The organism is Sphingomonas aracearum (genome assembly GCF_003345355.1).
Taxonomy (GTDB): Bacteria; Pseudomonadota; Alphaproteobacteria; order Sphingomonadales; family Sphingomonadaceae; genus Sphingomonas; species Sphingomonas aracearum.
Genome location: NZ_QQNB01000001.1, coordinates 112,845 through 167,587, shown reverse-complemented (window position 1 = coordinate 167,587; position 54,743 = coordinate 112,845). Strand labels below are relative to the sequence as shown.

Genomic DNA, 54,743 nt, shown 5'->3' with positions numbered 1-54,743 from the left:
ACGGCCGAGCAGAACCGCGTTGAACAGCTCCTCCAGCTTGTCCGCGCGCCCGTGCAGCTTGCTTCGCTGGCGGATCGGGTGGGCGGCGTCGAAAGCGGCGATCACGCGCGCGACCGCCTGATGCTGGTCGCTGGCCTTCTGTGCCGGCGTCGGCGCCAACGCCTCTTGCTCAGCGGCAACAGGGGCGCGATCGTCGACTGCCGAGGCAATCGGGCGATCCAGAAACAGGACGTCCCTCGGCTCGGTCAGCCAGCGCCAGGCTGTCCGCACCGTGCGCAGGAACCACCAACGCGATCCGCCTTCGTCCGCAAGACGCGCTTCATAGTGCATGAGGAGTGCTCCGCGATGAGGACGTGGATGCAAGGGCAGCGCGGCGCGGGATCGCCGCTGCGGCTCTGGAGAAAGCGCGGGGGCGCCCAGCGCGACTACCGGACAAGCCCGCCACATGGCCGGCGAGCAGCCACAAGGGAGCGGCGATCTTCATGGCGAAGATGGCGTTGCCGGCGATCAGCAGGTTGAGGAAAAAGAACAGCGCCAGCCCCCACGCACAACGACGCTGCGCCGGAGTGTCGAAGGGGATGAACAGCGTGACATACAGCCACAGGGCGACGGCGCCGACGATCGAGCTGGAATACAGAACGTAGGAATAGCCGCTGTCCGGGAACTGTCCCGTTTCGAACGCCCGGGCGCCGAGCGTGCCGGCAAGGTCCGTCGAGCCGAGCAGCTTCACCGAAAGCCCGATGCGGCCGGCAAGGTCGTCCTCGCGCGACGCTTCCATCTGCGTCGTCAGGAAGCCCGCCAGTCCCAGGATGACCAGCGGCAGCAGCATCAGCGCGGCGCGCGGCAGCCGTGGGAACAGGTGATATCCGACCAGGCACAGCAGCGCGAACACAGAGCCCATGCGCGTGTTGTTGGAAACCAGCGCCAGCAGGACGAAGGCGAGGCCGAGCAAGCGCTCTCCCCGGCCGAGCGAGCGCCACATGGCCAGCAGATAGATGCCCACCACGCTGCAGAAGTTCGCCAGCGATGTCTGCTCGAGGAAGATCGAGCTGGTCCGCGGGGTCGTGAACAGGCCGAAGGTGAAGCGTCCTTCGAACCCGCGGGCATTTCCGAACACGCCCAGGTCGTCGTAGTCGACCTCGCCGAGCCCGCGCGTGCTCTGATAGTAAGCGAAGGGATTGAAGACGCTGGTATAGACCGGCAGCGCCGCCATCTCGAGGATCATGACGGCAAGCACCACGCCGATGATGATGCCAAACGTCCAGCGCACCACGTGCGCATCGCAGCGCAGGCCCAGCAAGCTGAAAACCGCGATGATCGAAACGTTGCGAAAAGCTTCCACGACAAAGCCGCTGTTCACAAAGGAAAGAAGCAGCGCGCCTAGAAAGAAGGCGACAAGCAGCGACAAGGCGGCAGCATCCAGCGGCCGGGCCTTGGACGTCGCCAGCAGCAGAGTGGCGATCCCGAGGATCAGGATCTCGCAGAGCGCGACATGGGTGAGAGTTACCGGCAGCCCGCGAGCGCTCAGGATCGCAAGCAACGCGTTGTAGAGGCAGGCGCCAATAACAAGAAAAGCGGATGTCCGCTTTAAATACGTGGTGTCGGCTTTGCTATGTCTGCCGCGACAATCGGCTTCTTCCCGAAAGTCATCGCCTATATGCGAGGGGTCAGCGCTTGATATACGCGCTTTCGTGCGTATCATTTACCACCCCCCTTCGTATAGCTGTACTTTAGATAGATTTACATGCGACATCGCCTCCTTCAAGAAGAATAAGAAAGTAAACATAAAGCGGAGCGCGCTGGTTCGATCGGCCTAATACTTTCGGTCGGGCGCGGTCTGATCTTGTCGGGGGTGAAGATTAGATGCCGGTCAGTCCGTCCGCCGTTCTTGCCCCTGTTTCCTCGCCTGCGTCCGCTCGCGCCCGGGAGGCCGACACGCGCGGTGCATTGGTCGTGCACGGCCTGCTGATCCTGGACACGGAGTCGGTTGACCTTCCCAACGTGTCCCGCCGCCGCGACGCCGAGCAGCTCTACATGCGGTGCGCCGCGCTCATGGTACGTTCGGTAACGGCCGCGGGCCTTCGTGCGGTTGTGGTGACGAATGCGGCGCAGCGGGTGGCGACCGAGTTCGCGGAACTGGGACTGCAGGACGCGAACATCGTCGAGCGCGCGTTCGAGCTACCTGCGGACCGGACGATCCCGCACCGTGCGGCGCATGCGAAGCTTGCGCTGATGCGCGATCTCGCGGCCTCCGGGGAGGACGCATTGATGGCCATCCTCGATCTCGACGCCGTTATGCTGCGGGCGCCCCATCTCGGGGAGGCGCTCACGCCTGGGCGACTGGCCTGTTTCGACATCACCCCTGCGATGTTCGCCGAGTCCGGCGGTCGGTGCGAGAACGACGTGCGCCGGATCTCGAACGACCAGGTCCGTGTGCCGCGCTGGTTTGGCGGAGAGATGGTGGTCGGCGACGCTGCGGCGTTCCGCTCGCTCGTCGAGATGATCGACTTGGTCGAGCCGCGCTACTGGGCGGAACATGCGGGCCTGTACCATTCCGGGGACGAGGCGCCGGTCTCGACGGCGTTGAACCTGCTGCGGGAGCGCGGCCATCATCACCTCGATCTTGGCGAGGGCCGCCATCTTGCCCGCTGGTGGAGCACCTGGCGGCCATTTGCGCAGCAAAGCCTCAGCGAGGCGGGGCGTGCCTGTGTTCTGCATCTACCCGCGGACAAGGCGTTCCTGGCCGGCGAGGCGGGGCATGCCTTCGTGCCGAGCCGCTTTCTCCGCCGCTACCGCCGGCATGTCGCCCGGCGGCTGGCGGTGCGCCGTCTGGCGAGCCGCTTCGGCTATCGATCCGGCGAGCAACTCGCCTGCCTGGGACCACCTCTCGCGCTTTCGGAGACATGCAAATGACCAGCTTCAACGTCGCGGTCGTGGGATTGGGGAAGATGGGCATCTCCCACATGGCGATCGCCCGGCGGACCCCGGGGCTTCGGCTCGGCGCGGTGTGCGATGCGTCCTCGCTGCTGGGCAATGCCGTGGCGAGGTATACCGGCACGCCGTTCGTCCAGCGTTTCGACGACCTGATGACGATGCCGGGGCTCGATGGCGTCATCATCGCGACGCCCACCCGCCTTCACATCGACATGATCCGCAAGGCGGTCCGCCGAGGGCTGCATGTCTTCTGCGAAAAGCCGATGACGCTGACGATCGCCGAAAGCCAGGAGGCCGTGTCCCTGGTGCGCCAGGCGGGTGTAGCCGGTCAGATCGGCTATCATAACCGCTTCGTCGGCACGTTTGCCGAGACCAAGCGGCTCCTGGGCATCGGTGCGATCGGCCGCGTGCGGCATGTGCTTGCCGAAGCCTATGGCCCGGTGGTCCTGAAGCCCGCAGGCGGCACGTGGCGCAGCAGTGCGGGGGAAGGAGGCGGCTGCCTCTTCGACTATGCGGCGCACCCGCTCAACCTGATGAACTGGTACCTCGGCGTGCCCGAGGATTGCCGCGGCGCGCAACTGCCACGGCAATGGTCGTCCGATGTCGAGGACGCGGTCTACGCCACCCTGAACTTCGCTTCGGGCGCGACCGGGCAGGTGTCCGTGAACTGGGCGGACGAGACCGCGCGCAAGATGACCACCCGCATCTCCCTGTGGGGCGATCACGGCAAGATCGTGGTCGACCGGCAGGAGTTGCACGTCTTCATCGGTGCGGGCGGCGCCGCCCAGCCGGGCTATCGCCAGGGCTGGACCGTTCGCAACATCACCGAGCTGACGCCGCATCCGGCCTTTTACCTGCGCGGGGAGGAATATTCGGCGCAAATGGAAGGTTTCGCGCAGGCGATGGCCACGCCCTCGCAGCCGTATGTCAACGACTTCGCCAGCGCGGCCGGAACCGATCTGACGCTGGATCTCATCCGCGTCGCCGCGCAACGACATGCGGAGCCGCCGGCGGTGACCGCCACTCTCAAGCCCGCACCTGTCCGCCGCCTCACGCTGTTCGGCCGCCGGACCGGCCATGTGGGGAGCAGCGCGACATGATCTTCGCCTCCGTAGGCTCCATGTTGCCGTTCGACCGGCTGGTCGAGGCGGTGGACGACTGGGCCGGCGCGCACCGGCAGGAACGCGTCTTCGTGCAGATCGGGGAAGGCAGCTTCGTCCCCCGTCATGCGGCATGGACGCGGATGATGAGCCATCCGGAGTATCTGGCGGCGCTCGGCGGGTGCGACCTGTTCGTCGCGCATGTCGGCGTCGGCTCCATGGTGCAGGCGTTGGAGATCGGCAAGCAGGCGCTGCTGCTGCCACGGCTGGCGGAGCGCGGCGAGCATACCACGGATCATCAGCTGCATACCGCCGCGCGCTTCGGCGACACGGCGGGCATCGAAATCGTGCATTCGGCGGGCGAGTTGCAGCAGCGGATGACCGCGCTTCTCCATGCCCCCCTTGCCGCCGGAACGCTCGCCAGCGTGGCGCCCGCGACCATGCTGAAGCGGGTGATGGATTTTCTGGAGCAGCCCCGCGCTGCATGAAAGGCGAAGTTGATGGATCGCATCCTGTTCGGAGACAATCAGTTCTTCGGGATCAACCACATGTCGGAAGACAAGGCGCGGCAACAGGCGATGCGCTTCGCCGATCTGTCCGCGATCGTTTCCACCATCGCCGATGCGCGCGACGCCGGCATCCGCACCTTCATGTGCACCACGCACGAGCGGATCGGCCAGGTGGCGGAAATCGTGCGGCGCAATCCGGGAGAATGGGGCGATTTCGCCTTCTATCCCTGCATGCCCTATGCCCACAAATACGCCAACGCCATCACGGAACATGGGTACCTTGAGGCGATCCGCCGCTTCCTGCCCGAAGGCGGGCTGTTCGATGCTGCCCTGCGCGGTGGAAAGGCGCTGCTGACCCGCGACGCCGAGAAGATGGCCACGCTGCTGATTGATGCGGAGATGAAGCCCTATGCGGGCCTGTCCACGCCCGTGGTCTTCCTGCAGAACGTGGTGACGGACCTTCTTCTCGGTCTCGGATACGACAACGCCTTTCGCGTCTTCGCCGATCATGTGCGCAAGCGCTACAATGCGGAGCCGGGCTTCATCACCATGAACCTGCCGGCGCTGCTGCCCGTGCTGCGCTCGGTGGGCGTCGACAACCCGATCGTCTGCGCCAACGTGAACAAGGCCGGGTTCCGGATGTCCGGTGGGATCGAGGCCTATCGCCAGGCCACGCGCGCCCATCCCGCCCGCGTGATCGCGATGTCGCCGCTCGCTTCCGGCGCGCTGCCGGCGGCCGAGGCAATCGAATGGGTGACAGGCGAGCGATATGTCGAGGCGATCCTGTTTGGCGCGTCCAGCGCGGCAAACATCCGCAACACCGTTGATCTGATCCGGTCGAGCGACGCACGGCTGGCGGTTGCCGCCTGACCGTCGCTCGCGCTCGAACACGCGGACAAAAGGGGGGAAGTGCAATGAAGGGACGATCGAAAGCGCGCGCATGCCTGACGCTCGGAATGGTGTGCAGCGCGTGGGGAGCAACGGCACAGGAGATACCGCTTCCACCTCCCGCACCGGCCGAGCCGCTTACGATCAGCGATGCGGAGCAGGCGATCTCCCTCGACGTTGCCGCGCGGCGCCGGCCGGAGTTCGACGCGATCGGCGTACCGGTAGGTGCCGCGACCGTATTTCCGTCGCTGGCGGTCGGCACCGGCTTTTCCAGCAACCTCTTCGGCTCCGAGACGGGCCGCCGCAGCGACGGCTTCGTGCAGGTCGAGCCGGCGCTTTCCGCGCAGGTCACCAGCGCCCGCTACCGTGTGCGCGCGGAGGCAAGCGCCCGCTTTCAACGCTTCTGGAGCGAGCCGGCGGCAAACGAAACCGCGTGGCGGGTGGGGGGCAGCGGGGGCGCGCAGTTCGGCCGCCTTCTCGCCGAGCTGGAGGCGGATGTCGGCCAGCAGATCGAGCGACGCGATTCCAGCGGCTATCCGGACGGTCTGGTGGAGCCGGTTCGCTACCTCCAGCTGCGCATACTCGGACGCGGGCAATATGATGTCGGCCGGCTGCGGGCGATCGCGATCGCAGATTACACGAAGTTCGATTTCAAGGACACCAGGGCCTTGTCACCCTCGGGCCAGATCCTGTCGGTGGTGAACCAGCGCGCGCGCGACCAGCGTGTTCTCCGGGGAACGCTGCGCGGCGAATATCGCGTCGCGCCGGCCCTGTCCCTCTTCGCGCAAGGCACCGCCTCCAGCATCGACTACCGCCTGGACTTCATCGCGCCCGGCGTGCCCAATCTCGACGGGTCCGGCTACACCGCACTGGTGGGCGCCGCCGTGCAGGTGCGCCTGCTCCAACTTTCGGCAGGCGTCGGCTACACCTGGCGCGATTACAGCAATGCCGCGTTGCGCCGGCTCAAGGGAACGGCCGTTTCCGCCGAAGGGCGCTATTTCCTGACGCCCCTGGTGACGCTGTCCGCCACCGCGAACCGGACGATCAGCGAGGCCGCGTTGCAAGGGGCGTCGGGCTACCTCAACACGCAGGTAACCGCTCGCGCCGATTACGAGTTGCGCCGCTGGGCGATCCTGAACACCCGCATCGCCCATCGCTCGGGCGAGTTCCGCGGCACGGCGCGCCGGGACCGGGTGCTCGAGGCCGGCGGTGGCGCCGAGTTCCGCGTCAACCGCCGCTTCAGCCTTGGCGGGGATTTCAACTATCTCGACCGCACGGTGCGCAACGATCCGCTGTCGCCAAGTTTCAACGAGTGGCGCGGCCTGCTTACTCTGCGCGCAAGCCTGTAGCGGCGGGCAAGCTCCAGGCCGGCTTGGCCGGCCCGCTGGACGGCAGCGGATTGGGGGCGGGGCGAAAGACCAGTCCCTCCACCAGTCCGCGCAAGATGATGCCGCTGTGACGCCAACGCCCGCGCGTGGATAGTTGCACCAGCAGGGAAAGCTGCCGCGCCAGGTGATAGACCAGCTTGCGCGACCTTTCGTAGCGTCGGGTGATGAAAGTGGTGTTGCGCACCAGGTAATAGTGGTTGCGCAATCGTCGCGGATCCCGTTCCGTCCGGATGTCGATCTGGCCCTCGATCGCCCGTGCATGGATGACCTCGCTGGCGCCGACCAGAAAGCCGGGGCGATCGCGCGTGATCCGCGCGGTATATTCCCGATCCTCTCCCCACATGTACAGGTCGGCGAGCGGCAGGCCGTGGCGGTCGATCGTGTCCCTCGGCAAGAGGATGGAGACAAAGGTGGCCGACAGGGTGGGCGCCAATCCGGCATCGAGAAACGCCGCCCAACCGGGAAAGCCGATGCGGTTCGCACGCCGATCGAGATCCGGCACGTCCGTGATCGCTCCACTGAGCGCGCGGGAACGGGAGATGAGATAGGCCGGCTCAACGCCCTGATCTGCCAGGGTGCCGTGCGCCTTGAGCAAGTGTTGCAGCGCGTCATTCCGGGGCAGGACGTCGTCGTCCATCAGCCAGACGAAATCGGCACCGGTCTCGCGCGCTGCCTTTACGGCGGTTGCGAACCCGCCGGCCGCGCCGATGTTGTTGGGCAGCGAAACCACCGTCACCTGCGCTCCCCAGGTCTGCGCGACCATCTCCGCGCTGCCATCAGTGCTGGCATTGTCGATCACCACGATCTGGTCGCAGGCGCGGGTCTGGGCGTTGATCGCCTCCAGGCACCGGGCGAGCAGATCGCGGCGATTATAGGTCAGGACGGCACAGCAGACGGTCAGTTCGCGGTCCATGGCACATGCTCCCGGTTGAGCGCGATCTTGCGGGCGGGCGGGCGGCTCGCGACGATGTCGGTTTCGCCGATCTGCTCCAGCAGCGCGCGGGTGAACGCCGGCGTCGACGACCAGCGGATATGGATCGCATCGTAGAAGGCGTCGGCGTCCGGGCGCAGAATGAGCGGGTGGAACCGCGCATCCGTCCCGGCCAGCGCGGCGCGGATGCCCGCATCCAGCCGGGCCAGCGCAAGAGACTGGGACGCGCCCTTCACCCACTCCTGGTGGAGCGGGGTGATCGCGACATCGAATCGCCGACCGGCGGCGTGCTGTTCCAGTGCCGTTCGGCGCAGCGCGACAAAGCACGCCGGATCCAGGCTGCCGACCTTTCCATAGAACAGGCCGCGGGAATGGAGCGGTTCGCTTGGGCCGTCCCCCAACGGCGTCTGCACCAGGGGATCCGGCGCGCCCGGGTCCGTTCGTTCCGCGCGCAGGCCGCGGGCGTTGTGCAGCAGCGTCCACGGGTCGAAATACCGGGCGTAGAAGAACGGCATGGGACGATCGCCGAACACCAGTCGGTCGGCGTCCGCGATGTCGAAGCGCGACGGCTCAACGGGGCTGCTGCAATCCTCGAAGTCGAACGGGGAGGCGATCAGCGCAACGTGGCGAACCGTGCCGAGTCGCTCCGTCAGCCAGCTCGTCACCCGCGCCGTCTGGTCGATCTTCGCACCGCAGAAACCGGCATTGTAGGGCCGCACCAGCGGGTCGAAGGCGATGGCCGCCGCGCTGTTGAAATGGCGCCAGGCAACCGACGAGCCGACCACCAGGAGCGTCGGCGAGGCCGGCGGTTGCAGTCGCATGGCCTTCAGTTTCTCGTCCATGCACAGGCTGTTGGCGAGTTGCGGCGGTGGCAGCGATCCGCGCGATTGCAGGAAGGCCAGCCAGTTCAGCGCGACTGCCGCGGTGATCAGGGCGCCGGCCACCATCGCGAGAAGGTAGCGCTTTATCGCCCTGGCGGAGAGGCCGCCGCTGGCGGTTCCGGCGACCATGGCTAGTTCTTCAGCTTTGCGTCGATCAACGCGGCGAATTCACCCACGTTGCGCATCGATTCGAAGTCGGCGGTGCCGAAGCGCACGCCGAAATGCTGCTCCGCGGCCACGATCAGGAGGATATGTGCCTGGCTGTCCCACCCGGCCACGTCGCGAGCCGTGGTAGCCGGGGTCAGGGTGATGTCGTCGGTATCGAACACATCACACATGACCTGCGTCAAGCCGGCATAGATCTGCTGCTGCGTCATCATCATGGTGCACCTTGATGTGATGGGGAGGAGGAACGGCGCCGGCGACGGCCAGGCGCCAATAGGTCGCATCTTCGGGCAGGCCGTCCCCGCCGGCGCAGGCGGTGAAGCCCAGCGAGGCATAATGCTGCTCGACCATGTGGTTCCGGCCGCTGGGGCGGAACATGCCGGTGAGCATGGATACATTGCGCTTCTTCGCCGCTTCGAGCAGGACGCCGAGCACCGCACGCTCCACCCCCCGGCCGAGCACGCGGCAACTCATCAGCCAGGTATCGATCAGCCACGCGTCGGCCGGCAGCGCCGCGTCCGGCCGCGCGATCACCACGCTGACGAGGCCGCTGTCCCCGAAGGCATCGCGCAAGCGAACCGCCAGGGCGAGCGCACCAGGCGTGGCGAGCACCTCCTGCAGCTCTTCAGGCGTTCGCCTGAGCGTGGTGAGATTGAACTGGTTGCTCTTGTTGATCAGCTGCACCGCACGGGCCCGATCGAGCGCGCCGATCGGGCGGGCGTCCATCACCATGTCGAGGCTGCTCAGGAACCCGTCGACATCGGTCGCCTGTGCGCTGGCGAGCGCGCGATGCGCGTTGGCGGCGTAGCTGGTGGCGCGCGCGAAGTCGTCGCCGGTGAGCTGAACCGTCTCGAACCAGCCGGCGGCGGCGATTCGCTCGGGATAGCCGCAAACGTCGCCGGGGAGTTCCGGCACGGCGACTTCGGGCAGTTCGCGGCGGACGATCGCACGTTCCACGGGATTGTCGTCGACGAACACGAGGCTGTCGACGCCGATGTTGAGGGTGGCGGCGATGGACCGGAGATTGCTCGCCTTGTCCTGCCAGTTTGCGACAAAGCACGCGATGTCCGGGCTGCGCAGGACCATTTCCGGGTGCAGATCGAAGACGGAGCGCGCGACCGTCTCGTCGTTCTTGCTGCAGACCGCCAGGATGATCCCGCGGCGCGCCAGCCCGGCGACATAGCGCTGGAACGCCGCGAAGGCTTCGCCCTCGGGACTGCCCTGGCCCAGGCGCAGGCCGGCCAGACCGTCGTCGCCGACCACGCCGCCCCACAAGGTGTGGTCGCAATCGAGCACAAGGCACTTCCTGCTCTTGCCCGATTGCGCCGCGAGCACCTGCGCCACCAGCTCGCCAAACAACGGAGCGAGGACCGGATTGATGAGCTGCTTGGCCTGATGCCAGCGGACAGGATCGATCAACAGGTTCGATCCGATCGCCTCTGGCAATCGCGACAGATCGATCAGGGGCACGCCCTCCCGCGCGGCCGCGCGGCGAATGGAGCGGTCGAGTTCTGCCGCCAGCGTCGCGGGCGAGCCGGGAAGCAGGTGCTCGTTGCAGCCGATCAGCGCAGTCGCCTGGCGCGCCAGCGTCTGCTGGAGGGGCATCGCCCCGTACCGGCTCCGCGCGGCGTGCCATAGCCGAATCAGGCTCTCGGTTGCGCTCGCCACCGCGGCGTCGGCCACCTCCTGCGTGCTGTTCAGGGGCACGGCGGGCAGCAAGGCCGCGGCGTCGGTCGCCAACAGGATGGTATCCGGTGCAAAGGCGGCAAGGGCAGTGTCGCCGATCAGAAGTTCCTGCCGGAACTGGCCATAGCCACCGACATGGGTAGCCGCCGCCACGCCGCGCGCGGCCGCGCCGACGCGGATGGCGGGGAGGAGGTGCTCGACGCTGTGGCTGCCCAGCACCGCCAGCCTGCGTGCGGCAAGACCGGCAGCCGCACTGGCGCCGCCGGCCATCAATGCGCTGATCGACGTGTCTAGCTTGTGCGTGCACAAGGCATCCCGGTCGTGCCGGGCCAGCGTGAGGAGCGCCGAGAGGCGACGCTCCGGTTTTTCGATCGCGCGCGCGGCCCGCAGGGCACCGGCGGGATCTGAAAGGGGCGGGCACCAGACAAGCATCGCTTCGCTCCCTAGAATCGAAAGTAGAGGAACTCGGTGGGTGCCTTGGATACCGCGAGCATCAGCGAAAGAAACGACAGGCATCCGACCGCGAGGCCAAGCGCGACGCTCGGCTGCCAGGTGGCCTGACCCGTGAACCGCTCCACCCAACTCGCTCGCGGGCGGGCATCGAGGGCAGTGGGGACGCCGCGCAGCCATTGGTAGGCGTTGGGAAAGGTCCACACTACCGCAAGGAACAGCACGATCCGGATCGCCTGGCTTTCCTCGAACAGGGGCAGGGGAGCGATGCCGATGCCCAGCCGCCCGGCAAGGGCGCGCACCGTGTCGCTTGCACCAAAGGGCTGGGGCAGGGTGATGCCGTTCAACCCGGCCATGCCGCGCAGCATGTCCAGCGCCGCGGCGACATTCTCGGCCCGGAAGAACACCTGCGCCACCACTACGCACAGGAAGGTCAGCAGCACCGACCCGACGACAACCAGCGGCGCATCCGAACGCACGGGCGCGCCTCGGTGGGCCCGCCAGGTGCGCCAGGCGTGGGCCACGGTAAGATACAGGCCATGGAGCAAGCCGAAGATCACGAACTGCCACCCGGCTCCATGCCAGATACCGGAAATCAGCATGGTCAGGACCGTCGGGATCGCGACCAGCGCGACAAAGGTGCCCGGCGACATGCGACCGCGCCGCGGCAACGGCAATCGTCGTTCCGCGCGGCGGCGGGTGAGGCTCACCACGATGGGGTTGTAGACATAAGCAGTCAGGAAGCGGGTCAGCGTCATGTGCCAGCGCGACCAGAAGTCGATGATGTTCCTTGCCTTGTACGGGCTGTCGAAGTTCAACGGCAGCGCGATGCCGAACAGCAGACCGAGCCCGATCGCCATGTCGCTGTATCCCGAGAAGTCGAAGTACAGCTGGAGCGCGTAGGACAGGGCGCCGGTCCATGCCTCGACGAACCGCACTCCTCCGCCATGGGCCGCGGCGGCGAACACCGGCGACGCCGTCACGCCGAAAGGATCGGCGACGACCACCTTCTTGAACAATCCGATCAGGAAGAGCGTGAGCCCGACGCCGACGAAATCCCAACGCGGCCGAAAGCGGCTCTGGTCCGAGAACTGCGACAGCATCTCGCCATGATGCGTGATGGGCCCCGCGATCAGATGCGGGAAAAAGGTGATGAACAGGCAATAGTTGATCGGATTGCGCTCGCTGATCCGTCCGCCATGCGCATCGACCAGATAGGCGATCTGCTGAAAGGTGAAGAACGAGATGGCGAGCGGCAGGATCACGTGCGGGATGTTCCAGCCCGCGCCCGTCACCCAGGCGAGGTTCTCCGCGACGAAGCCGGTATATTTGAACACGCCGAGCAGCAGGAGGTTGGCGACGACGCCTGCCGCGAGCAGCGCCTTGCTGCGGCTTTGCATCAATCGACCGGCAAGGACGTAGTTGAAGACCATGCTGCCCATCAGCAGCGGCAGGTTGGCCGGCCGCCACCAGCAATAGAACAGCAGGGACGCGGCCGTGAGCCACAGCGGGACGAGACGCTGAAGCCTCATCGCATGCAGGAGAAGAAAACCTGCGAATGTCAGCGGCAGAAACTGCAGCAGGAACTGACTTGAGTTGAACAACATGTCCGTGCCCCCGGACCTATGGTTCGGCGCCGGTGCAGGCTTGTTTCGACCTGGCCTGTCTTCCGGTGCGAACAATCGGTCTGCGCGGATTATCCGATCCGGCGGTGTTCGAGCGCCAGCAGGCAAAAGTATCTAATACCTTTTGCCGCATGCCGCCGGCGACGACCTGCCGGCCTTCAGATCGCCTTGCCGTTCGCTTGCGGCACGTTGGCGGGCGGACACGTCTTGTGATCCTCCAACGCCCAGATTGCCGCCTGCGTCCGGTTCTGAACCCCCGTCTTGCGGAGAATGGACTTCACATGCACCTTCACGGTCGCTTCGCTGATGTCCAGCTCGCGCGAGATGATCTTGTTGGGATGTCCCGCCACCAGATAGTTCAGGATTTGCAGTTCGCGGGTGGAAAGGCCTGCCGCCGACACCGGCGGCAGATTGCCCGTGCCTGGCGACATGGCGGACCGGCTGGGCAACGCTTCCGCCAGGCTGGACGGCAGCACCTTTTCGCCGAGAACCACCAGCTTCAGGAACGTCAGCAGCGACGCCGAGCTGATATCCTTTGTGAGATAACCGGAAATCCCCTGGTTGAAATAGGTCACCAGCGCGATGAAGTCGTACCGCTCGCTGAGCACCACGATGTTCGCGGCCGGATGGTGCTTCGCCAGGGTGACGATGTCGCTCGAGTCCGGCCCCGGATTGTCAACCACGATCAGGATCGGCCCGTCGTCCTCCCGGATGCCCGCGCATAGCTCTTCGACGCGCCGTGTCGCGACGCAGATCTCGAACTCATTGTCCCTGAGAAAACGCTCCAGCCCCTCGAGACTGATCGGACTGTATCCCAGAAGTGCAACTTTAACTTTCTGCCCCATATTGTCCCCCAACAATCTGATGGTGGTCCGTGAGGGGGCGAGCCCTCGGTCACGGACGCAGATGGCCGTCGGCTCAAAGCCGAGACGTGCAGGTCCTCCGCGCAAGGTAGCGAGGCGGCTGCCAGCCAAGTTTTTCATCCCGCCGGACGCTTCCGATCGGGAGGACAAGTCGCAACCCCAAGCGGGTACTCTGACAGCTTGTTCGCGGATGTAGAATACCGCCAAAGAGCATAGCCATGAGTGTTACCCGCTATGTGATATGCGAATACTCGTCCTCAAAGCGGCTATCAACAATCACATGGGTTATATTTGGCTACTTACACAATGCGAGTTGAGTCGGGCGATTTGGCGGTATCTCCGTTTGCCTAGCAGACGTGCCGAAGATGATTTGAGTAGCGTGCCGCCAATTCTTTCACAGCTGGAAGGGTGGGCACGCTGATGAAGATCCTTATCACCGGGAACATGGGCTATGTCGGGCCCGCCGTCGTTCGCCAGCTTCGCGGCTCGATGCCAGACGCCGTTCTCGTCGGCTACGACGCCGGGTTCTTCGGCCACGCGCTGACAACGCACCTTGCAACGCCGGAGCGGTTGCTCGACCGGCAGGTCTTCGGAGACGTGCGCTCCCTGCGTCCGCAGGATGTCGAGGGCTATGATGCGGTTGTTGCTCTCGCAGCCGTGTCGAACGACCCGATGGGCGAGCAATTCGCCCGCGTGACCCATGCGATCAACCAGGAAGCGGCGGTTCGAACCGCGCGGATGGCGGCGCAGGCGGGAGTTCGCAATTTCGTCTTCGCGTCCAGTTGCAGCGTCTACGGTGTCGCCGGGGACGAGCCGGTGCGCGAAACCGATCCCACCGCGCCGATGACCGCCTATGCCCGGTCCAAGCTGGGGACCGAGCAGGAGCTGGCGGACCTTGACGGCGACATGGCCATCACCTGTCTGCGCTTTGCGACCGCCTGCGGCATGTCCGACCGACTGCGGCTCGACCTGGTGCTCAACGATTTCGTCGCAAGCGCACTGGCGAAGGGGCATATCGAAATCCTCTCCGACGGCACGCCCTGGCGCCCCCTGATCGATGTGGCGGACATGGCCCGCGCGATTGAATGGGGGATCGTGCGCTCTCCCGACCAAGGAGGGCGCTACCTGGTGGTGAATGCCGGGGCGGAGGAAGGGAACTATCAGGTGCTCGATCTGGCACTGGCCGTGGAAGCGGCCCTGCCCGGCACCACCATCGGGGTGGCGCAGGACGCTCCTGCGGACTCCCGGTCCTACCGGGTCGACTTCAGCCTGTTCCGTTCGCTTGCGCCGACCCATCAGCCGGTCACCCGATTGACGGACTCGATTCACAATCTGGTGACGGGCCTGCGCGGGATCGGCTTCCGCGATCCGGATTTCCGCAATTCTCGCATGATCCGGTTGAACGTGCTTCGGCGGCAGATCGCGGAGCATCTCCTTCTCGAGGATCTCAGCTGGGCGGATGGAGCGCCCGCCGTCCGGCCCGCCTTGCAGCCGGAGGTGGTGTCGTGAAGGCGGCGATCTTTGCCGGCGGCTTCGGCACCCGGCTTAGCGAGGAAACCGCCGTCACCCCCAAGCCCATGGTGGAGATCGGTAAGCGACCGATCCTCTGGCACATCATGAAGATGTACGCGCACTGGGGTATCCGCGACTTCGTCGTGCTCGGCGGATATCGTGTCGAGTATATCCGCAGCTATTTCGCGAACTACATGAGCCAGACCTGCGACATGACGGTCGACCTGTCGACCGGCGTGATTGAGTGGCTCAGCCGCACGGGCGAGGACTGGCGGGTAACGGTGCTCGATACCGGTCTCGACACGATGACTGGCGGGCGCCTGAAACGAGCGCGGCATCTGCTCGACGGGGCGCCGTTCTGCCTGACGTACGGCGACGGGGTCAGCGACGTGCATGTGCCCAGCCTGGTGGCGCAGCATCACGGGTCGAACCACCTCTGCACCCTCACCGCGGTGACCCAGCCGGGTCGGTATGGCGCACTCCGCCTTGCCGACGAGGGGCGTCGCGTGGACGGATTCCGCGAAAAGGGGGCCACGGATGGCGGCCTCATCAACGGCGGCTTCTTCGTCTGCCAACCGGAGATGATCGACCTTATCGAGGGAGACGATACGGTGTTCGAGGCGGAGCCGATGGAACGGATGGTCGAGGCCGGGCAGCTCGGCTGTTACGTTCATGACGGCTTCTGGCAGAGCATGGACACGCTGCGCGACAAGCACCTGCTGGAGTCGCTCTGGTCCGCGCCGAACCCGCCCTGGAAGATATGGGAAGATCGCGTCAGCGGCACGGTTACCAGCCTGCGGAAGACCGCATGATCCTGGTCGATTCGGCGCTCGCCCGGCGGGAGGCGGAAGGCAGGCCAGTTCGGGTCGGCATCGTTGGTGCCGGCTTCCAGGGCGCCGGCATCGTGCGCCAGATCATGTGCTCGACCCCCGGTATGCGGGTGGCAGCGGTCGCCAGCCGCGACATCGAAAAAGCGGCGGAAGCCGTGACGAGCTGTGACGGTTCGGTGGTACGGTGCAGCGGCCGTCGCGCGGTGGAAGCGGCGCTCGGCCGCGACGCGGTCGCCATCACGGAGGATGCGGAGGCGCTGGCCGTTGCCGACGGCATCGACGTGGTGGTGGAGGTCACCGGATCGGTGGACCACGCCGCGCACGTGGTGCTGGCGGCGATCGGGGCCGGCAAGCACGTGGTGCAGATGAATGCCGAACTCGACGGAACGCTCGGCCCGATCCTCAACGCCTATGCGCGCCGCGCCGGCGTCATCTACACCTTCTCGGACGGCGACCAGCCGGGCGTGCAGATGAACCTCGTGCGCTTCGTGCGGGGGATCGGGGTCACGCCCGTCCTGTGCGGCAACATCAAGGGCTTGCACGATCCCAAGCGCAATCCCGCCACCCAGCGGGCGTTTGCGGAGAAATGGGGACAGAAGCCGGCGATGGTCGCTTCCTTTGCCGATGGGACGAAAATCTCGTTCGAGCAGGCGGTCGTCGCCAATGGAACGGGGTTCCGGGTGGCGCGGCGCGGCATGCTGGGCCCGGACTTCTCCGGGGGCGACCCGACCGCGCCGCTCGTGCCGCTGGAACAGACGATGGAGCCGCTCGCCGAGGGCCTGCGGGAACATGGCGAGGGTCTGGTGGATTATGTGGTGGGCGCGAGGCCCGGGCCGGGCGTGTTCGTGCTTGGCCGCCACGACGACCCGCGCCAGCAGCATTTCCTCAATCTCTACAAGCTGGGCAGCGGACCCTATTACTGCTTCCACACGCCCTATCATCTCTGCCACTTCGAGGTGCCGATGTCCGTGGCGCGTGCGGCCTTGTTCCACGACGCCGTCCTTTCCCCGATCGGTGCGCCCCAGGTCGGCGTGATCGCGATGGCGAAGAAAGCGCTGGTTCCGGGCGAGGTCATTGCCGAGTTCGGCGGGTTCGAGGCCTATGGCGTCGCGGAGAACCAGGACGTGATCGAACGCGAGAACCTGCTGCCCATGGGCATCGCGCTGGGCTGCACCGTGGTTCGCCCCGTGGCCGCCGATGCGCCGCTCACCTATGCGGACGTATCGGTGCCGCGGGGCCGGTTGGTGGACCGGCTCTATGCCGAGCAGCAGGCGATGTTCGCCCCGCGCGAACTCGCTGCCTGACACGAACGAAGGGAGGGACGGCGATGGAATTCGAGCAAACGCGACTGACCGATGCATTCGTGATCCGCCCTGTCGAGCGCCGCGACGAGCGGGGCTTCTTCGCGCGCACCATGTGCCTTGACGAAATGGCCGGAGCGGGGATCGACGTGCGCTTCGTCCAGCAGAACATGTCCGTGTCCAACCGGTTGGGCACCATCCGGGGCATGCACTTCCAGCAGGCGCCCTTCCAGGAGGCGAAGCTTATCCGCTGCCTGCGCGGTGCGATCGTCGACATCATCGTGGACCTGCGTCCGGACTCGCCCAGCTACATGCAATGGCAGGCGTTCGTGCTGGACGACGACAACCGGCAAGGCCTGTTCGTTCCGCCCGGCTTCGCCCATGGTTTCCAGACGCTGACGGACGACGTGGAGGTCACGTACCTCGTCTCGGCGCCCTATTCGCCGGCTCATGAGGCAGGGCTCCGCTTCGACGATCCCGCGCTGGAGATCGACTGGCCGCTGCCGCCATCGGCGGTGTCCGACAAGGATCGTGCCTGGCCGCTTCTGAGCGAGCGCCTGGATCCTCCTCTGGCGGCGGTTGCCATTCTCGATGCACACTGACGTCGTCGTCGTCGGCGCAGGAGTGGTCGGCCTGGCGATCGCGCGCGCAGCGGCGCTCGCGGGCAAGGAGGTGGTGGTTCTCGAAGCCGAGTCGCGCTTCGGCACCGCGACCAGTGCGCGCAACAGCGGCGTGATCCATGCCGGCCTGTACTATGACGAACTGCCGCTCAAGCGGGAGCTGTGCGTGCGCGGCCGCCACGCGCTGTACGATTTCTGCCGGTCCCATCACGTACCGCATCGGCAACTCGGCAAGCTGATCGTGGCTTTTCACGAAGGCGAGGAAGCGCGGCTGGGGCAGATCCTGCACCATGCCGCTGCAGCGGACGTGAACAACCTCGTTGCCCTCGATGCCGCGCAGGTTCGAGCGCTGGAGCCGGAACTCTCCTGTGCCAGCGCGCTGCTGTCGCCTTCCACCGGCATCGTGGATGTCCATGCGCTGATGCTGGCGCTGCTGGGCGGTGCGCAGGACGCGGGCGCGGTGCTCGCCCGCAACACGCGCGCCGTGGCGATCACGCGCGGCACGTCATATCCATGGGTCGTCCGGACCGAGGGAGACGAGGCGGGATCGATCGAGGCGCGCTGGGTCGTCAATGCGGCAGGACATGGTGCGACGGATCTGTCCCGGACGATCGAGCTGCTGAACGAGGAATGGGTCCCGCCCCTTCACCTCGCACGCGGCCACTACTTCGCTTATGGCGGGCAGGTGCCCTTCGCGCGCCTCATCTATCCCCTTCCCGTGCCGGGAGGACTGGGCACGCACCTCACCCTCGACCTTGCCGGCGGCGCACGCTTCGGCCCAGACGTCGAATGGGTGGAGGCGCTGGAATACTCCATGGACAATGCGGACCGTGACGCGTTCGTGCAGGCCGCCCGCAGCATCTGGCCGAACCTCGACGCCGACAAGTTGCGGCCCGATTATTGCGGCATTCGGCCGAAGGTGAGCGCCCCCGGGGAGCCGGCGGCGGACTTCATCATCTCCTGCCCGGCCGAACATGGTCTGGAGGGACTGGTCTGCCTTTATGGCATCGAGTCCCCAGGCATGACTGCATCCCTCGCCCTGGCGGACACGGTGATCGAGCGACTGCAACGACATTCCTGACGGCAGGCCGACGTTCCAATCTTGATTGCGGCGGGCAGTCGTTGGCGCCCCATGCGTCACCGTAGACGGGCAGGACAAGTGGCACGGCGGCGCGGGGGGGTGGCCACGCCGCCGTGCCCAAGCGATCGAGATTGGAGATCGCGTGCGGTCACAGGACGCTTCTTAGAGCGCTCCTGTCCGGCAGGGAGAACTGCTCGGTTCGGAGAACCTACAAGATTACCTGCATGCGGCCACGGATCATCGGTCTATGGCGGGGAGAATAGTTGTTACAAGCGGTAATCAAAAGGAGGTTTGCTCATAAGATAGCCGTGCAACTTCAGGTACAAACGCCGTCTTGTTCCAAGGTTTCGCCTGTCCGCATGCATTTGCCTTCGCACCATAACGGAGGCAATCCGGCAGCGAGGCCGCTGACGAGGGGTGGCGAGAATGGAGCCGGACATTCCCGGATCGTGCGATGTGCTTGTCATCGGCAGCGGTGCCGGCGGCGGCACGATCGCCCTCCGTCTGGCGCAGGGCGGCGCCAAGGTCCTGCTGGTGGACAGCGGAGGGCAGCTCGCCTCCACGCCGCCCGGCCCTGGAGAGCCGATCGGGACCTACATCCGCCAGGCCTATCCCAAGCGCGGCTCGGCGGTCAGCCAGGTCGGCGGCCAGACGAAATTTTACGGCGGCGCGCTCTACCGCTTGCGAGAACGCGATTTCGGGGAGTTGGCGTTCGCAAACGGCGTCTCGCCCGGCTGGCCGATCACCTACCGGACGCTCGAACCCTATTATGCTGCTGCCGAACGACTGTACGGCGTGCATGGCGATGGAGCCTCGGACCCTACCGAGCCACGGCGAAGCGGCGCCTACCCCTATCCACCCGTCCCGTATCCGCCCGAGATCGACGACGTACGCCGGCGCCTGTCGGCCACAGGTGTGCCGGTCACGCCCATACCGCGCGGGCTGGACGTTCGGGAGGGCAGGGGAGCATGCCGGGTGTGTTCCACCTGCGACGGCCATCATTGCCGCCTGGACGCGAAGCTGGATGCGGAGATCGCGGCCGTCCGTCCGGCGCTTGCCACTGGCAACGCGACGCTGCTGGCCGGGACAAGCTGCACCCGCATCCTTCTGGATCGATCCGGCAAGAGGGCTGGGGGCGCGATCCTGCAGCGCGGGGCCGTCGAGTACAGCGTGGGCGCGGAAACGGTTGTCCTCGCCTGCGGCGTTCCCCGGACGGCGCAGTTGCTGCAACGATCGCGTGCACGTGAGAGCGATCCGGGACTGGGCAATGCGGGCGGCGCGCTCGGCCGATATCTCGGCGGGCATTCGGCAGGCGTCCTGTTCCCGCTGATCGGTCGGCAGAGCCTGGGGTCGCTGCACACCAAGAGCTTCGCGTTGAACCACCTCTACTTCGGCGACGACGACTGGCCTTACCCGCTGGGGGTGATCCAGACAGCCGGGCAGATGCCGTTCTGGAGCGAGCTGCCGCCTGGCACCCGGACGGCGGCCCGGTTCGTGGCGGGGCGCGCGCTCACCTGCTTCCACATGAGCGAGGCGCTGCCCGGCAGGAACTCAGGACTGTTCTTCGACGGCGATCGTATTTCTCACCGGATCGAGCCGGAGATGAACCACTCGGCCTTCAATCAACTGCGCCGCAGAGCCGTGCGGGTCTTCAGCGCGGCCGGTTATCTGACCATCGCACCGCCGCGCCGCCCTGCTTTGTGGCATCAGACCGGCACGGCGCGGATGGGGGAGGATGCGGCCATGTCGGTCGTCTCTCCCGACCTCGAGGTCCACGGCGTGAAGAATTTGTTCGTCGCGGACGCTTCCGTGCTGCCCAGCGCGGGTGCGGTGAACACCAGCCTGACGATCATGGCGCTGGCACTGCGCTGCGGCGATCACATCCTTGGCCAGCGCACGTGCGGAGGCGCAATCGGCAAGGCGCGTGCGGCAAGCTCCCCCGCCAGGCGCTGTTCATCCTATACCGCTGGGTGAGAGCGCGCGGGTGTCCGCGGGCGGTGGCCGCGCCCGGGTGCGCGAGAGCCCTTTGCATCAGGAAATCTGTGCGTCTTCGACGCTCAGCGTGGGAAGGTGGAGATAGCTTTGGTCGAACTCTCCGACGCGCCTCAGGCCCTCCCAATCCAGGATCGTGAGCTCTCTTTGCGAAAGTTGCACCAGGCGCTCGCTTCGCAGCGTCTGCATCATCCGGTTCACGTGCACGGGCGTGAGACCGAGTGCATCGGCAATCTGCTCCTGCGTGATGGGAAAGAAGCAGCGGCCACGTACCAGCGTGCCGATCTGCCCGGAGCGTACGGCAAACTCGCAAAGCAGATGCGCCAGCCGCGCCCGCGCGTCTCGGCGCCCAACGTTGACGAGCCACTCGGCCACGATATTCCCGTCCACCACGCATTCCCGCCAGAACGCCGCCGCGATGCCGGCATGGCGAACGGCGAGCCCGCGCAGGTCTGCATGGGCTACCTGCAGCAGACTCGCCGAGGTCAGCGCCAGGAGCGGCGTGGGCACGGAAGGGAGCATCAGCGAGTGGAGATCGACCACGTCTCCTGCGATGTGGATCGAGACGATCTGGCGACTTCCGTTCTCCAGCTGCGCGAAGCGGGCGACATGGCCCTCGGCAACCAAACAGGCGTGCTCGACATGCTCGCCAAATCGCCCGATCTCGCGATGCGCATGGACGTGGCGCGGCGTGACGCGCAGCCCGAGCAGAGCTGTGCGCTCGTCGGCGTTCAGCGAGGATCGAGTGTCGACCTTTGCAATGAAGAGTCGCATTGCCTCCGAGCCCGCGCTCAAGCTCATGGTCTCTCCCCGCCGGCTTCTTCCGGAAATCAACATGTTATAACTAACGCACGATAACATGGATGAGCGCCTGGCGTTAGCTATGGAGGATGACGCCCAAGGGATGAGGAAGCATCACCCCTTGGGGACGAAGGACCGGTGCGCCCGACCACATCCGCAGAAGGCGATCGCCGTAACCTGCATTATTGATCTGGGAATCTATCCAAATCCGGCGAGCCGTCTATTGCTGGATGGCCGGACTGGTTGATGGGCGTGAGGATGATGGCGACGACAGCGGTGGAGAAAGCGGCGGCCCCGGTCAGTCCCTACCTGCTTGCCTTCCGGGATACGCTGGGCAGCGGAGGAGACGCACTGGCGCGTTTCGATCTGGGCGAGTTGCAGGTCGAGGTGCGAACATCCGCCGACTCGATCTTCGCGATCGTGCGGCGACCAGGCAAGGGCGGACTTGCGGTGCGCGTCGCCTTTCTCGCGGCTCCGTTCCGGTGCAGGTCGCTGCGCCGCGAAGCCGGAGAAGCCGCACGGCTGGAGGCCGTCAGCGGAGCGGGCAAGCACCTAGTCACCTTCTTCAAGCAGAAGGATTCCCTGGAACGGCTTCGCATTGTCGTCCGGTTCACCCCGTCGAACAGGATGACGCTGCCGTTCGTGCCGCGGGATCTCTACCCCCTCGGACGCAACGACGATCCCCTGCAAGCGAAAGGAAACGTGGAAGCGGCCCAGCGCGGCCACAATGCCGCCCTGCTGTACTTCCGCATCGACGAGCCGGCGTTCGGCAATGTCCTGTACCTGCAGGACCTGACGGCATTGAACGACTATTTCCGGGCGACCGGCACGACGCCCGACGGGGTGGTCGGAGGCGAATGGCCGGAACTCGGCTATCTCGTGCCGACGCCGTCGCGCGATGCCGGGACATCGCGCGTGGCGCTCCAGCCGGACGAGCCGGTCACCTTGTCCGATCTCATCCTCGTTTTCCGGCATGAGGCACCGCCGCACGAGCGCGAATCTGCCCGGCAGTTCGTCCAGATGCTCGGCACGGCCTACAAGATGCTCGATCTGCCCCCGGTGCAATATCGCGACTGGGTGGAACGGGCAGAGCAGTCGGCTCGCGATCTCGCCGAAGCGCCCGAAGCGACGGTGCGGCATTATGGCCACCTGTACGTCCATCCCTACACGGCTGGCGAGTATCCCGATGTCATGGTGCAGATGTCCGTGATCGCCGCGCTGCACAGTTGGGGCAAGTGGCGCGGCGAACCGCTTCCGCTTGAGGCGGAGCTGAAGAAGGGCCTGAAGAAGTTCTTCGATCCGGAATTGAGGACGATGCGGCGGTACCTGCCGAATGTCGGCAAGGAGAAGGACGCCGATGCGGTCGATAGCTGGTATCTGTACCACCCGCTACTGAACCTCGGGAATCTGGCCCTCAATGGTGACGAGGACGCCCGTGCGCTGTTCATGGGCTCGATCGAGTACGGCATCCGCGCCGCCCAGCATTTCGACTATCGCTGGCCGGTCCAGTTCAACGTGACCGATTTCACGGTGATCGAGGAAACGGCGCCGGCGGACGGCCGCGGGCAGACCGACGTGGGCGGCGTGTACGCATGGGTCATGCTGCAAGCGTTCGAGTTGACCGACGACAAACGTTACCTGGACGAAGCCAAGGCGGCGATCGAGGCGGCGTTGGGGCTGCGGTTCAACATCAACTATCAGGCGAACCTCACGGCCTGGGGCGCGGCGGCCTGCATGAGGCTGTGGCGGATCACCAATCGCGAAGTCTATCTCGAGCAGAGCTACGTCTATCTGGCGAGTTTTCTGCACAACTGCGTGCTCTGGGACAGTCAGGTAGGCCATGCCACGACGTACGAGACGTTCCTTGCGGTGACCTGCCTGCAAGATGCGCCGTACATGGCGATGTTCGAATGTTTTGACAGTTTCCTGGCGTTCGAAAAATATCTGAACGACAGCGGTCCGGACCTCGAGCCCGAGGCGCGGATGCTGCTCAGCGAATATTGCAAATATGCGCTGTCCCGGGCCTGGTCCTACTATCCCGATGCCCTGCCGCCGGAGGTGCTTGCCGAAAAGCCGCGGGAGCCGAACGGCCATATCGACCGGGCGCTCTCCTTTCCGCTGGAGGATCTGTATCCCGATGGTCAGCCGGCCGGGCAGGTCGGCCAGGAAGTCTATGGCGTGGGAGCGGCCTTCATCTTCGCGTCGCGCGCTTTCCACAAGGTCGAGGGCGCGCCGTTCCTGCTCTTCTGCGACTATCTGCTGCGCGGAGTGGAGCGCACCGGCGACCGCGCGCTGACGATCACGCTCGACGGGGGCGAGACCTGCACTGCCAACCTGCGGGTCGTCCGCCTCAAGCGGCGCAAGCTTACCAGGACGACGGTGACGACGGCCGATGCCGACGCAATCCGTCCCCACCACAGTTCGGACGACCGCATCGACTTTCACGTGCCCGCCAGCGGGCGGCTTGTGATCACCTGGGACTAGATATGGCGATCGAGCATACCGAACTTGCCGGCAAGCGCATCGTCCTTACCGGCGGGACGACCGGGATCGGTCGCGCGACGCTTGCCGTGCTGGTCGAAGAAGGTGCCCGCGTGCTGACCTTCGGGCGGCACCGCCGGGAAATGGAGGGTGCCTTGGCCGCCGTCCAAGGGCGCGGCGAAGTGTTCGGGATCGCTGGTGACTCTTCGCGCATGGCGGACATCGACGCCGTCTTCGCTGCTGCCGACGAGAAGCTGGGCGGGATCGACATGCTGGTGGCCTGTGCAGCGCTTGGCGCCGAGCCGATCCACGAAATGGCGGACACGGACTGGCGTTACGTGATCGAGACCAACCTCGTCGGCTATCTCGCGTGCGCCAAGGCCGCGGTCGAGCGGATGGAGCGACAGGGTGGCGGGCACCTCCTGTTCGTCGGTTCGATCAGCACCGAGATCAAGGCGGCCGGCGAAAGCGTCTATTCCGCCACCAAGGCCGGCGTTCAGGCGTTCGCCGAGACTCTCCGCAAGGAAGTTGCGGACAAGAACATCAAGGTCAGCGTCGTGCAGCCCGGCTCCGTCGACACCGACATGCAGGAATGCAGCGAGGAGGAGAAGCGGGAGGCAGTGGCCCGGCAGGAGATGCTGCAGGCGGAAGAGATTGCCGGGGCGATCCACTTCATCCTCACGCGATCGGCGGCGGCCGACGTCGTGAACCTCCGCATCGAGCCGCGCCGGCAGAAGACAAGCTGACCTCGCCGCCTGGCGACGACCAAAGGACGTCCGGACCCCATGAAGGCTGCACTGAAAACCGCGGAGGGCACGTTCCAGGTTACCGAGGCCGAGCGCCCGATCATCCCCGCTCCGCACTTCGTGCTGGCGCGCGTCCGGGTGGCGGGCATCTGCGGCACGGACCTGCGCCACTGGAAGAAGCACGACCCGGCACTCGAATGCCACATCATGGGGCATGAACTCGCCGGCGAGGCCGTCGAGGTCGGCGAGGCCGTCACCAACGTGAAGCCCGGCGACCGTGTGGTTATCGAGACGGTGATGGGCGACGGCGTGTGCGAGTATTGCCGCATCCAGCGCTACAATATCTGCGAGCACCTGTACGACGTGCGCACGCAATATGTGTCTCGGGCCTATGCCGAATATGTCGTCGGACCGGCGGAGAAGTTCTACAGGCTGCCCGATCACGTCAGCTTCGAGGAAGCGTCGCTGATCGATACCTTCTCGGTCTGCCTGCATGCGCAGCACCTGTCCGGGCTCGGCATCAACGACAAGGTGGCGGTGATCGGCGCCGGTCCCATCGGATTGGGCCAGATGATGCTGGCCAAGGCGAGCGGGGCGGACGTGGTCATCTGCGACCTGGTGCAAGGCTCCCTGGACCTGGCCAAGGAACTGGGCGCGGATGCGGTCGTCAATGCCGCCGAGGAGGATGCGGTCGAGCGGGTGAAGGCATTCACGGGCGGTCGTGGCGCGGACATCGTATTCGAATGCGCCGGCGGAGAGTCGATGCCGCAAACCCTGCCGCAGGCCACGAAGATGGTGCGGCGCGGCGGAAAGGTGGTGATCGTCGGGGGCTTCGATGCCGGCGAGACCACGATCCCGCTGGAATGGCAGCGCATTCAGATGTCGGAGATCCAGCTGATCCCCAGCGCCAGCTTCGCCATGCACGACATCTATCGCGAGCAGGGCATGGTGCTCGACCTGATCGCCAAGGGTCGTATCGACGTCGAAAAGTTGATCACGCACCGCTTCTCGCTCGACCAGATCAACGAAGCGTTCGATACGGCCGATCGCAAGGAGGAGACGGGCGCCGTGTTCGTCGCGATATCGATCTGAAGCTCGAGATCATGCCGAAAAGCTGATACTTTCGCTGCGATCAATCTTGCCGCCTATCCATTTCAGTATCGTGCCTTTTCCGTCTTGAGAGTCGAGGAGCTTGCCCCCCATTCCCCGCAAAATATCTGTGCCGCCGCGCCAATCTGTTTGATCCAGGTTCAAGGGCGCCGCGCCGGCGCAACCCCGATGCTCCTTCTGCGGTTATCCCTTCAAAGCTTTGGGAGAGCAGCAATGAAGGGTGATCGTGGCCGGGCCTCGGGCAAGCGCGCAGGCCGGAACTCGAGCGGCCGCGCGCCGGAATAAGGCGATGACGGACGCCGAGATCAACAAGAAGGCGCCTGGCGAAGCCGCCTTGCTCATCATCGACATGATGACGGATCTGGACTTTCCTGGAGGCAAGGAGATGCTCCCTGGAGTGAGGAGCGCTGCCCATGCCATTGCCGGCCTGATTACGGATTGTCGCGATGCCGGAGTGCCGATCGTCTATGTGAACGACAATTACGGCCAGTGGCATTCCGAACGATCTCGCCTCATCGAGCGCGTCGAGGGAACACGCGCGCAGGAAGTGGTCGATCTGCTTCGGCCGCGGGACGACGACTTCTTCGTCGTGAAGCCCCAGTTTTCCGGCTTCTACGCGACCAATCTTCCCGTGTTGCTGCCGAAGCTGGGAGCGCGCCGGCTCATCCTCACCGGTATCTCGACGGATATCTGCGTGCTCTTCACCGCGGCCGACGCCCATATGCGCGAATATGACCTGTGGGTGCCGGCCGATTGCGTGGCGAGCCAGGACGAACAGCGCACTCGATGGGCGCTCGATATCATGGCCAACAGCATGAACGCGGAAACGAAGCGGGCCGCGGATCTGAAGCTCCGCGACTGGATACGCTAAGGCTGTCCGTCCGCTGTGGCGATGGGCGCATACGGTGGCCATGCCGATTTGGAGGAACAGGCGGGGCGGCGGGGCGGAGAAGGGGGCTTCTCGGACGGGCATCTCATTTCGTATCGGGATTGCCCAAGAGTTCGAAGGTTCCGGAGACAAGCACATGATCATGTTGCGGGCAGCGGCTCGGTTCAGGCGGCAGGTTGGCCGGGCTTGCCCCGTGATGTTGCTTCTCGCGAGTGCGCTGTCGGTGAGCGGCCCGGCAGCCGCTGGCGACTACGCATCGCGGGCTGTTGCAGGTTGGACCGTGGCGGAAAGTGCGGACGGGAACGGCTGTTTCCTGACCCGTGAATATGATCGGGCCGGTCGAACCACGCTGCTGCTGGGGCTGGAGGTGGACGGCACCAACCATCTGACGGTCCTGAACGCCAACTGGTCGATCGCGCCCAAGGACCGGCTGCAGCTCGCCTTCCGCCTCTCAAAGGGCCAGTTCCCGAAACACTTCGCGGTCGGCATCGTGGCCGATGGCAAGCAGGGCTTTGTCACCAGCTTCGGACAGCAGTTCCCCGCCTACTTCGCTGCGTCGCCAAGCCTCCACATCCTGCGCGGCGACGTGACGGTCGAGCGATTGGACCTGGGGGGCAGCGGCGCAGCGGTCGCCGAATTGCGCAGGTGCGTCGATGCGCAGCGTGCGCAGACGGCGCCCAGGGCCGCCAACAAGGCAGGCGATATCCCGAGGGATCCCTTCGCGGCCCAGCCGGAGCGGAAGCGTAAGCGATAGAGCGGCCGGCGCCGGTCGTGGAGCATGGGTGATCGGCTCTGTTGGTCGGACGGCGAGCACGTTTGAACAGATTCAGGATTGTTGCGGCACCGTTCTCACGCTTGTTCGTTTCGGGCAGGGGAAGTGAAGTTTGGAAGGCACGCAATGTCTCAGAATATCTTGAAATCCGCGCCCGGTGTGCTCCTTCTGGTGGGGGCTGTGGCGCTTAGCGGTTGTGCGACGAAGTCCTATGTGCGGGAACAGATCGCCCCGGTGAGCCAGCGCGTGGACACGCTCGAAACCAGGCTGCAGGAAACGGACGGCGTGGCCAAGTCGGCGCTGGCTGAGGCACAGGCGGCGTCCGGCCAGTCGCAGGCCAACGGCCAGCGGCTCGATCAGATCACCGGACGCGTGGACGGTGTCGAGCAGCGGCTCCAGGCGCAGGAGGCCCGGCCCAAGCGGCCGCGCCACTGATCGCGACGATCCTCTTCTACCATCGGCCGTTCCTTCGGGAACGGCCGGTTCACAGGCGTGACATCTTGATGAAGCTGATCCTGCGGGTGCTGGCCGCATCCGCGCTGATCGTACCAGCCGCGGCCAGCGCGCGGGAAACAGATGCGAAACGGCAGAAAGGCGCAGTCCCAGCCGCCGCAAACCCGATCATCCCCTCCGAGGCGGCCGCACGGGTCGCGCAATGGGTGGCGGCATCGGGAGACAATCGCGCGCTGCCGTACGCGATCGTCGACAAGACGAGCGCTTCCTTGTTCCTGTTCGATGCGAAGGGAAAGGCGCTGGGCGCCGTGCCCGTGCTGGTCGGTATCGCCGCCGGAGACGATGCCACGGCAGGCGTCGGCAGCAAGAAGCTGGCGGAGATCGGCCCCGCCGAGAAGACCACGCCGGCCGGGCGCTTCCTCGCAAAGTTCGGCGTGCCGTTCCGCTCGGAAAGGATCCTCTGGGTTGATTATGCCACCTCAGTGGCGATCCACCCGATCCCGGCGGATGCCGCGAAGAAGGAGCGCCGACGGCAGCGCATGCTGTCGCCCACACCCGACGACAATCGGATCACCTTTGGCTGCATCAACGTGCCGGTGGCCTTTTACGGCAAGGTCCTGCGGCCGCAGTTCCTCCGAAAGGGCGGCTATGTGTACGTGCTGCCCGACACCAAGCCGATCGAGGAGGTTTTCCCCCGCCTTCGCGTGGAAGCCTTGAGGAGCGCCGGCGTGGCACAGGGGTTGGCGAACAAGTCGTAACGGAGCGACTGACGATCCGCTCGGCGCTCGACCGCGCTCTTTGATGCGAGGCGGTCCGCGCCGCCCATCTCAGCCTGGCTCACGAAGCGCCGCAGCACGGCATCTGCGTTTACGAACGGCCGGGCGTCGAGCGAATCGTGTCGGCCCGCTTGCGTGCTGTCTCGAGACGCATACGGGCCAGAATGCAGCCCGACTCCTGCCGAAGCGCACCTGTATCGTTCGGGCCTGCAAAGCCAGCGAACTGTGAAACGCCGTATCAAGTACTTCTGCCATCGGCAGCGAGATGGTGACCCCTACGGGACTCGAACCCGTGTTTCAGCCGTGAAAGGGCCGCGTCCTAACCACTAGACGAAGGGGCCATGCACATGGCGTGGTGGCGGCTGCTACGCGCTCGCCGGCTTGTGGTCAAGCGTTCAATCGGCCCAGGCGGCGTCATCCAGGTGCATCTCGGCGGCAGGCCTTGCGCCCCAATCGTCGATCCGGACGCGGCCGGCGAGCCACAATCGACGGTGCGACGGCGCGGAGAGAAGGGCGACGCCCAGGGCGGTTTCCGCCTGGCGGAACGCCACCGCCTTCAGGCTGCGCCCATCGTCACCCGCCACGATCAGGCGGACATGGCCGTTGCCGACGATGTCGGCCTTGAGGATGCGGACCGGCCCGGCCGCCACGCGCGGTTGCGGCCAGCCGGTGCCGTAGGGGCCGCCCGCCTCCATCGCCTCGACCAGCGCCGGCGTCACCCCGCCGGGAGCCAGCAGCGCATCGAGCAGCAGCGCGCGCTCGCCCTGCGCCCGGATCACCGCGGCGCCGAGGCGCTGCTCCAAATGGTCGGAAAAGGCCTCGAGCCGGTCCTCGGCGATCGTGAGGCCCGCGGCCATGGCGTGGCCGCCACCGGCGACGAGAAGCCCGGCGTCCTTGGCGCCGAGCACCGCGGCGCCGAGGTCCACGCCCGAGATCGAGCGGCCGGACCCCTTGCCCCGACCATTCTCGTCGAGCGCGATCACGATCGCCGGTCGGCCGAACTTCTCCTTCAGCCGGCCCGCCACGATGCCGATCACGCCCGGATGCCAGTTCCTTCCCGCCACCACCAGGACCGAGCAATCGCCCTGCGCACGGGCGCGCTCCTCCGCTTCCTCCTGCACCATGGCCTCGATGGCGCGGCGTTCCTCGTTCAGCTGGTCGAGCTCGGCGGCGATGCGGTCCGCCTCCGCCGGGTCGCGCGTGGTGAGAAGCCGCACGCCGAGGTCCGACTTGCCGACACGGCCACCCGCATTGATGCGCGGGCCGAGCGCGAAGCCCAGGTCGCTGCAGGACGGCGCGCGGGTCAGGCGGGCTGCGGAGATGAGCGCATTGAGGCCTGGATTGCGGCGCTGCGCCATGACCTTCAGCCCTTGCGCGACGAAGGCGCGGTTTAGGCCGCGCAGCTGCGCCACGTCGGCGACCGTGCCCAGCGCCACGAGATCGAGCAGGTCGAGCAGGCGCGGCTCCGCCCGCTCCGCGAAGAAGCCGCGCCCGCGCAGCACGCGCACCAGCGCCGCGCCGAGCAGCCAGACCATGCCCACCGCCGCAAGATGCCCGTGTTCGGCGCCTTCCACCTCGTCCAGCCGGTTGGGGTTCACCAGCGCATGGGCGAAGGGGAGGGCGGAGGCGCACTTGTGGTGGTCCACGACCACGACGTCGACACCCACCCCGCGTGCGGCATCGAGCGCGTCGAACGCCTGGGCGCCGCAATCCACGGTGACGATGAGGTCGGCGCCTTCCTCGCGCAGGCGGAGGAGGGCCGGGCCGGAGGGGCCATACCCCTCCAGCTGGCGGTCGGGAATGTAGGCGCGTGCGTCCAGCCCGAGCTCGCGCAGAAGCAGGATCAGCACCGCGGCGGAGGTTGCCCCATCCACGTCATAGTCGCCGAAAATGGCGACATGCTCTCCCCGCTGCACGGCATCCGCGAGCCGCTCCGCTGCCCGGTCCATGTCGCGGAAGATCGAGGGGTCGGGCATGAAGCCGCGAATGGAGGGCGCGCGGTGCGCCTCCAGCGCTTCGCGCGATGCGCCGCGGGAGAGGAGGAGCTGCGTCACGAGGTCGTCCGGCGCGAAGCCGCCATCGCGCGTGTCGGCAGACAGCGCGCGCCAGTGCCAGGGCTGGCCGAGAATGGAGGTGGTGATGTCGAGAGCGTGGCGCATGCCGCAGGCTACCTAGGCCCGTGCGTGCGCCACGCCAAGACGTCAGCTGCGGCTCGCGCGGGCGAAGAGCGCCGCGGAGATCAGCCAGAAGGCGGTGAGGATGCCCGTGCAGCCGATGATGTCCTTCGGCCAATTGACGCTCTCCACGCTGCCGAAGCGGCCGATCACCGCAACGGCGGCGATCAGCACCTGAAGCACGGCCGCGGCGAGCAGCGTTCTCGCCATGCCCCGCGGTTGGAAATGGGCGATGCAGGCGCCGCCGATCACCGTGGCGATCACGGCGGCGAACATCATGTTCGCGTCATTGTCTTCGCTGCCGATGATGCCGACCGCCAGATTGACCCAGATGAGGAAGAACACGCCAAACACGGTCAGCGCCGCGGCAATGCGGTAGGCAGCGCCGTTGCCGGCCCGCAGCAGCCCCTCGAAGGCGCCGCAGGCGGCAGCGAGCATGACGCCCATCACCACGAAGTCGGAGGCGGTCCACTGCACCTCGGCGGTGAAGCGCATGGCAATGGCGGGCACCGTCAGCAGGGCGGCGGCACCCGCCCACAAAAGCGGGTGCCATCGGCGGCGGGATGCATCGGCGAGGGTCGTCATGATCGTCTCCTGTTTTCTTGCGGGAGGCCGATCGCTGCCATGCCACCGCAATGAGCGGCATGAGCAAGATGTGAGCAATGGCTGAAATGCGCGCTTTTCGCCGGTTCAGCGCTCCTTCTTCCGGCCTTCGCGAGCATAGAGCAGAACAGCTGCGAGAGCCGCGGAGCCGATGCCGACGCCGGCGGCGACGCCAAGGTTGGTCGGCCAGTTGCGGCTGCGCGTGGCCTCGCGATCCTTGTCGTTTTTGACGCCAGCCCAGTCCTTGGCCGCCTCGACGATCTCGTTATGGTCGCTCATCCTGCCTCTCCTTTCGGGCGATTGTAGCGCGCGCGGAACGCGTTGGCGAACTCGGTCAACCGGCCGCCGGCGATGGCGTTCCGCAGATCCTGCATCAGCGTCTGGTAGAACCAGAGATTGTGCTCGGTCATCAGCATGGCGCCCAGGATCTCGCCCGCACGGACGAGATGGTGGAGGTACGCCCGGCTCCAACCGGTGCAGGCGGGGCAGGCGCAATCGGGATCGAGCGGGCTCTGATCCTCGGCGTGTTTCGCATTGCGGATGTTGACCGGCCCGTCGCGGGTGAAGGCCTGGCCCGTGCGGCCGGAGCGCGTGGGCAGCACGCAATCGAACATGTCGATGCCGCGCTCCACCGCGCCGACGATGTCGTCCGGCTTGCCGACGCCCATCAGGTAGCGCGGACGATCCGCCGGCAATTGCCCGGGCGCATAGTTCAGACAGGCGAACATCGCCTCTTGTCCTTCGCCGACGGCCAGGCCGCCAACGGCATAGCCATCGAAGCCGATGTCGATCAGCGCGTCTGCGGAGGCGCGCCGCAATCCCTCGTCGAGCGCACCCTGCTGGATGCCGAACTGCGCGGCGACTTCGGCATGCTCGCCGCCCGAAAGGAACGCCGCGCGACTGCGGCGCGCCCAGCGCATGGATCGCTCCATCGCGGCAGCCTGTACGTCGCGCGTCGAGGTGGTGGGCACCAGCTCGTCGAACGCCATCACGATGTCGGAGCCGAGCAGCCGCTGGATCTCGGTCGAGCGTTCGGGAGAGATCATGTGGCGGGTCCCGTCGAGGTGCGACTTGAAGACGATGCCGTCCTCCGACCGCTTGGTCAGCTCGGCAAGGCTCATCACCTGATAGCCGCCGGAATCGGTCAGGATCGGACAGTCCCATCCCATGAAGCGGTGCAACCCGCCCAGCCGGGCCACGCGCTCGGCACCGGGGCGGAGCATCAGGTGATAGGTGTTGCCCAGCAGAATGTCGGCGCCCGACGCACGCACGTCGGCCGGCTTCACGGCCTTCACGGTGGCGGCGGTGCCGACGGGCATGAAGGCGGGCGTGCGGATGGTGCCGCGGCGCATGGCAATCTCGCCGGTGCGCGCCCGGCCATCGGTGGCATGGATGGTAAAGGCGAAACGTGGAGGCATGCGCCGCCTTTGGCGCAAGCAACGGGCGGCGGCAATCGCGCGTTGCCACGGCATGCCGGACGAAACCACCGTCAAGTTGCGCGACATGGCGCTACACCGCGGGTTGAAGCTGCGCGCCTCCCGGCGGCGCAAACCGGGCGGCGACTTCGGCAAGTTCGGGCTGGAAGACGCGAGCGGCGCGCCGGTGTTCGGCATCGGTGCGGAGGGACTGGGAGCGAGCGCAGGCGAGGTCGAGGCCTATCTGCGCGGGGCCGTCGCAGCCGATTGGAAGACCAGCGTTCGTGACACTCCGGCGCCCAAACGCCCGGCGCGCCCGCCGGTGACCGATGAGCCACCGCGTCGACCGAGCAAGCCGAAGCCCGCCGCCAGCCGGGCGGCGAACGATGAGGAGCCCTTGCCGAAGGCGGCGCGAAAGGGTGGACAAGCGCGGGCGAAGGGCGGCGACCCCGCACCGCCACCGCCACCGCCACCGCCACGGTTCGCGCCGGAGGTCGGCAACCTTTTCGCCGATCTGCCCGACGCGCGGCGGGCGGAGGCCTTCACCACGCTTGCCGAGGCGGCAGGCTCGCGGGTGGAACGGATCGTGTCGGCGGGCCAGCGCACGCCCGAACGCTCGCCCATGCGGCAGAGCCACGACGAGTGGGTGATCGTGCTGGCGGGCGAGGCGGCGATGCGGATCGAGGATTCGGAGGAAGTGGTCCTTGGACCCGGCGACCACTTGCTGATCCGCGCAGGCCAGCGCCATTGGGTAACGGGGACGAGCAAGGATCCGCCTACCGTGTGGCTGGCGGTACATCTTGGCGAGGGCTAGGCTATCGGAGGTGAGGACCGTGGCGTCCTTGCGAAGCAAAGGACAGACCAGCTGTGGACATGCTCGTCGTTTTCGGCCTGCTGAGCCTCGTTCCGGCGGTGGTCACGCTTGCTCTGCCGGCCAGATGGATGCTGATCTGGTCGCCGGCCTGCATGCTGGGCATATATCTGCTGACAGAAAGTGCATTCAGCACCGATCCGGGACCAGCGGGGTTGTTCCTGGCAATCTGGGTGATGCTCGCCACCGGGAGCAACCTTTTTGCCACCCTTGCTCGGCTGATCCTTCTGCTCAGCCCGCGACGCGCTTACCGGTAGTTTCCAGAGTTTGGGCAGGCGCTCATGCCTCCTTGCGCCGCCCCCGAAGTCCAAACCAGCCGATCAGTCCGCCGGCGGGGTCTCCACCTCGGCCGGCTGATTGAGGCCGTGCTTCAGGAGCATGGGGATGTTCACGATCGCAAACAGGAAGGTGAGCGGGATCGCTCCCCACAGCTTGAACCCGACCCAGAAGTCGGTGTTCGTGTTGCGCCATACGAGCTCGTTGAGCACCGCCATGAACACGAAGAAGATGGCCCAGTTTCGCGTCAGCTTGCGCCAGCCAATCGCCGTGAGGCCGGGATAGGCGGCCTCCAGTAAGCCCTGCAGGAGCGGGCGGCCGGTGGCGAGACCGAAACCGAGCACCGCGGCGAAGATCGAGTATACGAAAGTGGGCTTCATCTTGATGAAGCGATCGTCGTGGAACCACACGGTAAGCCCGCCGAACACGATCACCAGCACGCCGGAGATCAGCAGCATCGGCGAGATGTGGCGCGTCTTCACCCAGGACAGGAGCAGCGCGATCGCCATCGCGACCATGAAGCCGATGGTCGCCGCCACGATGCGCGTGATGGCTGGCCCGTGGGTCAGAAAGTTGATCGCGAAGAAGACGAGCAGCGGCCCATAATCGAGCGCCATGCGGAAGCCGGGTGAGGCGGGTGGTCTGGTGCTCATCTCGCTTACTTCCGCACCGTGTCCACGCCGGCGATGATGCGGCTGACCTCGTTGGGATCAAAGGGGCGCAGGTCGCCCATGCCTTCACCCACGCCGATCGCGTGGATCGGCAGCCCGTATCTTTCCGCCGCGGCGACGAGAACGCCGCCCCGCGCGGTGCCGTCGAGCTTGGTCATCACCAGGCCGGTGACGCCGGCATCCTTCTGGAACACCTCGATCTGGCTCAAGGCATTCTGGCCCGTGGTGGCGTCCAGCACGAGCAGCACGTCGTGGGGTGCGGCGGGGTTGAGCCGGCCGAGCACCCGGCGGATCTTGGACAGCTCGTCCATCAGCTCGCGCTTGTTCTGGAGGCGTCCGGCCGTGTCGACGATCAGCACGTCCGTGCCGATCGCGGTTGCCTGCTTCACCGCCTCGAAGACGATGCCGGCCGCGTCGCCGCCTTCCTTGCCCGAGATGATCGGCACGCCCACGCGCTCCGCCCAGGTGGCGAGCTGGCCGATGGCGGCGGCGCGAAAGGTGTCGCCGGCCGCGAGCATCACCGCATAGTCCTGCTCGGTGAGCCAGTGCGCCAGCTTGGCGATGGTGGTTGTCTTGCCCGATCCGTTCACGCCGATGACCAGGATCACCTGCGGCCGGGGGAAGGCCTCGATCTCCAGCGGCCGGGCCACCTTCGCCAGCGTCTTCTCGATCTCCTCCGCGACGACCAGACGGATGCCGAGCTCCTCCATGTTGCGCTCGTACAGGCCCTCGGAGAGCCGCTGCCGGATGCGCCCGGCGGTTTCCGGACCGAGATCGGAGGCGATCAGCGCTTCCTCGATCTCGTCCAGCGTTTCGTCGTCCAGGCGCGCGGCGCCAAGGCCGGCGAGATTGCCGAGAAGGCGGTCGGATGTGCGGCGGAAACCGCCAAGCAGCTTGTCGTGCCAGCTGGGAGTGGTGCTCATGCCGCGGTTGCTACCGGCTCGGCCGCGGTTCCGATAGGGGTTGCGTGCAGGCGAGCGCCGTCGAAGCCGGTGACACGGCAAGTGGCGATGGCGCCGAGGGGAAGCGGCGTGGCCCAGTGCAGCTCGGCGAAACAGGGCGCGTGCCCTCGCGTGCTGGGCCGCTCCACCAGCACGCTCTGTTGCGTGCCGACAAGCCCGGCCAGCCAGCGGGCGCGGCGGGCGGCGGCATGGGTGCGAAGGGCTGCTGCACGCGCCTTCGCCACGGCGACGGGCACCTGCGGCATGCGCGCGGCGGGTGTGCCTGGACGTGGCGAATAGGGGAACACATGGGCGTGCACCACGTCGCAATCGTCGAGGATCGCCAGCGTGTTGGCGGCCTGTTCTTCGGTTTCGGTGGGAAAGCCGGCGATCAGGTCCGCGCCGATGGCGATCTCCGGCCGCGCGGCCTTGAGGCGCTCCACCAGCGCGACCGCCGCCGCGCGGCTATGGCGGCGGCGCATGCGCTTCAGGATCAGGTCGTCGCCCGCCTGGAGCGAGAGGTGGACGTGGGGCATGACCCGGCGCTCCTGCGTGAGAAGCGCGAAGAGCCGCTCGTCCACCTCGGCGCCGTCGGTGGAGGACAGGCGCAGCCGCTCGAGCCGGGGCACATGGCGCAGGATGCGCTCCACCAGGCTGCCCAGGGTGGGCGCGCCGGGCAGGTCCGGCCCGTAGCTGGTCAGGTCCACGCCGGTGAGCACGACCTCGCGGTGACCCGCCTCGACGAAGCCGTGGATGCGGTCGATCACCGCACCGGCGGGCTGCGACCGGCTGGGGCCGCGTCCGGCGGGGATGATGCAGAAGGTGCATCGGTGGTCGCAGCCGTTCTGCACGTCCACAAAGGCGCGGGCATGGCCGGCGAACGGCACGGGCGGGTTGTTGGACGGGGCCGCGTTCCAGCTTTCCGGCAGGAGCTTGGCGGCGTTCGGCACCAGACGCGCGACCTCCGGCATGGCCGCCAGCTGCTCGCCCGCGATCTCGGCAGCGCAGCCGGTGACGACCACGGGCATGCCGGGGCGCTCCGCGGCGGCGCGGCGGATCGCGGCGCGGGTGTCGCGCACCGCCGCCTCGGTAACGGCGCAGCTGTTGATCACGGTAACGTCCTGCCCCGCGACAAGCCGGCGCAGGGTCTCGCTCTCGGCAAGATTCATCCGGCAGCCAAGGGTGATGACGGCAGGGGCGGGCATCGCGGTGGTCTAGGCGCCGGGCGTGCGCGAGTCCAACGCTGCTTCCCCGTTGCCGCGCGGAGAGAGCCTGCGTCAGCCCGCCAGACGATGGTCCGGCGCGGGCGCATCCACCGGCGCCATCGCAAGACGGCCCTGTTCCGCCAGCAGGCGCCGCGCCGCGCCGACGTTCATGGCGCGACCGTAATGATAGCCCTGCCCCTTGGCGAGGCCGAGCTCCCGCAACCGCTCCGCGATCTCCGGGCCCTCGATGCCTTCGGCGGCGATCGGGAGGTTCAGGCCTTCGCCGAGCCGGGCGATGGCATTGACGATGGCGGCGGCCTCGGCATTCTCCGCCATGGACATGATGAAGCTCTTGTCGATCTTGATGATGTCGAAGGGCAAGGCGCGGAGGTGGCCGAGGCTGGAATAGCCGGTGCCGAAATCGTCGAGCGCCAGGCGGATGCCAAGGTTCTTCAGGCTTCCGACGATCGACTGGGCGAGCGCCAGATTGTCGAACAGCGCCGATTCCGTGATCTCGACCTCCAGCCGGCGGGCAGGGAAGCCGGTTTCGGTGAGGACCTTGATGATCTTCTGCGCCAGCCACGGATCCTTGAGCTGCCACGGCGAGATGTTCACCGAGAGCGTGATCCCGGGATCCCAGTCACGGGCGAACTGAAATGCCTGGCGCATGATGGAAAGCGACAGGTCGGCGATCATGCCTGTCTCCTCCGCGATGTGGATGAAGCGGTCCGGCGTGATGCAGCCACGCGTCGGATGCTCCCACCGGGCGAGCACCTCGAAACCCGAGAGGCGGTTCGTGGCGAGATCGATTTGCGGCTCGAAATAGGGCACGATCTCCTGCCGCGGAATGGCCTGACGCAGGCCGGTTTCCAGCTCGTTGCGCGCCTTCAACTCGCGTTCCATCGACAGGTCGAACCAGGCGTGGCGGTTGCGACCGGCATTTTTCGCCGCGTACATCGCGATGTCGGCGGAGCGGATCAGCGTGTCGACATTGGGGCAATCGCCATCCGATCGCGCCATGCCGATGGACACGCCGACATGGAGAACCAGGCCATCCACATGGAAGGGCTGCGCCAGGCGGCTGACCAGCCGCTCGGCCAGGCGCTCGGCGGTATCGGGATGGGCGGGGTCGAAGAGAAAGGCGCAGGCGAACTCGTCGCCGCCCAGCCGCGCGGTCAGGGATTGTTGCGGCAGCGCCGAGGCGATCTCCTCGGCCACCCGGCGCAGCAGTGCATCGCCCACGCCGTGGCCGTGCATGTCGTTCACCGTCTTGAAGTGATCGAGGTCGAGCATCAGCAGCGCCATCGCCTTGCCGCGTGCCCGCGCGCGCGCGAACAGGGCGGCGCCTTCCTCGGCCAGGCAGCGGCGGTTGAGGAAGCCGGTGAGCGGATCCCGGCTGGCCAGCTGCTGCGCGCGTTCCTCCGCCGCGGCACGGATCGTGACCTCCCGGCTGAGCTCCCGATGACGGCGCCAGCCGAACAGGATCAGCGCGACGTTGAGGAGAAGGGCGATCACCAGGGTCTGATCGGTGCTGGTGGTGCCCGAGCCAAGGTGCCGGAGAGCGCTTGCGAGCACGGTGCTGCCGGTCGCGACGAACAACAGGATCGCCGCGGTGGTGATCGCGGCGCTGAGCATGTCTTCCCGTATCCGCGGCTCACGCATCTTCGCGCGCGGACCGGGTTCCGCCTCGTCCTGTGCCGCCATGTTCACCTCAGGGAAGTTCCGTGATGCGCTATTCCATGCCGGCCGTGTAGAAGCGGTTAAGCGCGAAGGTTATCGCCCGCGCTGCGGCGTGGCGGTTGCCAGCGGGGGCAGGTTCCGCTATGGCCGCGACACGATCGCTCCCGAAGCGACGCAAGGAACGTGGCGCCCGAGGGCGTACGCCGGCCGACGAGGTTTCGTCCGCCGGCGTTCTTTGCGTTGAGCCGATGGGTTGGTCGAGAGGAGTTTGGTTGATGTTCGAAAGCCTGAGCGACCGGCTTGGCGGTGTCTTCGATCGGCTGCGCGGCCGTGGCGCGCTGACCGAGGCTGACGTGCGCGCCGCGATGCGCGAGGTGCGCGTGGCGCTCTTGGAGGCGGACGTGGCGCTGCCCGTGGCGCGCCAGTTCGTCGACGCCGCAACCGAAAAGGCGATCGGCCAGAACGTGCTGCGCTCGGTCACGCCCGGGCAGCAGGTCGTCAAGATCGTCAACGATGCGCTGGTCGAATTGCTCGGCGGCTCGGCCGGCGAGGAAGAGGCGCAGCTGCACCTCGCCGTCACCCCGCCGGCGGTGGTGATGATGGTCGGCCTACAGGGTTCGGGCAAGACCACCACCACCGCGAAGATCGCACGCCGGCTGAAGACGCGCGAGAACAAGAAGGTGCTGATGGCCTCGCTGGACGTGAACCGTCCGGCGGCGCAGGAGCAGCTCGCCACGCTCGGCACGCAGGTGGACGTCGCCACGCTGCCGATCGTCGCCGGGCAGCAGCCGGTGGAGATCGCGCGTCGCGCGCTGCAATCCGCCAAGCTGCAGGGCTATGACGTGCTGATGCTCGACACCGCGGGCCGCCTGCACGTCGATCAGGCGCTGATGGACGAGATGAAGGCCGTTGCCGATGTGGCGACCCCGCAGGAGATCCTGCTGGTGGTCGACTCGCTGACCGGCCAGGACGCGGTGAACGTCGCCACCAACTTCTCCGAGCAGGTGCCGCTGACGGGCGTGGTGCTGACCCGCATGGACGGCGATGCGCGCGGCGGTGCGGCGCTGTCGATGCGCGCCGTCACCGGCAAGCCGATCAAGTTTGCCGGCACCGGCGAGAAGATGGACGCGCTGGAGGCGTTTCATCCGGGCCGCGTCGCCGGTCGCATCCTCGGCATGGGCGATGTCGTCAGTCTGGTGGAGCGTGCGGCGGAGGCCGTTCAGCAGGAAGACGCCGAGCGGATGGCGAGCCGGCTCGCCAAGGGCCAGTTCGACATGGACGACCTGCGCGCGCAGCTCGGCCAGATGCGGCGGATGGGCGGGCTGGGCGCGCTGGCCGGGATGATCCCGGGTATGAAGAAGGCGCAGGCGGCGATGAACTCCGGCGCGATCGACGAGCGCATCCTCCTGCGCATGGACGCGATGATCACGTCCATGACCCAGAAGGAGCGCGCCAAGCCCGAACTCATCAACGCCAAGCGCAAGATCCGTATCGCCAAGGGCTCGGGCACGACCGTGCAGGACGTCAACAAGCTCCTGAAGATGCATCAGGAAATGGCCAATGCCATGAAGCGCATCAAGAAGATGGGCGGCCTGAAGGGCATGATGGCGATGCTCGGCAAGGGCGGACCGGGTGGCGGCCTCGCCGGTCTCGGCAACGCCATGGGCGGCGCCGACATGGGCGAGATGATGGGCAAGATGGGCGGGCAGCTGCCCGGCCTGGGCGGCCCGGGCGGACTCCAGCTCCCGCCGGGCTTCGAGAAGTTCGGCAAGAAGTAATTCAACCAACCAACTGTTAAACCAAGGAAGAAGAACACAATGGCTCTCAGCATTCGCCTGTCGCGTGGTGGCTCCAAGAAGCGTCCGTACTACCGCATCGTCGTGGCCGATGCGCGCAGCCCCCGCGACGGCAAGTTCATCGAGAAGATCGGCACCTACAACCCGCTGCTCGCCAAGGACGACGAGAAGCGCATGGTGCTGGACACCGAGCGCGCCAAGTTCTGGCTGGGCAACGGCGCGCAGCCGACCGACCGCGTTGCGCGCTTCCTGGACGTGACCGGTGTGAAGGAGCGTCCGGCTCGCAACAACCCGAACAAGGGCAAGCCGGGCGAGAAGGCCACCGAGCGCGCCGAGGAGCGTGCGGAGAAGCTGAAGGCGCAGCAGGAAGAGGCCGAGGCCGCGATGGCATCGTCGGTCGAAGCGGCCACGGACGCGCCGACCGCCGAGGGCGAGCAGGTCGCCGACGCGACTGCCGAGCAGTGATGCGACCGGCCGGGCTCGTTGTGCGTTCCTGTTGGGCAACCACAGGAGCAAGCCATGAGCTCGGCCAACGATACCCCCGGCAATCCCGAACGGACTTCCGGCGATGAGCAGAAAGACGCCACCAACCAAGGCGTCTCCACGCAGGAGCCGGCCGAAGGCGCCGACGACGCCCCCGCAGGCGGCGACGGGTCGCCCGACGCCTGATGCGGCGGACGACCGCCAGATCGTTCTGGCGGTCGTCATCGGCGCGCACGGGATCGGCGGTGAAGTGCGGCTGAAGGTCTTCGCGGAAGACTTCTCCGCCTTCGGGGCGTTCAACAATGGCGCGCTGACGCTCTCCTCGCTGCGCGAGGGGAGCAACGGGGCGATTGCCCGTTTTGCCGAAGTGCGCGACCGCAACGCTGCGGAGGCGCTGCGTGGAACGGAGCTGACGGTGGCACGCGACGCGCTGCCGGGGCTGGAGGACGGGGAATATTACCATGCGGACCTGATCGGCCTGCCGGTGGTGCTCACCACGGGAGAGGCGATCGGCCGGGTGGTCCTGGTTGAAAATTTCGGCGCGGGCGACGTGCTGGAGATCGAGCGCGACGCGGGTGGCCGTTTCATGGTACCCATGCGGCCCGAAGCGGTGCCTGAGTGGTCCGCCGAGCGGCTGGTGGTGGAGCCAGCCTTCGCGGAGTAGGGCTGATGATCTTGCTGGCGATGACGATTGCGGTGGCCTTGCTTGCGGCACTGGCGTGGTGCGGTGCGGCGTTCCTCCTGCGCTGGCGGCATGATGCGCGCCTCTGGGCCACGATCCTCATTCCTGCGGCGATCGTCACGATCGCCATTTCGATCTACATGGGCGTATGGACCCTGATCCGACGCCGACCCGCGAAGAAGCCGGCTGGCGCGCAGTGTTCCTTTTGGGGAGCTTCCTGTGCGGCAGCTTCGCCCTCTTCGCCACGTTGCCGATCTGGTACCTGATGGAGAATCGCTGGGGCGGTTTCGCTCGCTGACCGTCAGCGGCGCAGCGGCTCCTTCTCGCTCAGCATGTTGCGGATGGTGGTGGCGGCCACGCCGGCCTCGCCCATCGCATGGCTGATCTGGTCCAGGCCCTTCACCACGTCCCCGGCGGCGAAGAGGCCGGGCAGGGACGTGCGCTGGTGGTCGTCCACCTCCAGGCAGCCGTCCTCGGTTCCTCGTGCACCCGCGGCAATGGCGAGTTCGGACCGGATTACCGACCCGAGGGCGGGGTACACGCTGTCGAACGAAAGCAGCCCGCCTGCCGTTTCGACGACCAGGCAGTCGTCCTTGATCGCCCAATCACCGCATGGTCCATCGACCCGGATCACGCCTGCCTCGTCCAGCGCGGCCACACATGCCGCATCCAGCATGTGCTCGGCATCCGGCGCGATCAGCGTTACGTCCCGAGTATAGCCGCGCAGGAACAGCGCCTCGCGGCGGCCGTGATCGCCGGTGCCGATCACCCCGACGCGCTTGTCGGTCACCTCGTACCCGTCGCAGATCGGGCAGTACCGCAGCAGCCCGCGGGCGAGCGCCTCATCGTGGAGATCGTCTGGCAGCGACCTGGGGCGGTTGTTCACCACGCCGGTGGCGAGAAGCACCGAGCGGGACCGGAAGGTGCCGCTTGCGGTTTCGACCGTCCAGGTCTCTCCCGGTTCGATTCGTTGCACGCGCACCGCCTCGCGGACCGCGCCATATCGCTCGGCCTGGGCCCGCATGCGGGCAAGCAGGTCGAGCCCGCTGATCCCCTCCGGGAAACCGGCATGATTGTGCGTGCAGGGGATCAAGGCGGCGCGGGAAGAGCCGCAATCGAACAACCGTATCTTCAGGTGAAAGCGGGCGAGATAGATGGCCGCGGTGAGCCCGGCAGGACCGGCGCCGATGATGATGCAGTCGTCCATCCTTGCTCCTCGGGGCCAATGTATATACATGATGTATCTACGGAGGCGGTCATGAGTAACGAATATCGCGCCAAGGTGTTCAAGTCGGGAAATTCGGTCGCGCTCCGCCTGCCCAAGGCGCTGGGCATCGCGGAGGGCACGGAAATGATCGTGCGCGAGGAGCGCGGCCGTTTCGAATTGGAGCCGGTCGAGGCGCCCAAGCGCAAGTTCGCGATCGGGAAGGTATGCGGTTCGGCGACGAACCTGCAACCAATCGCTCAGGAGGATCGGGTGTTCAAGGATCGGGCGCTCGACTGGCCCATTTCGCAATGAAGTATATGCTGGACAGCAATGCGATCATTGCCTTGGTAATGGCCACAAGCGATGCACTGGGCCGTCGCGCGGCGCAGTGTGACGAGGGCGATATCGTAACAAGTGCAGTTGCTATCGCCGAGATCGCCTATGGCTCTGCTCGTGCGAAGCCGCCAGCCATGGATCAGCTTCGCGCCTTTCTGGAAGAGGTGCCGGTTCTCGACTTCGACTACAAGGCGGCGTTCGCCTACGCTTCCCTGCCCTTCCGAAGAGGCAGCTATGATAGGCTCATCGCGGCGCATGCGCTAGCCAACGCGCTGACCATCGTGACCAACAACGAGCGCGATTTCGCCGACATACCGGGCCTTGTCGTCGAGAACTGGGCGCTATGACCTTCGCGGCGACGATCCTGACGCTGTACCCGGACATGTTCCCCGGGCCGCTGGGCCATTCGCTGGCCGGGCGAGCGCTGGCGGAGGATCGATGGTCGTGCGAGGCGGTGAACATTCGCGATTTCGCGACAGACAAGCACCGCACGGTGGACGACACGCCGGCGGGTGGTGGCGCGGGCATGGTGTTGCGGGCGGACGTGGTGGCGCGTGCCTTCGACGGCGTGGCCGACCACCGGCCGGCGATCGCGCTGACGCCGCGGGGGCGACCGCTGACACAGGAACGGGTGCGGGAACTCGCGGCGGGCTCCGGCGTGGTGCTGCTATGCGGACGCTTCGAGGGCTTTGACGAGCGTCTGTTCGAAGCGAGGGCGATCGAGCAGGTCTCGATCGGCGACTATATCCTGTCCGGCGGCGAAATGGGCGCCCTAGTGCTGCTCGATGCTTGCGTTCGGCTGCTTCCCGGCGTAATGGGCGCGGCTTCCAGCGGGGACGACGAGAGCTTCGAAACGGGGCTGCTCGAATATCCGCATTATACCCGACCAGTCGACTGGGAAGGGCGCACGATCCCCGAAGTGCTGCGATCGGGGGATCATGCGAGGATCGCGGCCTGGCGCAAGCAACAGGCCGGGATCGACACACGGCTAAGGAGGCCGGATCTGTGGGAGCGCCATGAGGGCGCTCGGGTCCAGCCTCCCTCTGGCGCGCGGCGACGATTGAAGGACGAATGAGATGAACCTCATCCAGACGCTCGAGGCGGAGAACATCGCCAAGTTCCTCGAGAACAAGAAGATCCCGGAATTCCGCCCTGGCGATACGCTGAAGGTCGGCGTGAAGGTGGTCGAAGGCGACCGTACCCGCGTGCAGAACTATGAGGGCGTGTGCATCGCCCGTTCGAACAAGGGCATGGGCTCGAACTTCACCGTTCGCAAGATCAGCTTCGGCGAGGGTGTGGAGCGCGTGTTCCCGCTCTACTCGCCGAACATCGACAGCATCGAGGTGGTCCGCAAGGGCGCGGTGCGTCGTGCAAAGCTGTACTACCTGCGTGGTCGTACCGGCAAGTCGGCGCGCATCGCCGAGCGTCGCGATACGCGTACGCAGGCGGCCGCCGAGTAACGTCGCGAGCTATCGCAAGAGCAAGGGGAGCGGGCAGCGAAGGTTGCCCGCTCTTTTTGTTTCCGCCTCCTGCCGACCCACGCCTTCGGATCGTTCCGCCCCGTGATCGCACCGCTTGCCTCATCGACTGAGCCGGACGGCGCCTCCCGCCAGGCGAGCCTGGATGTGCTGCGCGGGCTGGCGATCCTCGCGATCCTGTTCCTCAACATCTCCGACATGGGCGGGGCGATCGCAGCGGCGGCAAGCGACCTGCGCCATTTCGGATGGAGCACCGCCGATCGAAGCGTGTGGGCGTTCCGGGAGATATTCCTGGCCAGCACGGGACGCGGATTGCTGGAAATGCTGTTCGGCGCGGGCATGGTGATCCTCACCGATCGTGCAGCAGCGCGGATGGACGCGGCGCGTGTGCTGGGCGGCTATGCCTGGCGTAACCTCGTCCTGCTCGGCCTCGGGCTCGTGCATGTGTTCGTGCTGCTCTGGCCGGGCGACATCCTGCACACCTATGCGCTTGCCGCGCTCGCTGCGATGTGGTTCCGCCGCGCGACCGTGTCGGTCCTGCTGATGACCGGACTGTTCATGGCGACCCTGCAGCTCGTCGCCGGTGCGCCCGTCCTGATGCAGGAAAAGGCCCGCACCGAACGGATCGCCCGCCTGGAGGCCCGAGGCGCTGTTACTGTCGAGGTCGCACGGGCGCGGCGAGAGGCAGCCGAGAAGCAGGTCGCAGCGACACGCGAGATCGCCGAGGAGGACCGCGCCCGCAGCGGCACGCCAGCCAGCTGGGCGGTCATGGCATGGCAGCAGTTCCTCCGCTGGCAAGCCGAAGGGCTGGAGCTGCAATGGATCTGGGAGGCGGCCAGCGCGATGCTGATCGGTGCGGCCCTGTTCCGGTTGGGGGTCTTGCAGGGACAATCGCCCCCGCGGGTCTACTGGCTGCTGCTGGCGATCGGCTACGGGCTTGGCCTCACCTTGCGCGCCTGTGGGGCGGATGCCGCGATGCAGCCAGTGCCGCCACCCAACGTCCTGTGGATCGCCGGCGAATGGGCGCGATTGCTGGTCACGCTGGGGCATCTCGCGGCGGTGCATCTGCTGCTTCGCACGCGGACGGGGACGGGCGTGCTGCTGCCCTTTGCGGCGGCGGGACGGGTGGCGCTCTCTATCTATGTGGCGCAATCGCTGATCTGCCTGTGGGTGCTGTTCCCGCCCTGGGGGCTGGCCTGGTACGGGCGGCTGGGCTGGGCGGAGATGATGCTCCTTGCCCTCGCTGTCGACGCGATGCTGTTGGGTGTGGCGATCCTCTATGTCCGGCGTTGGCGCATCGGGCCGGTCGAATGGGCATGGCGCTCGCTGGTGGAGCGGCGGCGGCTTTCCTGGCGATGAGGCTGGCGCGGGGCAGCTTCCCCCGATAGCATCTCCGACAAGCGGGAGAGATGGCATGCGATGGGTGACGAACGTGGCCCTGATCGGCTTGGCGACGATGCTCGGTGGGGCGCAGCAGCGGCCCGTGCCCGCGCCCCAGGAGCAGGATCGCAGCGTGGTGGTGATCGCTCCCGATGACATGGGCATCGATACTGCCGGCCCGGAACCCCGGCTACGCGGCGGCGAATGGCGTTTCGAACGCAGCACCACGCTGGGCAGCGGCGATGCCAGCAACGTGGCGGTGCAGCGGATTCCCAGTACCGGGGCGGGTTCGGGGCTGCGGTTCGGTTTTTCGGCGTGCCTGCCAGACGACAGTCTTGCGGGAGCGCTGCAGCAACTGGCGGGCGATCGGTCCAGCATGCCGAACCCGTCGCAGCTTTGCGGGCGTCTGATGATGGACGTCAAGGACGGCAGCATCGGCGGGCGGCGATCCTGCCTGTTGCGCAGCCTTGCGATCGGCAGGTCGCACAGCAAGCTGAGCCTGCGCCTGAGCGGCAGGTACGATCGGCGCGACTTGAAGCTCAACATCTACGGCGAGGAGCAGACCGATGGGCTTGCCGAGGAACGGAGCGTTCCCCGCCCGGCGACCTATCGCTGGCAGGTGACCGCACATCGGGTGGGCGATTGCTCCGCCAACCGCGCCAGACTGCGGTCACTGGATGAAGCGGCGGACCTGTTGTTCATCCCCGGCGCCGACGGGAGCGGGATCTAAGCGCGCCGGGCGATCACGCCGCAGCGCGCATCCACTGTTCGGCGGCGTGGAGTGCCTTGGCATCGTCCACGTCGAGCCAGGCCAGGTCGCTGCAATCCTCGACAAAGGCGAGGTCGCGGGCGGCAAGGGCGGTCACGCCCTGCGAGATCGATGGCGACGAAAGGGTGGCGAGAACGTCGAGAAAGGCCGGCCCGATCGCGAAAACGCCCGTGTCATAGGCGTCGAACGTTTCCAGGCCCTTGGCGATGGCGGTGATGCGATCGCCCCTGGTGGCGACGCAGGTGACATCCTCGGGATCGATCCAGGGGTGACCGAGCCGGCGGTCGATGCCGAGGCGCAGCCCGCCGCCGGTGCCGGCATAAGCGAGGCGCGCATACAGGTCCGGCGTGACGAGATGGTCGCACATGGCGAGCACTGCGTCTTCGCCGGCCAGCAGCGGTGCCGCGGCCAGCACCGAAACGCCGTTGGGCTGCAGCCAGTCCGGTGTCCGTGCGGCCTCCAACGTCAGCCGCCCGTGCCGGCGCGCCAGATGGCGGGCGATCTCGTCGCCGCCATAGCCGAGGATCACGATCGCGCGGGAAAAGCCTGCGGTTGCAAGGCCGTCAAGCGCATGGTCGATCAGCGGCTTGCCCGCGACCGGACAAAGCGGCTTCAGCGGAGCCATGTCGCGCAGCCGGCTGCCCATGCCCGCGGCAAGGATCACGGCGGTGCGAATACGCGACATGGCTCCGATTGGCCTCAGTGGACCGAAGCGAAACGCTCGACGGCCTCGAACGCCTGGTCGTCCGTCATCTGCTCGCGCGGGTGCTTGCAGAAGTAAGCGGAGGGCGCGTCGATCACGCCGCCGATGCCGCGATCCCTGGCGATCTTGGCGCAGCGGATCATGTCGATCGCGACGCCGGCCGAGTTAGGCGAGTCCTCGACCGAGAGGCGCATCTCCAGATTCATCGGCACGCCGCCGAACAGCTGGCCTTCCATGCGGATGAAGGCGACCTTGTTGTCGTTCTGGAACGGCACGTAGTCGGACGGGCCGATATGCACGTTCTCGTCCTCCAGCCGCTCGGCTGCGACCGACTGCACCGCCTCGGTCTTGGAGATCTTCTTGGACTTCAGCCGTGCCCGGTTGGACATGTTGAGGAAGTCCGTATTGCCGCCGGTGTTGAGCTGGTAAGTGCGGTCCAGCTTCACGCCGCGCTTGGCGAACAGGTCGGTCAGCACGCGGTGAACGATGGTGGCGCCCATCTGGGCCTTGATGTCGTCGCCGATGATCGGCACGCCCGCGGTCTCGAACTTCTCGGCCCATTCCGGGTCGGAGGCGATGAAGACGGGGATGTTGTTGACGAAGGCGACGCCGGCATCGATCGCGCACTGCGCGTAGAACTCGGTCGCCTCCTGGCTGCCGACCGGCAGGTAGTTCATCAGGACGTCCGCCTTGGTCTCCTTGAGGGTGGCGACCACGCTCTCGCGCGTTGCTTCCTCATGCTTGCCCACCACGAAGGTGCGGTCGTCGCGATATTCCGCCATGTGCGGCGCGACGCCGTCGAGGATGCGGCCCATCTGCACGACTGCGCCGGTGGAGGCGACGTTGGGCGCGAACACGGCGGTGTTGTTCGGCTTGGCGAAGATCGCCTCCGCGACGTCGCGGCCGACCTTGCGCTCGTCCACGTCCCACGCGGCGACGACCTTGATGTCGCTCGGCTCGTAGCCGCCGAGCTTCTGGTGCATGAGGCCGATCGTGTCGTTGGCGCCTGCGCGATAATGCTCGAGGCCCTGGACGAGGCTCGAGGCGCAATTGCCGATGCCGACGATGGCAACGCGGATTTCAGTCATTCCAGTCCCAATTCCCTGTTGAGAGACGTTGAAGGGGCGGCCGCCATCCCGGCGGCGCGATTGATGCGGTTCTCGGCGCGGCGATGCCATAGCACGGCTGCGACGAGGACAATGCTCTGCACGACGATCTCGAAGCCCCAGAACAGATAGGGGTTCCCGAGCAACACCGCCACAAAGATGGCAATCACGCGCGCATTGGCAGCTTCGAGGGCCATCAGGCGCATGGGCGGTACGGCCAGCGCGGCGTAGCGGCCGCGCAGCCCCGGCACCTGGTCGAGCGCGGCATCGGCCGGGGCGCCGACGCGATCCAGCGCGTTGGCGAACAGATCGTAGAAGCGGACGAGGCCATTGGCGGTCACGGCAGAAGCGGGCGGCCGGGGCAGGCCACGGGTTCGCCGGTGATAGCGGGTGCGCTCGCCCTCATAGATGCTCGACTGCACGGCATGGAACGCGGCCGCCGCCAGCGCGAACGCCCAGGCCTCGCCGGTGCCGACCGAAGCGGCCAGGGCGATGTAGAGCAGCGCGAACACGCCATGGTCGCACAAGCCGTCCAGAAAGCGCCCGAGTGCGCTGGCGGTCTTGGTGGCGCGGGCGATCATCCCGTCAAGCCCGTCGGCGATCAGCCAGCCCGCGCAGAGCAGCAGGCCCAGCAGCGGCAAGCCCCGGTAATAGGCCAGGGCGGCCAGCGCGCCGGTGACCAGGCCGGCCACCGAAACCGCATTTGCCGAGATGCCCAGGCGCAAGGCGCGCGGAAGCAGCGCCCGGCTGGCGGGGTGAATGATCCAGAGGTTGGTAGGATCTTCGATCCGGCGATCGCGCGATCCATCCGCGGGGGGAGGTGTCATCGGCGCGTCATGCTCCCGCAACCGAAGTTTCGCAATGCCTTGCGCAACGGTTCGGCGCTTCTGTTCCATGCTGTGGCCTTTACGGCAGCTTCACTCGGCGCAATAACGCAGCATCCCGTCGCTTTCCGCGACAGCAGGGCAATCAGAGACATACGGAGATGGCGAATGCGCAAGTCGTGGCTGCTGGCAGGGGCGATGCTTGCCGGTTGGGGGGCGTCGGCCATGGCGCATGAGCCCGAGCCCCATCCGGCCCAGGCGAGCGCGCGCCAGGCGTCTCAGGTGCTGACGCTGGAGCGGCTGTACCAGAGCCCCGACCTCTCGGGCGCGCAGCCGCGCTCGCTGCGCCTGTCTCCCGACGGCACGCTGCTCACGTCGCTGCGTCCCCGCGCCGACGATCGCGAGCGGCTCGATCTCTGGGCAACGGACACGCGCACCGGCCAGGAGCGGATGCTGATCGATTCGAAGAAGCTCGGCACCGGCGCCGAGCTGTCGGAGGCGGAGAAGATGCAGCGTGAGCGCGCGCGCATCACCGGCCTCAAGGGCATCGTCGCCTATGACTGGTCGCCGGATGGCAAGTCGATCCTGGTGCCGCTCGATGGCGACCTGTATCTCGCCGGCCTGGACGGCAGCGTCCGGCGCCTGACCAATACGCCGGCAGGCGAGCTCAACCCGGCGCTGAGCCCCGGCAACGGCTATGTCAGCTTCGTGCGCGACCAGAACCTCTACGTGCAGCCGATCGCCGGCGGGCAGGCCGCCAAGGTCACGCCCGATGGCGCGGGCACCGTCCATTGGGGCGAGGCCGAGTTCGTCGCGCAGGAGGAAATGGACCGCGACACCGGCTATTGGTGGGCCCCGGGCGACAAGTACGTCGCGGTGGAGCGGTTCGACGAGGCGCCGGTGGGCGTCGTCACGCGCGCGGCGATCGGCGCCAACGGCACCCGGGTGTTCGACCAGCGCTATCCCGCAGCAGGCACGCCGAACGTGGCGGTCGAGCTGTATGTGATGAAGCCGGACGGCTCGGGCAAGGTGAAGGTCGATTTGGGAACCAATCCGGACATCTACCTGGCGCGGGTCAACTGGTCGCAGGATGGATCGCAGCTGCTCGTGCAGCGCCAGAACCGGACGCAAACGGTGCTGGACGTGCTGGCGGTGGACCCCGCCACGGGCAAGAGCCGGGTGCTGTTCAGCGAGAAGTCCGGGCCGAAGAGCTGGGTGAACCTTTCCAGCAACTACCGCATCCTCAAGGACGGCAGCTGGATCTGGTGGTCGGAGCGGGACGGCTGGGGCCATCTGTACCGCGTTCCGGCAGACGGCCGTGGCAAGTGGACGCAGCTGACCAAGGGGCCTTGGGCGGTCACCGGGCTCGTCGGGCTGGACGAGGCGAAGGGCCGTCTGTTCTTCACCGGCACCAAGGATGACGTGATTGCCGGCAACGTCTATTCGGTCGACCTCGCACGCCCCAACGCGATCACGCGTCTGACGGAGACGGGATGGTCGAACGGCGCGACGATGGACAAGGCTGCATCCCGCCTGATCGTCGCACGGTCGAACCCCACCCAGCCGACCCAGGTGTATCTGGCGGACGCGACCGGCAAGCGGATCTCGTGGATCAACGAGAACAGGGTGGTGCCGGGCCATCCTTATTACCCGTATCTTGCCGCCCACCAGCAGACGCAGTTCGGCACGCTGAAGACCAGCGACGGCGAGACGCTCTACTGGGAGATGATCACCCCGCCGCTGGAGCCGGGCAAGAAGTACCCCGTGTTCTTCGAACATTATGGCGGCCCGCACAGCCAGGTCGTCGGCCGCGGGTGGCAGGGGCCGATGCCGCAGTACATCGTCGGGCAGGGCTATATCTACTTCAAGATCGACAATCGCGGCTCGCCGAACCGCGGCAAGGCGTTCGAGGACAAGATCTGGCACGCCATGGGCTCGGTGGAGGTGACCGACCAGCTGGCGGGCGCCAACTACCTCAAGTCGCTGCCGTTCGTGGATCCGGCGAAGATCGCCACCTATGGCTGGTCCTATGGCGGCTACATGACGCTGAAGATGCTGGAAGCGAACCAGGGGGTTTACGCCGCCGGTGTGTCCGGTGCGCCGGTGACGCAATGGGAGCTGTACGACACCCATTATACCGAACGCTATATGGGCGCCGACCCGAAGAACCGCGACAAGGCCGCTTACGCCGCGTCCGGCGCGGTGGAGAACGGACCCAAGATCACCGATCCGCTGCTCCTGATCCACGGCATGGCGGACGACAATGTGGTGCTGGACAACTCCACCGCCTTTGCCGCGAAGATGCAGGCGGAGAACGTGCCGTTCGAGATGATGTTCTATCCCGGCAAGACGCACACCGCCGCGCGCGACGTGCATGTCTGGACGACGATCATGAACTTCCTCGACCGCGAGGTGAAGAGCAAGCCGGCGAAGTGACGGAGCCGAGCGAGGCCGGCGCGGGCTCCCTCCCCGGGAGTCTTGCGCCGGTCGCCCCGCACGAGCGGATCGTGCAGCTGGACATGCTGCGCGGCTTGGCGATCCTGGCCATTTTGTTCATGAACATCCCCCAGATGGCCGCGCCGCTGGCCGGCATCTTCGGGGATGGCTGGTCCGCCGCAGACTTTCGCGTGTTTGCGATCGTGCACCTGTTGGTGGACGGCACGCAGCGCGGCTTGCTGGAGCTGCTGTTCGGCGCCGGCACGTTGCTGCTGACCGCGCGTGTGATGGCGCCGGGCGATCCGGTCGCGGTGGCGGACGTCTATTTCCGACGAAACTTGTGGCTGCTCGTCTTCGGCCTCGCCAACGTGTTCGTGCTGCTGTGGTTCGGCGACATCCTGTTCATCTACGCCCTGGCAGCTCTGTTCCTGTTCTCGTTCCGGCGGGTGCGCCCCGGGTGGTTGCTGGCAATGGGGCTTGTCTTCGCCGCCTATACAAGCTGGGATGGCGGGAGCCGCTATCTGGAGCGGCGCGCCTTGTACGCAACGGTGACGACGGCGCAGGCGCACCGTGCGGCGGGCGTGCCGCTGACCGCCGCCGAGCGCGCGGCGCTGGGTCAGTGGCAGGAACTGCGCGACGCCTACACGCCGGGCGAGGGGGCGAAGCGGATGCTGGAGCGCGAACTGACCGCGCGACGATCAGGGGTGATCGCCTATGCGCGGTTCCACTGGGACCTGTGGCTCGACAATACACTGAATGGCGGGCTGGCCCGGTATGTGATGGAGGCGTTCTGCACGATGCTGATCGGCATGGCGCTGTGGAAATGGGGCGTAACGCAGGGGCGCCGCTCCACCGCCTTCTACCTCGCGGTGATGGTCGCCGGCTATGGCTTTGGCTTGGCGGTGCGCGGGTGGAACCTGCCGACGATGCTGGCGCGCGAGCCCGGGCCGGTGATCGAGCTGATGCTCGACGAACCGGCGCGGCTGGCAGTGACGCTCGGCCATCTCGCGCTGGTCACGCTGGCGCTGCGCACCGCGGTCGGGCGCGCGATGCTGGCCCCGTTGCGTGCCGCGGGGCAGGCGGCGTTCTCGATCTACCTGCTGCAGGCGCTGATCTGCCTGTGGGTCCTGTTTGCACCGTGGAGCCCGGCCGAGCTGTGGGGGCGGTACCATTGGCTGGGTTGGGCGATGATGGCGTTGGCGGTGAACGGAGTGCTGCTGCTCGCCGCCAATCTGTGGCTGCGGGCCTTTGCGATCGGCCCGCTGGAATGGCTGTGGCGATGGCTGACCTATGGGGAGCGGCCCGTGCTGCGGCGGACGCATAGCTGGGCTTGACGACGCAATGGCAGGAAGGCGGTTGCGCCCTCTTGCGCAATTCCATTAGGGCCGCGCCGACGCAAGTTTGAGGAAGAATATCATGGGCTATCGGGTCGTCGTCGCGGGCGCGACGGGCAATGTCGGGCGCGAGATGCTCAACATTCTGGCGGAGCGCGAGTTTCCGGCGGACGAGATCGCGGTGCTCGCCTCCTCCCGCTCGGTTGGCGACACCGTCGACTATGGCGAGACGGGCCGGCAGCTCAAGGTGCAGAATATCGAGCATTTCGATCCGGCCGGCTGGGACATGGCGCTGTTCGCGATCGGTTCGGAAGCGACCAGCGTCTATGCGCCCAAGTTCGCGGCGGCCGGCTGCACCGTGATCGACAATTCGTCGCTCTATCGCATGGATCCGGACGTGCCGCTGATCGTGCCGGAGGTGAACCCGGAGGCGATCGACGGCTATCGCGCGAAGAACATCATCGCCAATCCGAACTGCTCCACCGCGCAGATGGTGGTGGCGCTCAAGCCGCTGCACGACGCGGCCACCGTGAAGCGGGTGGTGGTGGCGACCTACCAGTCGGTTTCCGGCGCGGGCAAGCAGGGCATGGACGAGCTCTTCAGCCAGAGCCGCGACATCTTCGTCGGCGACCAGCCCACGCCGCAGAAGTTCACCAAGCAGATCGCGTTCAACGTGATCCCGCACATCGACAGCTTCCTGGACGACGGGTCGACCAAGGAAGAATGGAAGATGGTGGTCGAGACCAAGAAGATCCTCGACCCCAAGATCAAGGTGGTCGCCACCTGCGTGCGCGTGCCGGTGTTCGTCGGCCATTCGGAGGCGATCAACATCGAGCTGGAGAACGAATTGTCGGGGGAGGAAGCGCAAAACATCCTGCGCGAGGCGCCCGGCATCATGCTGGTCGACAAGCGCGAGGACGGCGGATACGTCACGCCGATCGAGTGCGTGGGCGAATATGCCACATTCATCAGCCGCGTGCGCGAGGACTCGACGGTGGAGAACGGCCTTGCCTTGTGGTGCGTCTCCGACAACCTCCGCAAGGGCGCGGCACTGAACGCGGTGCAAATCGCCGAACTGTTGGGGCGGCGGCACCTGAAGAAGGCGGACTGACGGATGGCGCTGGCCATTGCCACGGCGGCGACGGCCACCCTCGCCGAATCGTCCGGATCGTGCTCGGTCGAGAGCGCCCGGTACGTGCTGCGCGCCGATCGCACGGTGAGCCTCAGCTTTCATGCAGCCCCCGGATCCGACATCTGGGCCAATGGGCTGGCGGCGGAGGTGCTCCTGCCGCCGATACCGTGAGCGTCAATATCCCGTGTAGCGCCCCGGCCGATGCCAGGCGATCAGCACACCGCTGATCGCTGCCGCCGACAGGGCGGACCAGGCGATCCGGCCCGCCGGCAGGACCAGGAGCGACACCAGCAGGATCACGACATCGATCGCGATCTGCGTGCGTCCCGCGTTCCAGCCGCGGTGCTTCTGGAGCCACAAGGTTATCACGCCGGTGCCCCCTACGCCGGCATTGTGGCGCGCCAGGAACAGGATGCCGAGGCCGATCACCGTGCCCCCGACAAGGGCTGCGAACAAC

The 54,743-nt window shown here is 66.7% G+C and carries 57 protein-coding genes and 1 tRNA gene (2 of these 58 cut by a window edge); 34 read left to right on the top strand and 24 right to left on the bottom strand.

The genetic code is table 11. The features are described 5' to 3' along the window. Both DVW87_RS00805 and DVW87_RS17915 read right to left on the bottom strand, forming a co-directional pair. Positions 1 to 330, bottom strand: partial view of an ATP-binding protein gene (locus tag DVW87_RS00805; RefSeq protein ID WP_181814661.1) — the beginning only. The gene continues 1,038 nt to the left of window position 1, outside the view; only the first 330 of its 1,368 coding nucleotides appear in the window; its start codon is at positions 328 to 330; its stop codon lies off the left edge, out of view. Beyond that, positions 320 to 1,702 carry a hypothetical protein gene (locus tag DVW87_RS17915; protein ID WP_181814660.1) on the bottom strand — a complete coding sequence of 461 codons (1,383 nt, stop codon included), beginning with the start codon at positions 1,700 to 1,702 and terminating at the stop codon, positions 320 to 322. Before DVW87_RS17915 ends, DVW87_RS00805 begins: the two co-directional genes overlap by 11 nt. Positions 1,703 to 1,863: 161 nt before the next feature. Here DVW87_RS17915 and DVW87_RS00800 point away from each other — a divergent pair, with 161 nt between their 5' ends. The 5 genes from DVW87_RS00800 to DVW87_RS00780 are packed head-to-tail and all read left to right on the top strand — an operon-like array spanning position 1,864 to position 6,780. Further along, complete coding sequence (locus tag DVW87_RS00800; protein ID WP_147276166.1) at positions 1,864 to 2,913, top strand: hypothetical protein; 1,050 nt, start codon at positions 1,864 to 1,866, stop codon at positions 2,911 to 2,913. Beyond that, a complete protein-coding gene (locus DVW87_RS00795) occupies positions 2,910 to 4,034 on the top strand; it encodes a Gfo/Idh/MocA family protein (RefSeq protein WP_181814659.1) in 1,125 nt (374 codons plus the stop codon). The genes DVW87_RS00800 and DVW87_RS00795 overlap by 4 nt, the downstream gene beginning before the upstream one ends. After that, complete coding sequence (locus tag DVW87_RS00790) at positions 4,031 to 4,522, top strand: glycosyltransferase (protein WP_114685883.1); 492 nt, start codon at positions 4,031 to 4,033, stop codon at positions 4,520 to 4,522. The genes DVW87_RS00795 and DVW87_RS00790 overlap by 4 nt, the downstream gene beginning before the upstream one ends. Positions 4,523 to 4,534: 12 nt before the next feature. After that, positions 4,535 to 5,413: a hypothetical protein gene (locus DVW87_RS00785; protein WP_114686982.1), complete on the top strand. Its 879-nt coding sequence runs from the start codon at positions 4,535 to 4,537 to the stop codon at positions 5,411 to 5,413. 44 nt (positions 5,414 to 5,457) lie between these two features. Then, positions 5,458 to 6,780 (top strand): outer membrane beta-barrel protein, encoded by a 1,323-nt coding sequence (locus DVW87_RS00780; protein ID WP_114685882.1) that lies wholly within the window; start codon positions 5,458 to 5,460, stop codon positions 6,778 to 6,780. Here DVW87_RS00780 and DVW87_RS00775 read toward each other — a convergent pair. The 6 genes from DVW87_RS00775 to DVW87_RS00750 form a co-directional block, all read right to left on the bottom strand. After that, on the bottom strand, positions 6,758 to 7,732 hold the full coding sequence (locus DVW87_RS00775) for a glycosyltransferase family 2 protein (protein WP_114685881.1): 975 nt from the start codon (positions 7,730 to 7,732) through the stop codon (positions 6,758 to 6,760). The two genes, DVW87_RS00780 and DVW87_RS00775, sit on opposite strands and share 23 nt — an antisense overlap. After that, positions 7,717 to 8,760, bottom strand: a complete 1,044-nt coding sequence (locus tag DVW87_RS00770; RefSeq protein WP_114685880.1) for a hypothetical protein — start codon at positions 8,758 to 8,760, stop codon at positions 7,717 to 7,719. The genes DVW87_RS00775 and DVW87_RS00770 overlap by 16 nt, the downstream gene beginning before the upstream one ends. 2 nt (positions 8,761 to 8,762) lie before the next feature. Further along, the gene (locus DVW87_RS00765; protein WP_239017700.1) at positions 8,763 to 9,011 is read right to left on the bottom strand and encodes an acyl carrier protein; all 249 of its coding nucleotides are present in this window, start codon (positions 9,009 to 9,011) and stop codon (positions 8,763 to 8,765) included. Beyond that, entirely contained in the window at positions 8,962 to 10,914 is a 1,953-nt protein-coding gene (locus DVW87_RS00760; RefSeq protein WP_114685878.1) for an HAD-IIIC family phosphatase, read from the bottom strand. Before DVW87_RS00760 ends, DVW87_RS00765 begins: the two co-directional genes overlap by 50 nt. A gap of 11 nt (positions 10,915 to 10,925) precedes the next feature. After that, positions 10,926 to 12,464 carry an MBOAT family O-acyltransferase gene (locus DVW87_RS00755; RefSeq protein ID WP_220149775.1) on the bottom strand — a complete coding sequence of 513 codons (1,539 nt, stop codon included), beginning with the start codon at positions 12,462 to 12,464 and terminating at the stop codon, positions 10,926 to 10,928. A 251-nt stretch (positions 12,465 to 12,715) separates the two neighbouring features. After that, the gene (locus DVW87_RS00750; protein WP_181814658.1) at positions 12,716 to 13,531 is read right to left on the bottom strand and encodes a LuxR C-terminal-related transcriptional regulator; all 816 of its coding nucleotides are present in this window, start codon (positions 13,529 to 13,531) and stop codon (positions 12,716 to 12,718) included. Positions 13,532 to 13,840: 309 nt separating this feature from the next. On the opposite strand from DVW87_RS00750, the gene DVW87_RS00745 reads away from it, so the two are divergent. The 6 genes from DVW87_RS00745 (at position 13,841) to DVW87_RS00720 (ending at position 20,738) form a co-directional block, all read left to right on the top strand. Further along, positions 13,841 to 14,929: an NAD-dependent epimerase/dehydratase family protein gene (locus DVW87_RS00745; RefSeq protein ID WP_114686981.1), complete on the top strand. Its 1,089-nt coding sequence runs from the start codon at positions 13,841 to 13,843 to the stop codon at positions 14,927 to 14,929. Beyond that, positions 14,926 to 15,744 (top strand): glucose-1-phosphate cytidylyltransferase, encoded by an 819-nt coding sequence (gene rfbF / locus DVW87_RS00740; RefSeq protein ID WP_114685875.1) that lies wholly within the window; start codon positions 14,926 to 14,928, stop codon positions 15,742 to 15,744. Before DVW87_RS00745 ends, rfbF begins: the two co-directional genes overlap by 4 nt. Next, entirely contained in the window at positions 15,741 to 17,066 is a 1,326-nt protein-coding gene (locus DVW87_RS00735) for an NAD(P)H-dependent oxidoreductase (protein ID WP_114685874.1), read from the top strand. Before rfbF ends, DVW87_RS00735 begins: the two co-directional genes overlap by 4 nt. 23 nt (positions 17,067 to 17,089) lie before the next feature. Further along, the gene (gene rfbC, locus DVW87_RS00730) at positions 17,090 to 17,665 is read left to right on the top strand and encodes a dTDP-4-dehydrorhamnose 3,5-epimerase (protein ID WP_114685873.1); all 576 of its coding nucleotides are present in this window, start codon (positions 17,090 to 17,092) and stop codon (positions 17,663 to 17,665) included. Then, positions 17,655 to 18,764 (top strand): NAD(P)/FAD-dependent oxidoreductase, encoded by a 1,110-nt coding sequence (locus tag DVW87_RS00725; RefSeq protein WP_114685872.1) that lies wholly within the window; start codon positions 17,655 to 17,657, stop codon positions 18,762 to 18,764. Before rfbC ends, DVW87_RS00725 begins: the two co-directional genes overlap by 11 nt. A gap of 426 nt (positions 18,765 to 19,190) precedes the next feature. After that, the gene (locus tag DVW87_RS00720) at positions 19,191 to 20,738 is read left to right on the top strand and encodes a GMC oxidoreductase (protein WP_114685871.1); all 1,548 of its coding nucleotides are present in this window, start codon (positions 19,191 to 19,193) and stop codon (positions 20,736 to 20,738) included. A 57-nt stretch (positions 20,739 to 20,795) separates the two neighbouring features. On the opposite strand, the gene DVW87_RS00715 is transcribed toward DVW87_RS00720, so the two are convergent. Next, on the bottom strand, positions 20,796 to 21,557 hold the full coding sequence (locus DVW87_RS00715) for a Crp/Fnr family transcriptional regulator (RefSeq protein ID WP_181814657.1): 762 nt from the start codon (positions 21,555 to 21,557) through the stop codon (positions 20,796 to 20,798). A gap of 258 nt (positions 21,558 to 21,815) precedes the next feature. Between DVW87_RS00715 and DVW87_RS00710 the strand changes: the two genes are divergently transcribed. From DVW87_RS00710 to DVW87_RS00700, 3 genes are read left to right on the top strand one after another with little or no spacing between them, the layout of a single operon-like run. Continuing rightward, positions 21,816 to 24,041: a hypothetical protein gene (locus DVW87_RS00710; RefSeq protein WP_239017699.1), complete on the top strand. Its 2,226-nt coding sequence runs from the start codon at positions 21,816 to 21,818 to the stop codon at positions 24,039 to 24,041. A 2-nt stretch (positions 24,042 to 24,043) separates the two neighbouring features. Beyond that, positions 24,044 to 24,784, top strand: a complete 741-nt coding sequence (locus tag DVW87_RS00705; RefSeq protein ID WP_114685869.1) for an SDR family oxidoreductase — start codon at positions 24,044 to 24,046, stop codon at positions 24,782 to 24,784. A gap of 39 nt (positions 24,785 to 24,823) precedes the next feature. Continuing rightward, positions 24,824 to 25,876 carry a zinc-dependent alcohol dehydrogenase gene (locus DVW87_RS00700; protein ID WP_114685868.1) on the top strand — a complete coding sequence of 351 codons (1,053 nt, stop codon included), beginning with the start codon at positions 24,824 to 24,826 and terminating at the stop codon, positions 25,874 to 25,876. Positions 25,877 to 25,885: 9 nt separating this feature from the next. Here the strand turns inward: DVW87_RS00700 and DVW87_RS17910 are convergent, their stop codons facing one another. Further along, complete coding sequence (locus DVW87_RS17910) at positions 25,886 to 26,038, bottom strand: hypothetical protein (RefSeq protein ID WP_181814656.1); 153 nt, start codon at positions 26,036 to 26,038, stop codon at positions 25,886 to 25,888. 145 nt (positions 26,039 to 26,183) lie between these two features. On the opposite strand from DVW87_RS17910, the gene DVW87_RS00695 reads away from it, so the two are divergent. The 4 genes from DVW87_RS00695 to DVW87_RS00680 all read left to right on the top strand — a co-directional run bounded on the left by DVW87_RS00695 (position 26,184) and on the right by DVW87_RS00680 (position 28,766). Continuing rightward, positions 26,184 to 26,765, top strand: coding sequence for a cysteine hydrolase family protein (locus tag DVW87_RS00695; protein WP_114685867.1), 582 nt, complete (start codon positions 26,184 to 26,186; stop codon positions 26,763 to 26,765). A gap of 154 nt (positions 26,766 to 26,919) precedes the next feature. Further along, positions 26,920 to 27,537, top strand: coding sequence for a hypothetical protein (locus DVW87_RS00690; RefSeq protein ID WP_114685866.1), 618 nt, complete (start codon positions 26,920 to 26,922; stop codon positions 27,535 to 27,537). Positions 27,538 to 27,681: 144 nt separating this feature from the next. Next, the gene (locus DVW87_RS00685) at positions 27,682 to 27,990 is read left to right on the top strand and encodes a hypothetical protein (protein WP_114685865.1); all 309 of its coding nucleotides are present in this window, start codon (positions 27,682 to 27,684) and stop codon (positions 27,988 to 27,990) included. A gap of 68 nt (positions 27,991 to 28,058) precedes the next feature. Then, on the top strand, positions 28,059 to 28,766 hold the full coding sequence (locus tag DVW87_RS00680; RefSeq protein WP_114685864.1) for a hypothetical protein: 708 nt from the start codon (positions 28,059 to 28,061) through the stop codon (positions 28,764 to 28,766). A 284-nt stretch (positions 28,767 to 29,050) separates the two neighbouring features. Here the strand turns inward: DVW87_RS00680 and DVW87_RS00675 are convergent. From DVW87_RS00675 to tgt, 5 genes are all read right to left on the bottom strand, one after another. Further along, positions 29,051 to 29,125, bottom strand: a tRNA-Glu gene (locus DVW87_RS00675). A gap of 54 nt (positions 29,126 to 29,179) precedes the next feature. Beyond that, the gene (recJ, locus tag DVW87_RS00670) at positions 29,180 to 30,943 is read right to left on the bottom strand and encodes a single-stranded-DNA-specific exonuclease RecJ (protein WP_114685863.1); all 1,764 of its coding nucleotides are present in this window, start codon (positions 30,941 to 30,943) and stop codon (positions 29,180 to 29,182) included. A 42-nt stretch (positions 30,944 to 30,985) separates the two neighbouring features. Continuing rightward, a complete protein-coding gene (locus DVW87_RS00665) occupies positions 30,986 to 31,543 on the bottom strand; it encodes a hypothetical protein (protein ID WP_147276164.1) in 558 nt (185 codons plus the stop codon). 105 nt (positions 31,544 to 31,648) lie between these two features. Next, a complete protein-coding gene (locus DVW87_RS00660) occupies positions 31,649 to 31,840 on the bottom strand; it encodes a hypothetical protein (protein ID WP_114685861.1) in 192 nt (63 codons plus the stop codon). Then, a complete protein-coding gene (gene tgt, locus DVW87_RS00655) occupies positions 31,837 to 32,979 on the bottom strand; it encodes a tRNA guanosine(34) transglycosylase Tgt (RefSeq protein WP_114685860.1) in 1,143 nt (380 codons plus the stop codon). The genes DVW87_RS00660 and tgt overlap by 4 nt, the downstream gene beginning before the upstream one ends. A 52-nt stretch (positions 32,980 to 33,031) precedes the next feature. On the opposite strand from tgt, the gene DVW87_RS00650 reads away from it, so the two are divergent. Beyond that, a complete protein-coding gene (locus tag DVW87_RS00650) occupies positions 33,032 to 33,790 on the top strand; it encodes a cupin domain-containing protein (RefSeq protein WP_239017698.1) in 759 nt (252 codons plus the stop codon). 53 nt (positions 33,791 to 33,843) lie between these two features. Further along, entirely contained in the window at positions 33,844 to 34,104 is a 261-nt protein-coding gene (locus DVW87_RS00645) for a hypothetical protein (RefSeq protein ID WP_147276163.1), read from the top strand. Between the two features lie 63 nt (positions 34,105 to 34,167). Here DVW87_RS00645 and DVW87_RS00640 read toward each other — a convergent pair whose 3' ends face one another. From DVW87_RS00640 to DVW87_RS00625, 4 genes are all read right to left on the bottom strand, one after another. Then, positions 34,168 to 34,776 carry a septation protein A gene (locus tag DVW87_RS00640; RefSeq protein ID WP_114685858.1) on the bottom strand — a complete coding sequence of 203 codons (609 nt, stop codon included), beginning with the start codon at positions 34,774 to 34,776 and terminating at the stop codon, positions 34,168 to 34,170. Between the two features lie 5 nt (positions 34,777 to 34,781). Next, positions 34,782 to 35,717 (bottom strand): signal recognition particle-docking protein FtsY, encoded by a 936-nt coding sequence (gene ftsY, locus DVW87_RS00635; RefSeq protein WP_114685857.1) that lies wholly within the window; start codon positions 35,715 to 35,717, stop codon positions 34,782 to 34,784. After that, the gene (gene mtaB, locus DVW87_RS00630) at positions 35,714 to 36,940 is read right to left on the bottom strand and encodes a tRNA (N(6)-L-threonylcarbamoyladenosine(37)-C(2))-methylthiotransferase MtaB (RefSeq protein WP_114685856.1); all 1,227 of its coding nucleotides are present in this window, start codon (positions 36,938 to 36,940) and stop codon (positions 35,714 to 35,716) included. The genes ftsY and mtaB overlap by 4 nt, the downstream gene beginning before the upstream one ends. Before the next feature lie 72 nt (positions 36,941 to 37,012). Next, the gene (locus tag DVW87_RS00625) at positions 37,013 to 38,644 is read right to left on the bottom strand and encodes a putative bifunctional diguanylate cyclase/phosphodiesterase (RefSeq protein WP_114685855.1); all 1,632 of its coding nucleotides are present in this window, start codon (positions 38,642 to 38,644) and stop codon (positions 37,013 to 37,015) included. 251 nt (positions 38,645 to 38,895) lie between these two features. Here DVW87_RS00625 and ffh point away from each other — a divergent pair, with 251 nt between their 5' ends. From ffh to DVW87_RS17660, 4 genes are all read left to right on the top strand, one after another. Then, entirely contained in the window at positions 38,896 to 40,398 is a 1,503-nt protein-coding gene (gene ffh, locus DVW87_RS00620) for a signal recognition particle protein (protein ID WP_114685854.1), read from the top strand. A 39-nt stretch (positions 40,399 to 40,437) separates the two neighbouring features. Continuing rightward, a complete protein-coding gene (gene rpsP, locus DVW87_RS00615; RefSeq protein ID WP_114685853.1) occupies positions 40,438 to 40,881 on the top strand; it encodes a 30S ribosomal protein S16 in 444 nt (147 codons plus the stop codon). 103 nt (positions 40,882 to 40,984) lie between these two features. Further along, complete coding sequence (rimM, locus tag DVW87_RS00610; RefSeq protein ID WP_114685852.1) at positions 40,985 to 41,563, top strand: ribosome maturation factor RimM; 579 nt, start codon at positions 40,985 to 40,987, stop codon at positions 41,561 to 41,563. 5 nt (positions 41,564 to 41,568) lie between these two features. Then, positions 41,569 to 41,847: a hypothetical protein gene (locus DVW87_RS17660; protein WP_147276162.1), complete on the top strand. Its 279-nt coding sequence runs from the start codon at positions 41,569 to 41,571 to the stop codon at positions 41,845 to 41,847. Positions 41,848 to 41,882: 35 nt separating this feature from the next. Here DVW87_RS17660 and DVW87_RS00605 read toward each other — a convergent pair whose 3' ends face one another. After that, a complete protein-coding gene (locus tag DVW87_RS00605; RefSeq protein WP_114685851.1) occupies positions 41,883 to 42,788 on the bottom strand; it encodes an NAD(P)/FAD-dependent oxidoreductase in 906 nt (301 codons plus the stop codon). Between the two features lie 51 nt (positions 42,789 to 42,839). Between DVW87_RS00605 and DVW87_RS00600 the strand changes: the two genes are divergently transcribed. From DVW87_RS00600 to DVW87_RS00575, 6 genes are all read left to right on the top strand, one after another. Beyond that, entirely contained in the window at positions 42,840 to 43,100 is a 261-nt protein-coding gene (locus DVW87_RS00600; RefSeq protein ID WP_114685850.1) for an AbrB/MazE/SpoVT family DNA-binding domain-containing protein, read from the top strand. Beyond that, positions 43,097 to 43,471 carry a type II toxin-antitoxin system VapC family toxin gene (locus DVW87_RS00595; RefSeq protein WP_114685849.1) on the top strand — a complete coding sequence of 125 codons (375 nt, stop codon included), beginning with the start codon at positions 43,097 to 43,099 and terminating at the stop codon, positions 43,469 to 43,471. The genes DVW87_RS00600 and DVW87_RS00595 overlap by 4 nt, the downstream gene beginning before the upstream one ends. Then, complete coding sequence (gene trmD / locus DVW87_RS00590) at positions 43,468 to 44,199, top strand: tRNA (guanosine(37)-N1)-methyltransferase TrmD (protein ID WP_114685848.1); 732 nt, start codon at positions 43,468 to 43,470, stop codon at positions 44,197 to 44,199. The genes DVW87_RS00595 and trmD overlap by 4 nt, the downstream gene beginning before the upstream one ends. Position 44,200: 1 nt before the next feature. Continuing rightward, the gene (gene rplS / locus DVW87_RS00585; RefSeq protein WP_114685847.1) at positions 44,201 to 44,584 is read left to right on the top strand and encodes a 50S ribosomal protein L19; all 384 of its coding nucleotides are present in this window, start codon (positions 44,201 to 44,203) and stop codon (positions 44,582 to 44,584) included. A gap of 102 nt (positions 44,585 to 44,686) precedes the next feature. Continuing rightward, positions 44,687 to 45,961, top strand: coding sequence for a DUF418 domain-containing protein (locus DVW87_RS00580; RefSeq protein ID WP_239017696.1), 1,275 nt, complete (start codon positions 44,687 to 44,689; stop codon positions 45,959 to 45,961). A 73-nt stretch (positions 45,962 to 46,034) separates the two neighbouring features. Beyond that, positions 46,035 to 46,712 (top strand): hypothetical protein, encoded by a 678-nt coding sequence (locus DVW87_RS00575; protein ID WP_147276161.1) that lies wholly within the window; start codon positions 46,035 to 46,037, stop codon positions 46,710 to 46,712. Positions 46,713 to 46,725: 13 nt separating this feature from the next. Here the strand turns inward: DVW87_RS00575 and DVW87_RS00570 are convergent, their stop codons facing one another. From DVW87_RS00570 to DVW87_RS00560, 3 genes are read right to left on the bottom strand one after another with little or no spacing between them, the layout of a single operon-like run. Next, entirely contained in the window at positions 46,726 to 47,436 is a 711-nt protein-coding gene (locus DVW87_RS00570) for a phosphocholine cytidylyltransferase family protein (protein WP_114685845.1), read from the bottom strand. A 14-nt stretch (positions 47,437 to 47,450) separates the two neighbouring features. Beyond that, positions 47,451 to 48,542: an inositol-3-phosphate synthase gene (locus DVW87_RS00565; protein ID WP_114685844.1), complete on the bottom strand. Its 1,092-nt coding sequence runs from the start codon at positions 48,540 to 48,542 to the stop codon at positions 47,451 to 47,453. Beyond that, positions 48,539 to 49,456 carry a CDP-alcohol phosphatidyltransferase family protein gene (locus tag DVW87_RS00560; protein ID WP_239017695.1) on the bottom strand — a complete coding sequence of 306 codons (918 nt, stop codon included), beginning with the start codon at positions 49,454 to 49,456 and terminating at the stop codon, positions 48,539 to 48,541. Before DVW87_RS00560 ends, DVW87_RS00565 begins: the two co-directional genes overlap by 4 nt. 96 nt (positions 49,457 to 49,552) lie before the next feature. On the opposite strand from DVW87_RS00560, the gene DVW87_RS00555 reads away from it, so the two are divergent. The 4 genes from DVW87_RS00555 (at position 49,553) to DVW87_RS00540 (ending at position 54,457) form a co-directional block, all read left to right on the top strand. Further along, a complete protein-coding gene (locus tag DVW87_RS00555) occupies positions 49,553 to 51,820 on the top strand; it encodes a S9 family peptidase (RefSeq protein ID WP_114685842.1) in 2,268 nt (755 codons plus the stop codon). Next, entirely contained in the window at positions 51,817 to 53,154 is a 1,338-nt protein-coding gene (locus tag DVW87_RS00550; protein WP_114685841.1) for a DUF418 domain-containing protein, read from the top strand. The genes DVW87_RS00555 and DVW87_RS00550 overlap by 4 nt, the downstream gene beginning before the upstream one ends. An 82-nt stretch (positions 53,155 to 53,236) precedes the next feature. After that, a complete protein-coding gene (locus tag DVW87_RS00545) occupies positions 53,237 to 54,265 on the top strand; it encodes an aspartate-semialdehyde dehydrogenase (RefSeq protein ID WP_114685840.1) in 1,029 nt (342 codons plus the stop codon). 3 nt (positions 54,266 to 54,268) lie between these two features. Further along, complete coding sequence (locus DVW87_RS00540; RefSeq protein WP_114685839.1) at positions 54,269 to 54,457, top strand: hypothetical protein; 189 nt, start codon at positions 54,269 to 54,271, stop codon at positions 54,455 to 54,457. A gap of 3 nt (positions 54,458 to 54,460) precedes the next feature. Here DVW87_RS00540 and DVW87_RS00535 read toward each other — a convergent pair whose 3' ends face one another. Continuing rightward, positions 54,461 to 54,743 carry the 3' end of a DUF6198 family protein gene (locus tag DVW87_RS00535; protein ID WP_114685838.1) on the bottom strand. Its footprint extends 320 nt past the window's final position, so 283 of the gene's 603 nt are visible here — the last part of the coding sequence; the start codon falls outside the window, past its right edge; it ends in the stop codon at positions 54,461 to 54,463.

Excerpts from the sequence above, each read along its gene's own strand:
- DVW87_RS17915 (WP_181814660.1), bottom strand. The coding sequence starts at position 1,702 with ATGATACGCACGAAAGCGCGTATATCAAGCGCTGACCCCTCGCATATA.
- DVW87_RS00800 (WP_147276166.1), top strand. The coding sequence starts at position 1,864 with ATGCCGGTCAGTCCGTCCGCCGTTCTTGCCCCTGTTTCCTCGCCTGCG.
- DVW87_RS00795 (WP_181814659.1), top strand. The coding sequence starts at position 2,910 with ATGACCAGCTTCAACGTCGCGGTCGTGGGATTGGGGAAGATGGGCATC.
- DVW87_RS00790 (WP_114685883.1), top strand. The coding sequence starts at position 4,031 with ATGATCTTCGCCTCCGTAGGCTCCATGTTGCCGTTCGACCGGCTGGTC.
- DVW87_RS00785 (WP_114686982.1), top strand. The coding sequence starts at position 4,535 with ATGGATCGCATCCTGTTCGGAGACAATCAGTTCTTCGGGATCAACCAC.
- DVW87_RS00780 (WP_114685882.1), top strand. The coding sequence starts at position 5,458 with ATGAAGGGACGATCGAAAGCGCGCGCATGCCTGACGCTCGGAATGGTG.
- DVW87_RS00775 (WP_114685881.1), bottom strand. The coding sequence starts at position 7,732 with ATGGACCGCGAACTGACCGTCTGCTGTGCCGTCCTGACCTATAATCGC.
- DVW87_RS00770 (WP_114685880.1), bottom strand. The coding sequence starts at position 8,760 with ATGGTCGCCGGAACCGCCAGCGGCGGCCTCTCCGCCAGGGCGATAAAG.
- DVW87_RS00765 (WP_239017700.1), bottom strand. The coding sequence starts at position 9,011 with ATGATGACGCAGCAGCAGATCTATGCCGGCTTGACGCAGGTCATGTGT.
- DVW87_RS00760 (WP_114685878.1), bottom strand. The coding sequence starts at position 10,914 with ATGCTTGTCTGGTGCCCGCCCCTTTCAGATCCCGCCGGTGCCCTGCGG.
- DVW87_RS00755 (WP_220149775.1), bottom strand. The coding sequence starts at position 12,464 with ATGAGGCTTCAGCGTCTCGTCCCGCTGTGGCTCACGGCCGCGTCCCTG.
- DVW87_RS00745 (WP_114686981.1), top strand. The coding sequence starts at position 13,841 with ATGAAGATCCTTATCACCGGGAACATGGGCTATGTCGGGCCCGCCGTC.
- DVW87_RS00735 (WP_114685874.1), top strand. The coding sequence starts at position 15,741 with ATGATCCTGGTCGATTCGGCGCTCGCCCGGCGGGAGGCGGAAGGCAGG.
- rfbC (WP_114685873.1), top strand. The coding sequence starts at position 17,090 with ATGGAATTCGAGCAAACGCGACTGACCGATGCATTCGTGATCCGCCCT.
- DVW87_RS00725 (WP_114685872.1), top strand. The coding sequence starts at position 17,655 with ATGCACACTGACGTCGTCGTCGTCGGCGCAGGAGTGGTCGGCCTGGCG.
- DVW87_RS00720 (WP_114685871.1), top strand. The coding sequence starts at position 19,191 with ATGGAGCCGGACATTCCCGGATCGTGCGATGTGCTTGTCATCGGCAGC.
- DVW87_RS00715 (WP_181814657.1), bottom strand. The coding sequence starts at position 21,557 with ATGAGCTTGAGCGCGGGCTCGGAGGCAATGCGACTCTTCATTGCAAAG.
- DVW87_RS00710 (WP_239017699.1), top strand. The coding sequence starts at position 21,816 with ATGATGGCGACGACAGCGGTGGAGAAAGCGGCGGCCCCGGTCAGTCCC.
- DVW87_RS00705 (WP_114685869.1), top strand. The coding sequence starts at position 24,044 with ATGGCGATCGAGCATACCGAACTTGCCGGCAAGCGCATCGTCCTTACC.
- DVW87_RS00700 (WP_114685868.1), top strand. The coding sequence starts at position 24,824 with ATGAAGGCTGCACTGAAAACCGCGGAGGGCACGTTCCAGGTTACCGAG.
- DVW87_RS00695 (WP_114685867.1), top strand. The coding sequence starts at position 26,184 with ATGACGGACGCCGAGATCAACAAGAAGGCGCCTGGCGAAGCCGCCTTG.
- DVW87_RS00690 (WP_114685866.1), top strand. The coding sequence starts at position 26,920 with ATGATCATGTTGCGGGCAGCGGCTCGGTTCAGGCGGCAGGTTGGCCGG.
- DVW87_RS00685 (WP_114685865.1), top strand. The coding sequence starts at position 27,682 with ATGTCTCAGAATATCTTGAAATCCGCGCCCGGTGTGCTCCTTCTGGTG.
- DVW87_RS00680 (WP_114685864.1), top strand. The coding sequence starts at position 28,059 with ATGAAGCTGATCCTGCGGGTGCTGGCCGCATCCGCGCTGATCGTACCA.
- recJ (WP_114685863.1), bottom strand. The coding sequence starts at position 30,943 with ATGCGCCACGCTCTCGACATCACCACCTCCATTCTCGGCCAGCCCTGG.
- DVW87_RS00665 (WP_147276164.1), bottom strand. The coding sequence starts at position 31,543 with ATGACGACCCTCGCCGATGCATCCCGCCGCCGATGGCACCCGCTTTTG.
- DVW87_RS00660 (WP_114685861.1), bottom strand. The coding sequence starts at position 31,840 with ATGAGCGACCATAACGAGATCGTCGAGGCGGCCAAGGACTGGGCTGGC.
- tgt (WP_114685860.1), bottom strand. The coding sequence starts at position 32,979 with ATGCCTCCACGTTTCGCCTTTACCATCCATGCCACCGATGGCCGGGCG.
- DVW87_RS00650 (WP_239017698.1), top strand. The coding sequence starts at position 33,032 with ATGCCGGACGAAACCACCGTCAAGTTGCGCGACATGGCGCTACACCGC.
- DVW87_RS00640 (WP_114685858.1), bottom strand. The coding sequence starts at position 34,776 with ATGAGCACCAGACCACCCGCCTCACCCGGCTTCCGCATGGCGCTCGAT.
- ftsY (WP_114685857.1), bottom strand. The coding sequence starts at position 35,717 with ATGAGCACCACTCCCAGCTGGCACGACAAGCTGCTTGGCGGTTTCCGC.
- mtaB (WP_114685856.1), bottom strand. The coding sequence starts at position 36,940 with ATGCCCGCCCCTGCCGTCATCACCCTTGGCTGCCGGATGAATCTTGCC.
- DVW87_RS00625 (WP_114685855.1), bottom strand. The coding sequence starts at position 38,644 with ATGGCGGCACAGGACGAGGCGGAACCCGGTCCGCGCGCGAAGATGCGT.
- ffh (WP_114685854.1), top strand. The coding sequence starts at position 38,896 with ATGTTCGAAAGCCTGAGCGACCGGCTTGGCGGTGTCTTCGATCGGCTG.
- rpsP (WP_114685853.1), top strand. The coding sequence starts at position 40,438 with ATGGCTCTCAGCATTCGCCTGTCGCGTGGTGGCTCCAAGAAGCGTCCG.
- rimM (WP_114685852.1), top strand. The coding sequence starts at position 40,985 with ATGAGCAGAAAGACGCCACCAACCAAGGCGTCTCCACGCAGGAGCCGG.
- DVW87_RS17660 (WP_147276162.1), top strand. The coding sequence starts at position 41,569 with ATGATCTTGCTGGCGATGACGATTGCGGTGGCCTTGCTTGCGGCACTG.
- DVW87_RS00605 (WP_114685851.1), bottom strand. The coding sequence starts at position 42,788 with ATGGACGACTGCATCATCATCGGCGCCGGTCCTGCCGGGCTCACCGCG.
- DVW87_RS00600 (WP_114685850.1), top strand. The coding sequence starts at position 42,840 with ATGAGTAACGAATATCGCGCCAAGGTGTTCAAGTCGGGAAATTCGGTC.
- DVW87_RS00595 (WP_114685849.1), top strand. The coding sequence starts at position 43,097 with ATGAAGTATATGCTGGACAGCAATGCGATCATTGCCTTGGTAATGGCC.
- trmD (WP_114685848.1), top strand. The coding sequence starts at position 43,468 with ATGACCTTCGCGGCGACGATCCTGACGCTGTACCCGGACATGTTCCCC.
- rplS (WP_114685847.1), top strand. The coding sequence starts at position 44,201 with ATGAACCTCATCCAGACGCTCGAGGCGGAGAACATCGCCAAGTTCCTC.
- DVW87_RS00570 (WP_114685845.1), bottom strand. The coding sequence starts at position 47,436 with ATGTCGCGTATTCGCACCGCCGTGATCCTTGCCGCGGGCATGGGCAGC.
- DVW87_RS00565 (WP_114685844.1), bottom strand. The coding sequence starts at position 48,542 with ATGACTGAAATCCGCGTTGCCATCGTCGGCATCGGCAATTGCGCCTCG.
- DVW87_RS00560 (WP_239017695.1), bottom strand. The coding sequence starts at position 49,456 with ATGGAACAGAAGCGCCGAACCGTTGCGCAAGGCATTGCGAAACTTCGG.
- DVW87_RS00555 (WP_114685842.1), top strand. The coding sequence starts at position 49,553 with ATGCGCAAGTCGTGGCTGCTGGCAGGGGCGATGCTTGCCGGTTGGGGG.
- DVW87_RS00545 (WP_114685840.1), top strand. The coding sequence starts at position 53,237 with ATGGGCTATCGGGTCGTCGTCGCGGGCGCGACGGGCAATGTCGGGCGC.
- DVW87_RS00540 (WP_114685839.1), top strand. The coding sequence starts at position 54,269 with ATGGCGCTGGCCATTGCCACGGCGGCGACGGCCACCCTCGCCGAATCG.